The 55253-nt window shown below is 76.3% G+C and carries 51 protein-coding genes, 1 tRNA gene and 1 pseudogene (1 of these 53 running past the window's edge); 19 read left to right on the plus strand and 34 right to left on the minus strand.

What is annotated here, in order from left to right; all coding sequences use genetic code 11:
- Nucleotides 1-766 precede the first annotated feature (766 nt).
- The 5 genes from U5M74_RS12140 to U5M74_RS12160 form a co-directional block, all read right to left on the minus strand.
- A tRNA-Ser gene (locus U5M74_RS12140) sits at nucleotides 767-854 on the minus strand.
- A 155-nt stretch (nucleotides 855-1009) separates the two neighbouring features.
- A complete protein-coding gene (locus U5M74_RS12145) occupies nucleotides 1010-1555 on the minus strand; it encodes a GTP-binding protein (RefSeq protein WP_410909286.1) in 546 nt (181 codons plus the stop codon).
- Nucleotides 1556-2084: 529 nt separating this feature from the next.
- A complete protein-coding gene (locus U5M74_RS12150; protein WP_410909206.1) occupies nucleotides 2085-2498 on the minus strand; it encodes a DUF742 domain-containing protein in 414 nt (137 codons plus the stop codon).
- Nucleotides 2499-2509: 11 nt separating this feature from the next.
- The gene (locus U5M74_RS12155; protein WP_410909207.1) at nucleotides 2510-2959 is read right to left on the minus strand and encodes a roadblock/LC7 domain-containing protein; all 450 of its coding nucleotides are present in this window, start codon (nucleotides 2957-2959) and stop codon (nucleotides 2510-2512) included.
- A 79-nt stretch (nucleotides 2960-3038) separates the two neighbouring features.
- Nucleotides 3039-6569 carry a nitrate- and nitrite sensing domain-containing protein gene (locus U5M74_RS12160; protein WP_410909208.1) on the minus strand — a complete coding sequence of 1177 codons (3531 nt, stop codon included), beginning with the start codon at nucleotides 6567-6569 and terminating at the stop codon, nucleotides 3039-3041.
- Nucleotides 6570-6709: 140 nt separating this feature from the next.
- Between U5M74_RS12160 and U5M74_RS12165 the strand changes: the two genes are divergently transcribed.
- From U5M74_RS12165 to pgm, 3 genes are all read left to right on the plus strand, one after another.
- Entirely contained in the window at nucleotides 6710-7687 is a 978-nt protein-coding gene (locus U5M74_RS12165; protein WP_410909209.1) for an NAD(P)H-quinone oxidoreductase, read from the plus strand.
- A gap of 55 nt (nucleotides 7688-7742) precedes the next feature.
- A complete protein-coding gene (locus U5M74_RS12170) occupies nucleotides 7743-8339 on the plus strand; it encodes a bacterial proteasome activator family protein (RefSeq protein ID WP_410909210.1) in 597 nt (198 codons plus the stop codon).
- 148 nt (nucleotides 8340-8487) lie between these two features.
- On the plus strand, nucleotides 8488-10167 hold the full coding sequence (gene pgm / locus U5M74_RS12175) for a phosphoglucomutase (alpha-D-glucose-1,6-bisphosphate-dependent) (RefSeq protein WP_410909211.1): 1680 nt from the start codon (nucleotides 8488-8490) through the stop codon (nucleotides 10165-10167).
- Nucleotides 10168-10207: 40 nt separating this feature from the next.
- Here pgm and U5M74_RS12180 read toward each other — a convergent pair whose 3' ends face one another.
- Both U5M74_RS12180 and U5M74_RS12185 read right to left on the minus strand, forming a co-directional pair.
- Nucleotides 10208-10579 carry a GNAT family N-acetyltransferase gene (locus U5M74_RS12180; RefSeq protein ID WP_410909212.1) on the minus strand — a complete coding sequence of 124 codons (372 nt, stop codon included), beginning with the start codon at nucleotides 10577-10579 and terminating at the stop codon, nucleotides 10208-10210.
- 116 nt (nucleotides 10580-10695) lie between these two features.
- Nucleotides 10696-11001, minus strand: coding sequence for a GNAT family N-acetyltransferase (locus tag U5M74_RS12185; protein WP_410909213.1), 306 nt, complete (start codon nucleotides 10999-11001; stop codon nucleotides 10696-10698).
- A 167-nt stretch (nucleotides 11002-11168) separates the two neighbouring features.
- Between U5M74_RS12185 and U5M74_RS12190 the strand changes: the two genes are divergently transcribed.
- Nucleotides 11169-12416 (plus strand): MFS transporter, encoded by a 1248-nt coding sequence (locus U5M74_RS12190; RefSeq protein ID WP_410909214.1) that lies wholly within the window; start codon nucleotides 11169-11171, stop codon nucleotides 12414-12416.
- 87 nt (nucleotides 12417-12503) lie between these two features.
- Nucleotides 12504-12641, plus strand: coding sequence for a hypothetical protein (locus U5M74_RS12195; protein ID WP_410909215.1), 138 nt, complete (start codon nucleotides 12504-12506; stop codon nucleotides 12639-12641).
- A 28-nt stretch (nucleotides 12642-12669) separates the two neighbouring features.
- Here the strand turns inward: U5M74_RS12195 and U5M74_RS12200 are convergent, their stop codons facing one another.
- Together U5M74_RS12200 and U5M74_RS12205 are read right to left on the minus strand one after the other, a co-directional pair.
- A complete protein-coding gene (locus U5M74_RS12200; protein WP_410909216.1) occupies nucleotides 12670-13968 on the minus strand; it encodes an MFS transporter in 1299 nt (432 codons plus the stop codon).
- 73 nt (nucleotides 13969-14041) lie between these two features.
- The gene (locus tag U5M74_RS12205) at nucleotides 14042-14740 is read right to left on the minus strand and encodes a FadR/GntR family transcriptional regulator (RefSeq protein WP_410909217.1); all 699 of its coding nucleotides are present in this window, start codon (nucleotides 14738-14740) and stop codon (nucleotides 14042-14044) included.
- A 113-nt stretch (nucleotides 14741-14853) separates the two neighbouring features.
- On the opposite strand from U5M74_RS12205, the gene U5M74_RS12210 reads away from it, so the two are divergent.
- Complete coding sequence (locus U5M74_RS12210; RefSeq protein ID WP_410909287.1) at nucleotides 14854-15384, plus strand: gluconokinase; 531 nt, start codon at nucleotides 14854-14856, stop codon at nucleotides 15382-15384.
- Entirely contained in the window at nucleotides 15384-16823 is a 1440-nt protein-coding gene (locus U5M74_RS12215; RefSeq protein WP_410909218.1) for a gluconate:H+ symporter, read from the plus strand. Before U5M74_RS12210 ends, U5M74_RS12215 begins: the two co-directional genes overlap by 1 nt.
- Before the next feature lie 78 nt (nucleotides 16824-16901).
- Here the strand turns inward: U5M74_RS12215 and U5M74_RS12220 are convergent, their stop codons facing one another.
- The 3 genes from U5M74_RS12220 to U5M74_RS12230 form a co-directional block, all read right to left on the minus strand.
- Nucleotides 16902-18782: a hypothetical protein gene (locus U5M74_RS12220; RefSeq protein WP_410909219.1), complete on the minus strand. Its 1881-nt coding sequence runs from the start codon at nucleotides 18780-18782 to the stop codon at nucleotides 16902-16904.
- A gap of 95 nt (nucleotides 18783-18877) precedes the next feature.
- Entirely contained in the window at nucleotides 18878-20518 is a 1641-nt protein-coding gene (locus U5M74_RS12225) for a hypothetical protein (protein WP_410909220.1), read from the minus strand.
- Nucleotides 20519-20697: 179 nt separating this feature from the next.
- Nucleotides 20698-21879 carry a VIT1/CCC1 transporter family protein gene (locus U5M74_RS12230; protein ID WP_410909221.1) on the minus strand — a complete coding sequence of 394 codons (1182 nt, stop codon included), beginning with the start codon at nucleotides 21877-21879 and terminating at the stop codon, nucleotides 20698-20700.
- A gap of 209 nt (nucleotides 21880-22088) precedes the next feature.
- Here U5M74_RS12230 and U5M74_RS12235 point away from each other — a divergent pair, with 209 nt between their 5' ends.
- On the plus strand, nucleotides 22089-22688 hold the full coding sequence (locus U5M74_RS12235; RefSeq protein ID WP_410909222.1) for a ribonuclease H: 600 nt from the start codon (nucleotides 22089-22091) through the stop codon (nucleotides 22686-22688).
- 10 nt (nucleotides 22689-22698) lie between these two features.
- Here the strand turns inward: U5M74_RS12235 and U5M74_RS12240 are convergent, their stop codons facing one another.
- Nucleotides 22699-23547, minus strand: a complete 849-nt coding sequence (locus U5M74_RS12240) for a cytochrome c oxidase assembly protein (RefSeq protein ID WP_410909223.1) — start codon at nucleotides 23545-23547, stop codon at nucleotides 22699-22701.
- A 2-nt stretch (nucleotides 23548-23549) separates the two neighbouring features.
- Nucleotides 23550-24047, minus strand: coding sequence for a DUF2243 domain-containing protein (locus U5M74_RS12245; protein ID WP_410909224.1), 498 nt, complete (start codon nucleotides 24045-24047; stop codon nucleotides 23550-23552).
- Nucleotides 24048-24144: 97 nt separating this feature from the next.
- Here U5M74_RS12245 and U5M74_RS12250 point away from each other — a divergent pair, with 97 nt between their 5' ends.
- Nucleotides 24145-25050, plus strand: coding sequence for a DNA-3-methyladenine glycosylase family protein (locus tag U5M74_RS12250; protein WP_410909225.1), 906 nt, complete (start codon nucleotides 24145-24147; stop codon nucleotides 25048-25050).
- A gap of 97 nt (nucleotides 25051-25147) precedes the next feature.
- On the opposite strand, the gene U5M74_RS12255 is transcribed toward U5M74_RS12250, so the two are convergent.
- Nucleotides 25148-25291: a hypothetical protein gene (locus tag U5M74_RS12255; protein WP_410909226.1), complete on the minus strand. Its 144-nt coding sequence runs from the start codon at nucleotides 25289-25291 to the stop codon at nucleotides 25148-25150.
- 288 nt (nucleotides 25292-25579) lie between these two features.
- Here U5M74_RS12255 and U5M74_RS12260 point away from each other — a divergent pair, with 288 nt between their 5' ends.
- Nucleotides 25580-26218: a histidine phosphatase family protein gene (locus U5M74_RS12260; RefSeq protein WP_410909227.1), complete on the plus strand. Its 639-nt coding sequence runs from the start codon at nucleotides 25580-25582 to the stop codon at nucleotides 26216-26218.
- Between the two features lie 107 nt (nucleotides 26219-26325).
- Nucleotides 26326-28548, plus strand: coding sequence for a SpoIIE family protein phosphatase (locus U5M74_RS12265; RefSeq protein WP_410909228.1), 2223 nt, complete (start codon nucleotides 26326-26328; stop codon nucleotides 28546-28548).
- A gap of 47 nt (nucleotides 28549-28595) precedes the next feature.
- Here the strand turns inward: U5M74_RS12265 and solA are convergent, their stop codons facing one another.
- Nucleotides 28596-29747: an N-methyl-L-tryptophan oxidase gene (gene solA, locus U5M74_RS12270; protein ID WP_410909229.1), complete on the minus strand. Its 1152-nt coding sequence runs from the start codon at nucleotides 29745-29747 to the stop codon at nucleotides 28596-28598.
- A gap of 235 nt (nucleotides 29748-29982) precedes the next feature.
- Here solA and U5M74_RS12275 point away from each other — a divergent pair, with 235 nt between their 5' ends.
- Nucleotides 29983-31401, plus strand: a complete 1419-nt coding sequence (locus U5M74_RS12275; RefSeq protein WP_410909230.1) for an NAD(P)/FAD-dependent oxidoreductase — start codon at nucleotides 29983-29985, stop codon at nucleotides 31399-31401.
- A gap of 116 nt (nucleotides 31402-31517) precedes the next feature.
- On the opposite strand, the gene U5M74_RS12280 is transcribed toward U5M74_RS12275, so the two are convergent.
- From U5M74_RS12280 to U5M74_RS12300, 5 genes and pseudogenes are all read right to left on the minus strand, one after another.
- A complete protein-coding gene (locus U5M74_RS12280) occupies nucleotides 31518-32966 on the minus strand; it encodes an amino acid permease (protein WP_410909231.1) in 1449 nt (482 codons plus the stop codon).
- 104 nt (nucleotides 32967-33070) lie between these two features.
- Complete coding sequence (locus U5M74_RS12285; RefSeq protein ID WP_410909232.1) at nucleotides 33071-34738, minus strand: ABC transporter permease; 1668 nt, start codon at nucleotides 34736-34738, stop codon at nucleotides 33071-33073.
- A complete protein-coding gene (locus tag U5M74_RS12290; protein WP_410909288.1) occupies nucleotides 34735-35118 on the minus strand; it encodes a DUF4162 domain-containing protein in 384 nt (127 codons plus the stop codon). Before U5M74_RS12290 ends, U5M74_RS12285 begins: the two co-directional genes overlap by 4 nt.
- A gap of 24 nt (nucleotides 35119-35142) precedes the next feature.
- A pseudogene (locus U5M74_RS12295) lies at nucleotides 35143-35706 on the minus strand (ABC transporter ATP-binding protein); the annotation flags it as partial.
- Nucleotides 35707-35804: 98 nt separating this feature from the next.
- Nucleotides 35805-36446 carry a TetR family transcriptional regulator gene (locus U5M74_RS12300; protein WP_410909233.1) on the minus strand — a complete coding sequence of 214 codons (642 nt, stop codon included), beginning with the start codon at nucleotides 36444-36446 and terminating at the stop codon, nucleotides 35805-35807.
- Nucleotides 36447-36610: 164 nt separating this feature from the next.
- On the opposite strand from U5M74_RS12300, the gene U5M74_RS12305 reads away from it, so the two are divergent.
- Nucleotides 36611-37015 (plus strand): arsenate reductase ArsC, encoded by a 405-nt coding sequence (locus tag U5M74_RS12305; RefSeq protein WP_410909234.1) that lies wholly within the window; start codon nucleotides 36611-36613, stop codon nucleotides 37013-37015.
- Nucleotides 37016-37066: 51 nt separating this feature from the next.
- Here U5M74_RS12305 and U5M74_RS12310 read toward each other — a convergent pair whose 3' ends face one another.
- Nucleotides 37067-37585, minus strand: coding sequence for a hypothetical protein (locus U5M74_RS12310; RefSeq protein ID WP_410909235.1), 519 nt, complete (start codon nucleotides 37583-37585; stop codon nucleotides 37067-37069).
- Nucleotides 37586-37732: 147 nt separating this feature from the next.
- Between U5M74_RS12310 and U5M74_RS12315 the strand changes: the two genes are divergently transcribed.
- The gene (locus U5M74_RS12315) at nucleotides 37733-39013 is read left to right on the plus strand and encodes an APC family permease (RefSeq protein WP_410909236.1); all 1281 of its coding nucleotides are present in this window, start codon (nucleotides 37733-37735) and stop codon (nucleotides 39011-39013) included.
- A gap of 52 nt (nucleotides 39014-39065) precedes the next feature.
- Here the strand turns inward: U5M74_RS12315 and U5M74_RS12320 are convergent, their stop codons facing one another.
- A complete protein-coding gene (locus U5M74_RS12320; RefSeq protein WP_410909237.1) occupies nucleotides 39066-40484 on the minus strand; it encodes an FAD-dependent oxidoreductase in 1419 nt (472 codons plus the stop codon).
- A gap of 83 nt (nucleotides 40485-40567) precedes the next feature.
- Here U5M74_RS12320 and U5M74_RS12325 point away from each other — a divergent pair, with 83 nt between their 5' ends.
- Nucleotides 40568-40948: an ArsR/SmtB family transcription factor gene (locus U5M74_RS12325; RefSeq protein WP_410909238.1), complete on the plus strand. Its 381-nt coding sequence runs from the start codon at nucleotides 40568-40570 to the stop codon at nucleotides 40946-40948.
- 69 nt (nucleotides 40949-41017) lie between these two features.
- Here U5M74_RS12325 and U5M74_RS12330 read toward each other — a convergent pair whose 3' ends face one another.
- A complete protein-coding gene (locus tag U5M74_RS12330) occupies nucleotides 41018-41536 on the minus strand; it encodes a DUF1990 family protein (RefSeq protein ID WP_410909239.1) in 519 nt (172 codons plus the stop codon).
- 104 nt (nucleotides 41537-41640) lie between these two features.
- On the opposite strand from U5M74_RS12330, the gene U5M74_RS12335 reads away from it, so the two are divergent.
- The 3 genes from U5M74_RS12335 (at nucleotide 41641) to U5M74_RS12345 (ending at nucleotide 43486) form a co-directional block, all read left to right on the plus strand.
- Nucleotides 41641-41877, plus strand: a complete 237-nt coding sequence (locus U5M74_RS12335; RefSeq protein WP_410909240.1) for a PLD nuclease N-terminal domain-containing protein — start codon at nucleotides 41641-41643, stop codon at nucleotides 41875-41877.
- A 152-nt stretch (nucleotides 41878-42029) separates the two neighbouring features.
- Complete coding sequence (locus U5M74_RS12340) at nucleotides 42030-43151, plus strand: iron-containing redox enzyme family protein (protein ID WP_410909241.1); 1122 nt, start codon at nucleotides 42030-42032, stop codon at nucleotides 43149-43151.
- An 8-nt stretch (nucleotides 43152-43159) separates the two neighbouring features.
- Entirely contained in the window at nucleotides 43160-43486 is a 327-nt protein-coding gene (locus U5M74_RS12345; protein WP_410909242.1) for a CDGSH iron-sulfur domain-containing protein, read from the plus strand.
- Nucleotides 43487-43526: 40 nt separating this feature from the next.
- Here the strand turns inward: U5M74_RS12345 and U5M74_RS12350 are convergent, their stop codons facing one another.
- The 5 genes from U5M74_RS12350 to U5M74_RS12370 all read right to left on the minus strand — a co-directional run bounded on the left by U5M74_RS12350 (nucleotide 43527) and on the right by U5M74_RS12370 (nucleotide 48485).
- Entirely contained in the window at nucleotides 43527-44900 is a 1374-nt protein-coding gene (locus U5M74_RS12350; protein WP_410909243.1) for a lyase family protein, read from the minus strand.
- A 205-nt stretch (nucleotides 44901-45105) separates the two neighbouring features.
- Nucleotides 45106-46215, minus strand: coding sequence for a YihY/virulence factor BrkB family protein (locus U5M74_RS12355; protein ID WP_410909244.1), 1110 nt, complete (start codon nucleotides 46213-46215; stop codon nucleotides 45106-45108).
- Nucleotides 46216-46316: 101 nt separating this feature from the next.
- The gene (locus tag U5M74_RS12360) at nucleotides 46317-46982 is read right to left on the minus strand and encodes a DUF3618 domain-containing protein (RefSeq protein WP_410909245.1); all 666 of its coding nucleotides are present in this window, start codon (nucleotides 46980-46982) and stop codon (nucleotides 46317-46319) included.
- Nucleotides 46979-47422: a phage holin family protein gene (locus tag U5M74_RS12365; protein ID WP_410909289.1), complete on the minus strand. Its 444-nt coding sequence runs from the start codon at nucleotides 47420-47422 to the stop codon at nucleotides 46979-46981. The genes U5M74_RS12360 and U5M74_RS12365 overlap by 4 nt, the downstream gene beginning before the upstream one ends.
- Nucleotides 47423-47501: 79 nt before the next feature.
- Nucleotides 47502-48485 (minus strand): hypothetical protein, encoded by a 984-nt coding sequence (locus U5M74_RS12370; RefSeq protein ID WP_410909246.1) that lies wholly within the window; start codon nucleotides 48483-48485, stop codon nucleotides 47502-47504.
- 290 nt (nucleotides 48486-48775) lie between these two features.
- Here U5M74_RS12370 and U5M74_RS12375 point away from each other — a divergent pair, with 290 nt between their 5' ends.
- Nucleotides 48776-49555: a VOC family protein gene (locus U5M74_RS12375; RefSeq protein WP_410909247.1), complete on the plus strand. Its 780-nt coding sequence runs from the start codon at nucleotides 48776-48778 to the stop codon at nucleotides 49553-49555.
- A 168-nt stretch (nucleotides 49556-49723) separates the two neighbouring features.
- Here U5M74_RS12375 and U5M74_RS12380 read toward each other — a convergent pair whose 3' ends face one another.
- The 5 genes in view from U5M74_RS12380 to U5M74_RS12400 are tightly spaced (each overlapping or abutting the next) and all read right to left on the minus strand, a layout consistent with a single transcriptional unit that may run on beyond the window.
- Nucleotides 49724-50299: a CoA-binding protein gene (locus tag U5M74_RS12380; protein ID WP_410909248.1), complete on the minus strand. Its 576-nt coding sequence runs from the start codon at nucleotides 50297-50299 to the stop codon at nucleotides 49724-49726.
- On the minus strand, nucleotides 50296-51621 hold the full coding sequence (locus U5M74_RS12385; protein ID WP_410909249.1) for an O-acetylhomoserine aminocarboxypropyltransferase/cysteine synthase family protein: 1326 nt from the start codon (nucleotides 51619-51621) through the stop codon (nucleotides 50296-50298). The genes U5M74_RS12380 and U5M74_RS12385 overlap by 4 nt, the downstream gene beginning before the upstream one ends.
- Nucleotides 51618-53666, minus strand: a complete 2049-nt coding sequence (gene acs / locus U5M74_RS12390) for an acetate--CoA ligase (protein ID WP_410909250.1) — start codon at nucleotides 53664-53666, stop codon at nucleotides 51618-51620. Before acs ends, U5M74_RS12385 begins: the two co-directional genes overlap by 4 nt.
- Nucleotides 53663-54502: an ABC transporter permease gene (locus tag U5M74_RS12395; RefSeq protein ID WP_410909251.1), complete on the minus strand. Its 840-nt coding sequence runs from the start codon at nucleotides 54500-54502 to the stop codon at nucleotides 53663-53665. Before U5M74_RS12395 ends, acs begins: the two co-directional genes overlap by 4 nt.
- On the minus strand, nucleotides 54502-55253 hold the 3' portion of the coding sequence (locus U5M74_RS12400; protein WP_410909252.1) for an aliphatic sulfonate ABC transporter substrate-binding protein. It continues 280 nt past the right edge of the window; 752 of the gene's 1032 nt are visible here — the last part of the coding sequence; the start codon falls outside the window, past its right edge; its stop codon occupies nucleotides 54502-54504. The genes U5M74_RS12395 and U5M74_RS12400 overlap by 1 nt, the downstream gene beginning before the upstream one ends.

A 55253-nucleotide genomic window follows, 5' to 3' on the forward strand; every position in this document is an offset into this window, starting at 1 on the left:
AGGCCGATCCCCCGAGGGATAAAACTTGGCATTGACTGTCAAGCACACTGTTGAGTTCTCAAACAACCGACGCACACCATCCGGACCCGGAACCTCTGTCCCGACCCCGTCCGAGGCAACCCTTCAAACTTACCCGATCCGCCCGATCCGGTCAAACCCGCCCGATCCGGAGATCAGAGGACTCGATCAGCTGCGACGCACCTGGCCCGACTCGAGGCACAGATGTACCCCGCGAGAAGGATGTCGGGAACCGCCCCGGGACCGGCCACCGCGCCCGGTCGTCGCCTCTCGGCCCCGTTCCGTTCTGGTGTCCGTTCCTCCCTGTCGGGCGAACGACGAGAACATTACCCAGAGGTTTCCGGGAGAGTCAAAACGCTGGTGAGCGGCCTGCGTCACACGTGGTCAGGCCGGCCCTCGGAGGGCCTCGTCGACCTCCACGCCGCAGCCCGGGGAGTGCTCGGTCGGTCGGCCGTCCCTGCACCGAAGGCGGTCCGCCGCTTCTCCGTCGGTGGGTGCCCACTCGCGGCGAGGCCGACCTGCCGGCGCCTGCCGATGCCGGTCCATCGGTCCAACCAGCCGGCAGCGACGGCCGGGCGGGGATCACCAGGCGGGGACGACCGCACAGGGACGACCGCACAGGGACGACCGGACGAGGACCGCACAGGGACGACCGGACGAGGACGCCCGGGGCGGGGCGGTCACGGCATCTCGCACGAACGACGACGGCGCGTGCGGACGACGACCTGGTCGCCGTCCGCACGCGCCGTGGCGGAGGGCGGGGGATTCGAACCCCCGGTGCATTGCTGCACAACGGTTTTCAAGACCGTCACATTCGGCCGCTCTGTCAGCCCTCCTCGCGCCCGCGCGGGCGATGCCGACGCCCGGCGGCGCGGTCGCCCAGTCTAGCGAGGCGGCACCCGGCGCCCGCGGCACCGCTCCCGGTGGGACGACGACGGCCCCGTCGCCCGGGTGGGCGACGGGGCCGTGCGCGACGCGGGTGCCAGGACGGTCAGGCGGCGCTGCCGCGCAGCTGGCGCATGGCCAGCTGCACGAGCGCGATGAGCGTCTGCTTCGTCGCCGCCCGCGAGCGGGCGTCGGTGTAGAGCATCGGCACGTGCGCCGGGATCTGCAGCGCCTCGCGGACGTCCTCGAGGCGGTGCTTGGCCACGCCGTCGAAGCAGTTGACGCCGACGACGAACGGGATGTTGCGCGACTCGAAGTAGTCGATGGCCGGGAAGCACTGCTCGAGACGGTCGGTGTCCACGAGCACGACGGCGCCGATCGCGCCGCGCACCAGGTCGTCCCACATGAACAGGAAGCGGTCCTGCCCCGGCGTGCCGAACAGGTACATCCACAGGTTGCCGGGCAGCGCCACGCGTCCGAAGTCCATGGCGACCGTCGTGGTGGTCTTGCGGTCGCTGACGCCGCCGGCGTCGTCCACGCCCACCGAGTGCTCGGTCATCGCGGCCTCGGTGTTGAGCGGCTCGACGTCGGAGATCGAGCCGATGAACGTCGTCTTGCCGACGGCGAAGCCGCCCGCGACGACGATCTTCACGACCGTGGGGGCGGTCCGCTGCGCGTCGGCGGCCGGTGCCGCGGCCGGGGCGGCCTGCGCGGGAGCGGGGGCGGACTGCTTGGGAGCGGGCTGGGCCGCTACCGGCGCGGCGGGCTGGGCCGGGACGGGAGTCGGCTGGACGGGAGCCGACGTCGGTGCCGCCGGCTGCGCCTGGGCGGTCGTCGGCCGCTGATCCACGGACGGAGCGGGCTGCGCAGGAGCCGGCACCTGCGGCACGGGCGCGGTGCTCGCCCCGGGTTCGGCGGACGCCGTCGGACCCGCGACGGCCGGGGCCGCGGCGGGAGCCGGCGCGGCGCTGCCGGCGGACGCGGGCGTGGCGGCCTCGGGCACCGCAGCCGGGGTCGGTGCGGGGGCCGGGACGGCACCGAGGGTGCTCGCGCGGGCGGGCGTGTCCGTGGGCGCGGCGGGCGTCTCGGCGGGGTGCGCGTCCGCGCCGGCGACGCCGACGCCCGACGTCACGGGCGCCCAGCTCGGCGCGAGGCCGCCGGGCGAGCCGCCGGTCGCGCGGTCAGAGGGCGGAAATGCCATTGAGAACACTCTCCAAGACGCTCAGGGACAGGCCCGACTGGGTGCTGCCGTGGCCCGTGTGGACGTTGACCGGGGCCGAGGTGTGCACGGTGACGAGGCCGTCGGCCTGCATGTCCGCGACGAGGATGCGGACCACGCCCAGGGGCAGGCGCAGGAGGGCGGACAGCTCGGCGATCGAGACGTACGTGTGCGCGGCGTGGCGCAGGATCGCCCGCTTCTCGGGGGTGAGCCCGTAGCCGTGCACCGCGCCCGGCATGACCTCGACCAGCGCCTCGAGGGGCAGGTCGGACAGGGCGGACCGGACGCGGCCGCCCGTCACGGCGTAGGGCCGCACCGTGGCGGCCTCGTACCCGTCGCCGTGCGCGCCCTGCGCGCCGTTCGGACCGTACGACATCGCGCGCGTCCTCAGTGCGCGGTGCCGGCGCGGCCGGCGCCCTCGACGGGCAGGTTGCCGCGCATCTCGGCGATGAGCTGGGGGGTGAGGGTCTGCTCGGTGCGGGACACCAGCAGGGCCATCTCGTACCCGATGAGGCCGATGTCGCACGACGCCTCGGCGACGACGGCGAGCACCGAGCCGTTCGAGACGTTCATCAGGAACAGGAAGCCGTTGTCCATCTCCACGATGGCCTGCCGGACGTTCCCGCCGTCGAGCTGGCGGGACGCGCCGCGGGTGAGGCTCGACATCCCGGAGACGATCGCCGCCAGCTGGTCGCCGCTGGTGCGGTCGAGCCGGTCGGACATCGCCATGAGCAGACCGTCCGCCGACACCACCAGGGTGTGGCGCGTGCCGGGGACCGTCCTCACGAAGTTGTCGAGAAGCCACCCGAAGTTGGTCGCTTCGGTGCTGAGGGTCACTGTTCCTCCTCGTCGGTGCGCCAAGGGGGCCGGAGGCCCGTCCCGGTGGGCGCGGTGTCAGTGGGCGCCGGGCGCGGTGTCAGTGGGCGCCGGGCGCGGTCTCGGTGGGCGCCGGGCGCCGGCTGTGGTCGGGCGCGACGGGGGTGCCGGCGGGCTCGCCCTCGCCTCCGGGCCGCGCCTGCCGGGTGGCGGACTGGAAGGCCGAGAGCCGGGACCGCAGCTGCTCCGGGTCGCGCTGGATGCGGGCGGTGAAGCGCTCGTTCTGGTCCTCCGCCTGCGTGGTGCGGTCACGCCGCGCGAGGCCGGAGCCGTCGGTCACGGCGACCGCGCGCGGCTGGTAGGTGGCGGCGTCCTCGGCGGCCGGCGACGCCTGCGGGAGGATGCCGCGACGCAGGAGCGTCGACATCTCCTCGTAGAGGACGGCCGACGCGATCCACTCGGAGCGGGCCTCGACGGTGTCCGGGGTCTCCCCCGCCGCGTCCGGCTCCGCCTGCTCGCCCGCGACGCGCGCGCCGCTCGGCGTGCGCAGGGGCAGCGCGGTGCCGCCGGGGGCGTGGCTCGTGCTGCCGCGCCACTCGTCGAGCGCCGGGGTGGACGGGGCCGGCTCCGCGACGACGGCCGGCTCGGGTGCACCGGCGGGCTCCGAAGCCACAGGCTCGACCGCCGGGGCGGCGGGCTCGGGCGCGGCCGCGGGAGCGAACGACGAGACAGGCTGCGGCGCGACCGTGGCGGCCGGCGCCGCGGCGGTCCCGCCCGCCGGGGTCGTCGGCTCGGCCGCCTGGGTCGGACCCGTCGTCGCCTCCTCCGGACGGCGCGCGGAGCGCCCGCGGCGACGCCCGGCCTCGCGCAGGGTGCGGCGCGTGGGCAGGTCGGCCATCAGCTCGTCGAACGGCGGCAGCGGGGTGCCGACCGGCCGTGCGACGGGCTGGGGGGCCGGCTGCGCCTCGGGAGCCGGCTCGGCCGCCGGCTGCGCCTCGGGAGCCGGCTCGGCCGCCGGCTGCGCCTCGGGAGCCGGCTCGGCCGCGAGCTGCGCGGCCGCGGGCTCCCGGGCCGCGGGCTGCTCGGCCGGGCGCTCGACGGCCGGACGGTCGGCGCCGCCGTCCACCACGGGCTCGATCGGCTGCGTGAGCGGCTCGGGCAGGGCGGCCGGGTCCTCGACGGGCGCCTCGAGGTGCAGCGTCCCGGTCGAGGCGACGTCGGGCTCCAGCGACGTGAAGCTGCGGAAGCTCGAGAACAGCCCCGTGCGCGCCTGGACGTCGACGGGCGACGTCGTCGGGGCGACGGGCTGCGGCGCCGACTCCGGCGAGGAGCCGCGGCGGCGGCTCGGCAGCGCGGTCCCGGACGTCTGCACGTCCACCGGCGGCGTCCAGACCTCGCCGCCGTCGGCGACGTCGGCAGGGAGCGCGGGGGCGGGCAGCGGCGGGAGCACCACCGCGCCGGAGTCCGCGGGCGGCTGGGCGCCCGACGCGCGCCGGCGCGGCATGCCCGCCGCCGTGGTGCCGTCGGTGAGCGCGGCCAGGTCGACCGGGACCGCGGCCGGCGGCTCCGGGGCGACCACGGGCTGGTACGCGGGCGCCGGCGCGGCGGCCGGCGCAGCCACGCCGCCCAGCGGCACGGTCGCCGGCTGCGGGCCGGTCACCACGGCCGTCGGGCCGCCCCCCTGGCCGAGGAGCGCCGCGGCGGCCTGCGTCGAGGCCTCGAGCGGGTCGGTCGGAGCCGGCAGCGGCGCCGCCTCGTCGGGCAGGAACAGGGCGGCCGGGAAGACGACGGTCACCACGGTGCCGGACCCGTCGGGGCCGGTGGCGAAGCCGACCTGGGCGCCGAGCCGCTCGGCGAGGCGGCCGACGACGAAGAGGCCGAGGCGCTGGGCGCCGACGGCGTCGGACGCCGAGCGGCTGGCCACCTTGCGGTTCGCCGCGTCGATCTCCTCCGGCGTCATGCCCAGGCCGTGGTCGCGGACGGTGACGACGACGCCGCGCTCGTCGCGGGACGTCGAGACCTCGACCGGCGTGTGCGGCTCGGAGAACATCGTGGCGTTCTCGAGCAGCTCGGCCAGGAGGTGGGCGGCGCCCAGCGCGTTGTGGCCCAGCATCAGCGGGTCGAGACGCAGGTCGAGCCGCACGCGGTCGTAGAGCTCGATCTCGGACGACGCCGTACGGATGACGTCGGAGACCGGCATGGGCTGGCGCACGCGGCGGCCGGAGTCGATGCCGGCGAGCACGAGCAGCGACTCGGCGTTGCGGCGCATGCGGGTGGCCAGGTGGTCGAGCCGGAAGAGGTTCGACAGCGTGGTCGGGTCCTCCTCCGAGCGCTCCAGCTCGTCGAGGAACGCCAGCTGGCGGTTCAGCAGCACCTGGTCGCGGCGGGCCACGTTGACGAACATCTCGGCGATGGCGCCGCGCAGGGCGGCCTGCTCGCGGGCCACCTGCGCCGTGGTGGCGTTGACGTCGTTGAACGCGGTCGCCAGGCGGCCGATCTCGTCCCGGGACTCGACGGGGATCTCGACGAGGTCGAGGGACGGCACCTGCCCGGGCACCCGCATCTGCTCGACCATCTGCGGCAGCCGGTCGCGCACCTGGCCGGCGGCGGAGGTCAGGTGACGCAGCGGGCGCACGATCTGGCGGGCGATGACCAGCGCGATGGCGATGGACAGCAGCAGCAGGCCGAACACCGCGAGGGCGGTGACGACGGCCGTGCGCGTCGCGTCGCCGGCGAGGTCCCCCGCCGCCGTGCTCGTGTCCGCGCGCACGTCGTCGCGGGCGGACTGCGCCGCGGTGACCCAGTCCTGCGAGAGCTGGGACCAGCTCGCGGCCTCGGCGGGGTCGAGGGCGGCGACCTCGCCCGACAGCAGCGCGGAGCGCACGTCGCCGAACGCCCCGGTGATCTCGGGCAGGGTGCCGCCGCCGGGCGCCGCCTCCAGCTGCTGCTGGGCCTCCGCGAGGCTGGTGTCGGTCGTGTGCAGCAGCGAGGCCATGCGCAGCGAGAGCGCGGAGCTGCTCCGGCCCGTGGCGGCCATGCTCAGCACGGCGCCGACGACGGGGCGCTCCTCGACGACGGCGAGCATCGCCTCGTCCATGGCGACGTAGGCCTCGATGCGCTGGGAGAGCCCCCGGTCGTCGGTGGCCTGCGCGAGCTCGCGCGGGACGTCGAGCGCCCGGTCGATGATCTCGGTGTAGCGCTCGGTGGCCTCGGCCTCGTCGGCCGCGCCGGAGACGATCTCCTCGCGCAGGCGCGTCACGGCGTCGCGGTCGCGCAGCGTCGTGGTGATCGCGTCCTGCACGGCCTGCGGCAGGGCGTCGGTGCTGGCCGACAGCAGCGCCTGGTCGCGCTCCTCGAGGGCGGCGTCCGTCTCCGCGTGGGCGGCCTCGTACTGCTCGCCCGCGCCCGGGATCCCCAGCGACATCGCGACGCTCAGCGCCCGCTCGGCGGCGACGGCCGAGCCGGCGCGGTCCTGGACGGCGAGCAGGTCGACGACCTCGGACGTCTGCCCGGCGCGCTGCGCGGTCATCAGCGAGTCGTACGAGATCCAGGCCGCGGCGACGGCGAGGACGAGGACCGGCACGGCGAGGGTCGCCAGGATCTTTCCGCGAACACCCAGCCAGCGGAGCATGCGCACTCTCCTTCGTTCGTCGGCCACGGCCCGTCGCCGGTTCTGGGCCGACGGGCCGGAGCGGTCTCTCCGCCGTCACGACGTCCGTGCAGCCGAGCCTCCGCTCGCCGCACCGGGGCGCGCGAGTAGGCTCCATCGGCGTGCGAGCGGTCACGATATCGGCACAGCACGGCGGAGGGAAACTCGTCCTTTCCCGGACAGAAACGCCTAAACCGGGCATAGGTGAGGTGCTCATCGAGGTGGCGTCGAGTGGCGTCAACCGCGCTGACCTGCTACAGCGCGCCGGGCACTACCCGCCACCGTCAGGTGCGCCACCTTTCCCGGGCCTGGAGGTCTCCGGCACGGTCGTCGCCGTGGGCGACGGCGTGACCGACCGCGCCGTCGGCGACCGCGTGGTGGCCCTGCTGGAGGGCGGCGGCTACGCCGAGGCCGTCGTCGCCCGCGCCGCCCAGACGCTCCCCGTGCCCGACGGCGTGAACCTGGTCGACGCGGCCGCGCTGCCCGAGGCGGCGTGCACCGCGTGGACGAACCTCGTGGACACCGGCCGGCTGCGGCCCGGCGAGTGGCTGCTGGTGCACGGCGGGTCCGGCGGCGTCGGCACCGTCGCGGTCCAGCTGGGGGCGGCGCTCGGCGCGCACGTCGTCGCCACCGCCGGCGGCCGGCAGCGCGCCGACCGGTGCCGCGAGCTCGGCGCCGAGGCCGTCGTCGACCACCGCCACGAGGACTTCGTCGCCGCGGTGCGGGCGGCGTCCGCCGGGCACGGCGCCGACGTCGTGCTCGACGTCGTCGGCGCGGCGAACCTCCCCGACAACGTGCGGGTCCTGGCCTCGGGCGGGCGGCTCGTGGTGATCGGGCTGCAGAAGGGCCGGCGCGGCGAGCTCGACCTCAACGCGGTCATGACCAAGCGCGCCACCGTCACCGGCACCACGCTGCGCTCGCGCAGCCCGCAGGAGAAGGCGGCGATCGTCGCCGCCGTCGGCGAGCACGTGTGGCCGATGGTGGCCGACGGGCGCGTGCGGCCCGTCGTGCACGCGCGCGTGCCGCTCGCCGACGCCGAGGACGCGATGGCCCTGCTCGAGCGCGGTGAGGCGTTCGGCAAGGTGCTGCTGGTCCCCTGACGGCCGCGAGCGCCTCGGCGCGCGCGGCACCGGTCCCATGGCGGAGGGTGGAGGCATGAGCGACGACAACCGCACGGAGCAGGACGGGACGGCGCAGGACGGCGCCGCGCAGGAGGCCGCGGCGCAGGACGGCGCCGAGCCGCGGGTGGTCACGCCCGACGGCGAGGACGTGGCCGTCGAGGCGCAGCTGGACACCGGCGAGGAGGTGTCGCGCATCGAGGAGCCCGCGAAGGTCATGCGCATCGGCGGCATGATCAAGCGGCTGCTCGACGAGGTGCGCGACTCCCCGCTCGACGAGGCCGCCCGCAACCGGCTGGCCGAGATCCACGAGCGGTCCATCCACGAGCTCGAGGACGGGCTCTCGCCCGACCTCATCGAGGAGCTGCACCGCATCACGCTGCCGTTCTCCGACGAGGCGACGCCGTCGGACGCCGAGCTGCGGGTGGCGCAGGCGCAGCTCGTGGGCTGGCTCGAGGGCCTGTTCCACGGGATCCAGACCGCCCTGGTGGCCCAGCAGATGGCCGCCCAGGCGCAGCTGTCCCAGATGCGCCGCGGCCTGCCGCCGGGCGTCGCCGCCGGCGGGTTCCCCGGCGCGCAGCAGCCCGGCGCGCCGCGGCCGGACGAGCGCCCGGGGCCCGGCCAGTACCTCTGACGCTCCTCGCCGGCCGGCACCACCGGCCGGCACCGCACCGCGGGCCCGCCGACGCCGCTGCCCGCTCCGTCCTCGCCGTCAGACGGCCCGCAGCACTCCCGGCGGCGTCTCCGCGCGCCCTCCGCCGGGCGCTGGCACCATCGGTCCCATGCACGCACGCGCCGGGCAGCCCGCCCTCCCCGAGGACCTCATCGACGTCGACCAGGTGGTCGGCGCCTACTACGACCTGACGCCCGACCCGGACGACCCCGCACAGCAGGTCGTCTTCGGCACGTCCGGCCACCGCGGCTCGTCGCTCGACCACGCGTTCAACGAGGCGCACATCGTGGCGATCACCGCCGCCATCGTCGAGTACCGCCGCACGCAGGGCACCGACGGCCCGCTGTTCATCGGCCGGGACACGCACGCGCTGTCCGAGCCGGCGTGGCAGACGGCGCTCGAGGTGCTGGCCGCGGCCGGCGTGGACGTCATGGTCGACGCCCGCGGCTCGTGGACGCCCACCCCCGCGGTGAGCCAGTCGATCCTGCTGCACAACGGCGCCGGCACGGAGTCGGGCGTGCGCACCTCCGGCCCGGGCCTGGCCGACGGCATCGTGGTCACCCCGTCGCACAATCCCCCGCGCGACGGCGGCTTCAAGTACAACCCCCCGCACGGCGGCCCCGCGGACACCGACGCCACGCGCTGGATCGCCGACCGCGCCAATGAGCTGCTGCGCTCCGGCTGGCAGCAGGTGGCCCGCGTGCCGCTCGAGCAGGCCCTGGCCGCCGGCACGACGCACAAGCACGACTACCTGACCACCTACGTCGACGACCTGCCGAACGTGCTGGACCTCGACGCGATCCGCTCGGCCGGCGTGCGCATTGGCGCGGACCCGCTCGGCGGCGCCTCGGTCGAGTACTGGGCCGCGATCGCCGAGCGGCACCGGCTCGACCTCACCGTGGTCAACCCCGAGGTCGACCCGCGCTGGGCGTTCATGACGCTCGACTGGGACGGCAAGATCCGCATGGACTGCTCGTCGCCGTCGGCGATGGCGTCGCTCGTGACCCGCATGACCGGCGAGGGCGGCACCGCGCCGTTCGACGTCGCGACCGGCAACGACGCCGACTCCGACCGGCACGGCATCGTCACGCCCGACGCGGGGCTGATGAACCCCAACCACTACCTCGCCGTGGCGATCGAGTACCTGTACGGCGGGGCCCGCCCGGGCTGGCCGGCCGACGCCGCCGTCGGCAAGACGCTGGTGAGCTCGGCCCTCGTCGACCGCGTGGCCGCCGGGCTCGGGCGGCGCCTGATCGAGGTGCCGGTCGGGTTCAAGTGGTTCGTGCCCGGCCTGCTGGACGGCTCGGTCGGGTTCGGCGGCGAGGAGTCGGCCGGGGCGTCGTTCCTGCGCCGCGACGGCAGCGTGTGGTCCACCGACAAGGACGGCCTGCTGCTGGCGCTGCTGGCCTCGGAGATCATCGCGACGACCGGGAAGTCGCCGTCGGAGCACCACCGCGGGCTCGTGGAGCGCTACGGCGAGTCCTGGTACGCCCGCGTCGACGCGCCGGCCAGCCGCGAGGAGAAGGCCCGGCTCGGAGCCCTGTCCCCCGAGCAGGTCACCTCGACCACGCTGGCCGGGCAGGACATCACGGCCCGGCTCACCGAGGCGCCGGGCAACGGCGCCAGGATCGGCGGGCTCAAGGTGACGACCGAGGACGCCTGGTTCGCCGCGCGCCCGTCCGGCACCGAGGACGTCTACAAGATCTACGCCGAGTCGTTCGTCTCGGCCGACCACCTGGCGCAGGTCCAGGCGGCGGCCAAGGACGTGGTCTCGGACGCCCTCGCCTGACGGGGAGCGGACGCGCGCAGGCCGGTCCGGGACGACGCCGTCAGGCGCCCGGGCCGGCCTTGCGCGTCCCCAGGTCCGTGTACGTGCGCAGCAGGTCGTCGTGCTCGGGGTGGCGGGCCATGTACGCGCGCACGAACGGGCACAGCGGCACGACCTTCGACCCGGCATCGCGGACGGCCGCGAGCGCGCCGGCCACCAGGCTCGACCCGATCCCCTGCCCCTCGAGCGCCGGGTCCACCTCCGTGTGCGTGAAGACCAGCGCGTCGCCGAGCAGGTGGTAGTACGCCGCGCCGGCCACCGTGCCGTCCGCGAGCGTGGCGACGAAGGCCTGCTGCTCGGCGTCCTGGGTGACGGTGACGTCCGGCCGCGCGTCCTGCTGCACGTCCTGCTCGGTGCTCCGCTGCTCGCTCATGGTGCCCATCGTGGGCCCCGGGTCCGCGTCGGGCCAGCGCCGGGCCCGTGTCAGGCCCGTGTCAGGCCCGTGCCAGGCCCGTGTCAGGCCCGTGTCAGGCCCGTGTCAGGCCCGTGTCAGGCCACGAGGCGCGCGTAGCCGGGGTTGCGGTCGACGAACTCCGCCACGTACCAGCAGGCCGGCACGACGCGGTCGCCGGCCGCCGCGGCGTCGTCCAGCGCCCGCCGGGTCATCGCCGCGGCGACGCCCCGCCCCCGGAACGGCGGCAGCGTGACGGTGCGCGGCATGACGACGACGCCGTCCGTGCGCCGGTACTCCAGCACGCCCATGAGCCCGCCGTCGGGCGAGCGCGCCTCGTAGCGCGAGCGCTCGGGCACGTGGACGACGGTGCAGACCTCGGTGCCGGCGGGCTCGTCGCTCATGCCTCGCACGCTAGCGACGACGTCCGACGAGCGCGCGCCGTGCGCCGGCGGCCCCCTGCCGCGAGCGCCCACGACGCGGCGGGACGCGGCCATGACCCGCCATGACGCGCCATGACGCGGCCGGAAAAGCCGCGCCGCGACGCCTCCGGGCCTGAGACAATCGGGCCGTGCCCAACCCCTATGCCGACGTCCTTCGCGTGCCCGGCGCCGCCGCCTTCTCCGCGGCCGGCGCGCTGGCCCGCCTCCCCCAGTCCATGGTGGGGATCGGCACCGTGCTCATGGTGGAGGGGCTGTACGGCTCCTACGCGGCCGCCGGCCGCGTCTCGGGCGTGCTCGTCATCGCCCAGGCGCTGCTGTCGCCGCAGGTGGCGCGCTGGGTGGACCGCTCGGGGCAGCGCCGGGTGCTGCTGCCCATGCTCGCCCTCACCACGCTGAGCCTGACGGCGCTCGTGGTGGCCGCGTGGCTGCGCGCGCCCGAGGCGCTGCTGTGGCTGTTCGCGCTGCTGGGCGGCGGCTCGCAGGGCTCGTACGGCTCCTACGTGCGCGCCCGCTGGTCGCACGTGGTGCGCGAGCCGAAGCGGCTGCACACCGCCTACTCGCTGGAGTCGGCCGTCGACGAGCTCGGCTTCATCATCGGGCCGGTCCTGGCGACCACGCTGGCCACCGCCGTCCTGCCGCCCGCCGGCGTGGCCGTGGCCGTCGTCGTCGGCGGCGCGGGCGCGCTGATGTTCCTGGCCCAGCGCCGCACCGAGCCGCCGCTGGCGGCGGCCGCGAGCGGCGACCGGATCGGCACGGTGCGGGCGCCGGGACGGCGGTCCGCCGTGCTCATGCCGGGGATGCCGGTCCTCGCCGTGACGTTCGTGGCGATGGGCACGATCTTCGGCGCCTCCGACGTCGCCACGGTGGCGTTCGCGCAGGAGCAAGGCAACCAGGGCCTCTCCGGCCTGATCCTCGCCGCCTTCGCGCTGGGCTCGCTGGTGGCGGGCCTGGTCTACGGCGCGCTGCACCTGCGCTCGTCGCTGTCCGTCCGGTTCGTCATCGGGCTCGTGGGACTCGCGGCCGGGGTCTCGCTGTTCCTCGTCACGCACAGCCTGCTGTCGCTCGCGGCGGTGATGTCGGTGACCGGCCTGGCGATCGCCCCGACGATCATCAACGGCAACGCGATGGCGCAGGCCCTCGTGCCGCCGGAGCGGCTCACGGAGGCGCTGGCGTGGGTGAGCGCGGCGCTCGGCGTGGGGGCCTCGCTCGGCTCCTGGCTCGCCGGCACCCGCATCGAGGAGGCCGGCGCCGCCGCCGGCTTCCACGTGGCCATGGGCGCCGCGTGGGCCAGCGCCCTCATCGCGCTCGTGACGCTGCCCCTGCTGCGGCGCCTGCGGCCGCACCAGCAGGTGCAGGACGTCACCGAGCCCGCCTGAGCACGGCCGGCGGCCGGTGACGGCGGCCGGCCGGCGGCCGAGCCGCCGACCCTTTCCGTGCCGGCCCCTGACCGGTACGTTCGCGGCATGGGCGCGAAGAGATCCGCCGCGGCGCGGCGGCGCGAGCTGTGGTGGTTCCTCGGCACCGTCGCGGCGATCCTCGTGCTGGCGCCCGCCGCGGTGATGGCGGTGCCGTTCCTGTCCGCGCTGGCCGCGGGCCTCTGACCGACGGCGGTGGGGCCCGACGGGTGCTTCAGGCCTGCGGCGAGCGCGCGTCGTAGCGCCAGAAGCGCGGGTTGAGCCGCACCACGACCCACATCGCCGCCACGCTCGCCACGCCGCCGACGACGGCGGCCCACCCCTCGGTGAACCAGCTCGACCCGGCACCCATCACCAGCTCGCCGAGCCGAGGCCCGCCGGCGACGACGACGATGAACACGCCCTGCAGCCGGCCGCGCATGTGGTCCGGCGCGGCGGTCTGCAGGATCGACTGGCGGAACACCGACGACAGCGCGTCGGTCCCGCCGGCCAGCCCCAGCGCGACGCACGCGAGCACCACCGCCCCGAGCAGCACACCCTGCGGCTGCGTGCGGCCGACGAGCACGAGCACCAGGCCGAACCCGGCCACGGAGACGCCCCACCCGGTGATCGCCCACGCGATGGCGCGGCCGTGCCGGTGGATCCGCCCGAGCGGACCGGAGAACAGCGTGGCGAGGATGCCGCCCGCGGCGAACGCGGCGGCGAGCACGCCCGTCGTCGTCTCCCCGCCGCCCAGGTACAGCACCGCGGCGGCCGGCCACAGCACGCGCGGGAACGCCAGCACCATGGCGCACAGGTCCACGAGGAACGACGTGCGCAGGTTGGGGCGCGTGGCCAGGAACTGCAGCCCCTCGAGGACCGAGCGCAGCCCGACGCGCCGGCGCCCGGCGGCGGCCGGGGCCGTCTCCCCCGGCTCGGGCGGGAGCGCCGGCAGCCGCCACACGGCCCACAGCGCCGCGGTGAACATCAGCGCGTCGAGCGTGTAGGCGACGGCGTAGTCCGCCGTCGCGACGAGCGCCGCGCCGAGCAGCGGCCCGCCGGTGAGCGCCACGTTGAAGGCCAGCGTCTGCAGCGCGTTGGCGGCGGGCATCAGCGACGCCGGCAGCAGCCGCGGGATGATGGCCGAGCGCGCCGGGTTGTTGATGGCGAACGCCGCCGACTGCAGCGCCACCAGCCCGTACAGCAGGCCCACGGAGCCGACGTCGAGCCACGCCTGCAGGGCGATCGCGGCGGTGACCAGCCACAGCACCGCCGAGGCCAGCAACGAGACGCGGCGCCGGTCGTAGTGGTCGACGAGCGCGCCGCCGTACAGGCCGAGCGCCACGAGCGGCACCAGGGCGAAGAGGCCGAGGGTGCCGACGGCCAGCGTCGAGCCGGTGAGCTCGTAGACCTGCAGACCGACGGCGACCACGGTGAGCTGCGCCCCGAGGTTCGAGACCCCCAGCCCCCACCACAGCCGGCGGTACTCCGGCGAGACGCGCAGCGGCGTCAGGTCGGCGAGGAGGCGGGGCATGGTGCGCCGATCGTACGCCGCGGCGACGGCCGCGGACGGTGCCGCGGCGTGCCCGCACGGCCCGGGCCGCGGGTCAGGGCAGCCGGTGCAGCGCCTCCTGCACCTCGCCGACGATCGCCTCCATCGCGCGGCGGGCGGCGTCGGGGTCCCCGCCGGCGACGGCGCGGGCCACGGCCTCGTGCTGCTCGAGCGCGCCCGGCACCGGCGAGGCCGGCATGAGGCCCAGGGCGGTGCGCCCGGACAGCACCGCGGCGACGACGTCGGTGAGCGCGCCGAACAGCTCGTTGCCGCTGTGCCGCAGCAGCAGCTCGTGCATCTCGACGTCCAGGCCGAGGAACTCCGCGTGGTCGCCCTCGCCGGCCTCGCCCAGCGCGCGCATGCGCGCGGCGATCTCCCCGAGCCGGGCGCGGACCGCCGCGGGCGCGTGCCGCGCGGCGCCCGCGGCGGCGAGCGGCTCGACGGCGTGGCGCATCTCGGTGAGGGAGCGCAGCTGGTCGACCCGGCCGGCACCCTGCAGGCGCCAGGCGATGACCCGCGGGTCGAGGACCTGCCACGACTCGATGCCGAGCACCACGAGCCCGACCCGCCGCCCGGAGCGCACCAGGCCCAGGCCCTCGAGCATGCGCATCGCCTCGCGCGCGACCGTCCGGGACACCCCGAACTCGGCGCTGATCGACTCCAGGGTCAGCACCCGGCCGGGCTCGAGCGCACCGCCGGTGATGCGCAGCCCGAGGGTGTCGACCACGGCGCTGTGGAGGACGACGGTCGGCATGGCGGAAGCCTAAGCGGCCGCACGGCCTCCGGGTTTGCTAAAGGTGTTACCAATCGGTCAGGATGCTCCGCGTGGACACCGAGGTCACGCACCAGAACCCCAGCATCGTCGTCATGGGAGTCGCAGGCTCCGGCAAGACGACCGTCGCCGCGCTCCTCGCCGGCAGGCTCGGCGCCTCCTTCGCGGAGGGCGACGAGTTCCACCCACCCGCGAACGTCGCCAAGATGACCGCCGGCGTCCCCCTGGACGACGCGGACCGCTGGCCGTGGCTGGGCACCATCCGCGACTGGCTCAGCGCCCAGCACGACGCCGGCCGCGTCGGCGTCGTGCCCGCCTCCTCGCTCAAGCGCGCCTACCGCGACGTGCTGCGCGAGGCGCGCGGCGGGGTGCTGTTCGTGCACCTCACCGGCAGCCGCGAGCTGCTCACCGAGCGCATCCAGGGCCGGGCGGGGCACTTCATGAAGCCGGCGATGCTCGAGAGCCAGCTCGCCACGCTCCAGCCGCTGGGCGGCGACGAGGCCGGCTTCACCGTCGACGTCACGCCGCGGCCCGCGCAGATCGTGGACGAGATCGTCGAGCGCCTCGCCGCCCGCGGCATCCGCCCCGCCGGCGCCGTGGCGTCCCGGACGACGGAGGAGCGCTGATGCTCGCCACGCTCGCCGGGTCCGCTCCCGGCCCCCTGGCCACCCACGTGCCTGCCGTGCTCGCCGCCGCCGACGCTGCGGCGCCCACGGCCTCCACGCCGCGGCTCGTGCTGGCCGCGGTGCTCGGCATCGCCGTCATCGTCGCCCTCATCGTCTGGGCGAAGATGCACCCGTTCCTCGCCCTGGTCATCGGCTCGGGCGTGCTGGCCGTCGCCGCCGGCACCGGCCTGGTCGACGCGTTCGACAGCTTCACCAAGGGCCTGGGCTCGACCGTCGGCGGCGTGGGCGTGCTCATCGCGCTCGGCGCCATCATCGGCAAGCTGCTCATCGACTCCGGCGGTGCCGACCGGATCGTCGACACCGTCATCGCCAGGACGCCGGCCCGCCGCATGCCGTGGGCGATGGCGCTGGTCGCGTTCGTCGTCGGCATCCCGCTGTTCTTCGAGGTCGGCGTGGTGCTGCTCATCCCCGTGGTGATGATCGTCGCCCGGCGCGCGCGCATGAACCCCGTGCTCGTGGGCATCTCGGCGCTCGCCGGCCTGTCCGCGCTGCACGGCCTCGTGCCGCCGCACCCCGGCCCGCTGCTGGCGATCGAGGCGCTCGGCGCCGACGTCGGCCTCACCCTCGGCCTCGGCCTGCTCGTGGCGGTGCCGACCGTGGTGCTCTCCGGCCCCGTGCTGGCGAAGGTCCTCGCGCGTTGGGTGCCGCTCCCGCCGCCGACGACCGTGCTCGGCACGTCGGGCGACGGTGCATCCGCCGTCGAGCCGCGGCGCCGGCCCAGCTTCGCGGTGTCCGTGCTCGTGGTGCTGCTGCCGGTGATCCTCATGCTGGCGCGCGCCGTCGTCGAGGTCGCGGGCCAGGTCGGGACCGGCTGGGGCGGCGTGCTGGAGTTCCTCGGCGAGCCGCTGGTGGCCCTGCTCATCACCACGCTCGTGGGCCTGCTCGCCTTCGGCACGGCCGTGGGCCGCACCCGTCAGCAGCTGGGCGACCTCGTGGGCTCCTCCTTCCTCCCGATCGCCGGGATCCTGCTCATCGTGGGCGCCGGCGGCGGCTTCAAGGAGACGCTCGTCAGCACCGGCGTGGGCGACGTCATCGCCTCGGGCATCTCCGACGCGAACCTCGACCCGCTGCTCGCCGGCTGGCTCGTGGCCGTGCTGATCCGCGTGGCCACCGGGTCGGCGACCGTCGCCACGATCACCGCCGCCGGCATCATGGCGCCCATCGCCGCGGGCCTCGACCCCACCCACGCGGCCCTGCTGGTGCTCGCCATCGGCGCCGGGTCGGTGTTCCTGTCCCACGTCAACGACGCGGGCTTCTGGCTGGTCAAGGAGTACTTCGGCATGACCGTGGGCCAGACCTTCAAGACGTGGTCCCTCATGGAGACCACGCTGTCCGTCGTCGCCCTCGTGGCCGTGCTCCTGCTCGGGCTCGTCGTCTAGCGACGGCGCGCCCCTGCCGACGGCTACGGACCTCTGGGGTCCGTAGCCGTCGGCGTCTCAGGGCTGCGCCGGTCGCCGTCAGCGGGTCGCGGCGAGCGCGAGCCGCCGGCGGGTGCCGGCGAGCGCGAGACCCGCGGCCAGCAGGAGGGCGGCGAGGCCGGCCAGGCCGGCGTCGGCGCCCGTGCGGGCCAGGGTCGGGACACCGTCGGTGCCCGTGCCGTCGGTGCCGGCGGTGTCGACACCGCCGGTCGCACCGGTCATCGCGTCGACGTCAGCGGCGCCGGTGGTGCCGGCGTCCGTGCCGCCGGTGCCGACGCCGCCCGGCAGCGTCACGACACCGCCCGGCGACGTGGGCACGCCGCCGCCGAAGCCGCCGCCCGAGCCGCCGCCCGAGCCGGCGCCCGGCGCGGTGGTGCCGTCACCCGGCGTCGTCGGGCCCGTCGGGCCCGTCGGGCCCGTCGGGTCGGTCGGGTCGGTGCCGTCGCCGCCGTCGCCCGGCGTCGTCGGGCCCGTCGGGTCCGTCGGGTCGGTGCCGTCGCCGCCGTCGCCCGGCGTCGTCGGGTCCGTCGGGTCGGTCGGGTCGGTGCCGTCGCCGCCGTCGCCCGGCGTCGTCGGGTCGGTCGGGACCACGCCCGCGGCGCCGTCCTCGAGGATGTCGTCGAGCAGGCCGTCCTCGCCGACGACGGAGGCCACGACCCCGCCGAGGTCGCCCTCGAGAAGCTCGTCCACGGTGCCGTCGAGGTCGTTGACGACCTCCTCCAGGAGACCGTCGGTCAGGCCCGCGGACGGCGCGTCCGGGCCGAGCACGTCGTCCAGCACGCCGTCCTCGCCGAGCACGGCGTCCACGGTGCCCCCGAGGACCGGCTCGGTGCCGAGCGTGTCGTCCAGCCGGCCGGCGGTGTCGCCCACCGTGCCGGCGACCGCGTCCAGGCCGCCGTCCTCCAGCACGTCGTCCACCAGGCCGTCCTGGTCGAGCGCGCCGTCGGCGACCCCGTCCAGGTCGCCGGCGACGAGCTCGTCGAGCACCTGGTCGACGTCGCCGACCACGGCCTCCACCGCACCGTCGGTCAGCCCCGCCGTGGGCTCGTCGGCGCCCACGAGGTCGTCCACGACGCCCTCCTCGCCGATCACCGCGCCCAGCGTGGCCTCGAGCGCCGGGCCGGTGCCCAGGGCGTCGTCCGCGGCGCCGCCGACGGACGTGACGTCCTCGGCGACCGCGTCCAGGCCGCCGTCCTCGAGCACGTCGTCCACGACGCCGTCCTCGCCCGTGACGTCGCCCACGACGGCGGGCACGTCGCCCGCCAGCACGTCGTCGGCCGCGGTGTCGACGTCGTCGACCACGGCCTCCACGACGCCGTCGGTCACGCCGCCGGAGGGCTCGTCCGCCCCCACGACGTCGTCCACGACGCCGTCCTCGCCGGCCACCGCGTCGAGCGTGTCCTCGACCGCCGAGCCGGTGCCCAGGGCGTCGTCCACGGCGCCGCCGGCGTCCGTCACGTCCTCGGCCGCCGCATCGGCGCCGCCGTCCTCGAGCACGTCGTCGACCACGCCGGCGTCACCGGTCACGTCGTCCACGACGGCGGGCACGTCGAGCGCCGCGCCGTCCTCTACCGTGTCGGCGGCGTCCTGCGCGGCCGTGTCGACGAGGTCGTCGGTGGTGGTGGCGTCGGGGGCGTCGGCACCCACGACGTCGTCGACCAGGCCGCCGTCGCCGGCGACCTCCTCGACCGTCTCCTCGACGGGCTCGGTGTCGACCGCAGGGAGGTCGACGTCGGTCTCGACCTGGACGTCCGGGAGCTCCTCCGAGACGCCCGAGAGGTTGACGGCGACGGAGGTGTCCTCGCCGAGGTTCGCGTCGAGGACGTCGCCCTCGGCGGCGTGGGCCGTCACGGCCCCGGCGACCAGCAGGCCGCCCGCGACGAGCACCGTCTGCACGGCTCGTCTCGCGTTGCTGTTCATGTGTGTCTCCTGCCAAGGAAAGGAATGACGTGGTCGTGCGTCGGCAGGGCGCCGACGGCGGTGCGTGCCGCGCTCGGGCGCGCGGCGCGACCAGGTCAGGCAGGAGAGACGGGGACGTCGAAGAACGTCGACGTGTGACGCGACAGCGTCTCGGCCGCGGCGAGGAGCCACGAGGTGGCGCCGGCCGTGGCGGCGGACGCCAGGTCGGCCGCCGCGCCGTCGAGACCGCGCAGCGGAGAGGTGGAGGTCGAGGAGCTCTGGGCGCCGCCGGCAGCGGGCGCCGGGGCCACCGGCGCGGCCGGGGCGGAGGTGGGCACGTCCGTCGACGTCGGGGCCGCGGCCGCCGCGACGGCGGCCTCCACAGCGGCGACGGCCGTCGGCGTCCCGCCGCCGGCGAGGGCCACGCCGGCCCCGGCGGGGGTCGCGGCGGCGGCCGGGGCGTCCGCCACGACGGTGGTGCCGGCCGGGGCGGCGGCCGCCTCCGGGGCGGCCGCGTCGGCGACGGTCGGGGCGGTGGTCGGGGCACCGGCCGAGGGGTCCGCGGCGTCCTCCGAACCCGGCACCGAGCCCGGCACCGAGCCCGGCACCGAGTCCGGCACCGACGGCAGCGCGGGGGCCGGGACGGAAGGGGTGACCGGACCCGTCCCGGGACTGAGCACCGGGTCGGTCACCGGGCCGGTCACCGGGGCGAGCGGGTCCGTGACCGGCTCGACGACCGGGACCAGCGGGTCGACGACCGGGGCGAGCGGCGCGCCGATCGGCGTCACCACCGGCTCCAGGACGGGCTCGAGCGGGCGGACGACCGGCGCGACGACCTCGACCACGGGGTCGGTCACCGGGGCGACCGCGTCGAGCACCGGCGTCAGCGCACCGACGACCGGGGTCAGCGTCTCGCCGACCACGCCGGTCACCGGCGCGACCACGGGGGCGACGGCATCGAGCACCGGCGTCGTCACCCCGAGCACGGGCCGCAGGCTCCCCGTGACCGGGGCGAGGACGTCCGCCGCGCCACCCGTGACGGGCGCGAGCGCCTCGGTCGCGGGCCCGGCCACGCCGGCCACGGGGTCGAGGAGCCCGCCCGCGAGCTCGCCGACCGGGTCGACGACGGGAGCGACGACGCCGTCGACCACCGGGGCGAGCACCTGCTCGACGACGGGGTCGGTGACCGGCCGGGTGACGGCGCCCACGGTCTCGGCGACCGGGGCGACGACGCCGGCCAGCGGACCGTCTGCAGCGGGCCGCTCGGCCGGCTGATCGGCCGGCTGCTCCGCGGCGGGCGAGGTCGCCGGCTTCGACGCGTGCTCGGCCGGCCTCGGCGCCGCGGGTTTCGGGGCGGGCTTCGGGGCGGGCTGGGCCGCCGCAGGCTCGGGCGCCGGCTTCGGCTCAGGCTTCGGCTGGGCCGCCGCAGGCTCGGGCGCCGGCTTCGGCTCGGGCTTCGGCTGGGGCGCCGCGGGCTTCGGGGCGGGCTTCGGCGCGGCGACCGCCTTGACGGTGTCGGTGACGGGCTTCGTCGCCGTCCGCACGGTGTCGGTGACGGGCTTCGCGACGTGCTCGACGGTCGCCGTGACCGGGGAGAGCACGTCGCCGAGCCCGGGCCGCTCGTCGGCGGACGCCCCGGCGGCGAGCACGACGCCGAGCGCGGTGGCCCCGCACGCCCCGGCCGTCGCGGCCGCGGCGCGCACGAGCCACCGACGCAGGCCCCCTGGCCTGGCGGCGCGCTCGACGCGTCGTGTCATGCTTCCCCCCTGCTCCCGCGGGAGCGACGCCGGGCGGCAGCCCGACGCGTCACCGTCGGTCCGGCCACGAGGGCCGGTGCAGCCAGGGTGCACAGCCCCGCAGAGCCTCGCAACCGATAGCCGCGGGGTGCCTCGGGACCCCTGTGCGGGGGGCGGGCGCGGGGCCGCCAGGGGCCGGGCTAGGCCACGGTGGTGCCGAACGCCAGCCCGAGCACGTAGGTGACCGCGGCCGCGCCGAAGCCGATGGCGAGCTGGCGCAGCGCCCTGGTCAGCGGCGACGTGCCGGACAGCAGGCCCGTGATGGCCCCGGTGACGAGCAGGGCCACGCCCACCAGGACGGCCGCGACGACCACCGCCGTCAGGCCCTCGAGGCCCAGCAGGTACGGCAGCACCGGGATCACGGCGCCGGAGGCGAAGAAGCAGAAGCTCGACAGCGCGGCGCCCCACGCGGTGCCGTGCGTCTCGAGGTCGTCGGCCTCGACGCCGGCGTCCGCCTCCGCGTCATGGCTCGCGTGCAGGTCCCGCGCGGTGGGGGCGACGGGGACGGCGCCGGTGCCGGTCAGCGTGCCGGTGGCGGCGAGCCGGGCCAGGACGGCGTCGGCGTGCCCCTGCGCCTCGGCGGCGGCCATGCCGCGCGCCCGGTAGACCAGCGCGAGCTCGTTGGCGTCGACGTCGAGGTGCGGCAGCGCCCGGGCGGCGTCGGCGGCCGGCGAGGATGCCTCGAGCAGCTCGCGCTGGGAGCGGATGGAGACGAACTCCCCCGCACCCATCGACAGCGCCCCGGCGAGCAGGCCGGCGAGGCCCGTGAGCAGCACGGTGTGCTGCGCCGCGCCCGAGGCGCCGATGCCCAGCACCAGGGCGAGGTTGGACACGAGGCCGTCGTTGGCGCCGAAGACGGCGGCGCGGAACGTGCCCGACAGCCGGTTGCGGCCGCGGGTGGCCAGCCCGCGCACCACCTCCTCGTGGATCTTCTCGTCCGCGGCCATCGCCGCGGTGGCGTCCGCCTCGTCGACGTAGCCCGAGCGTGCCTCGGCACGCTGCGCGAGCGCGAGCACGAACACGCCGCCGAACCGGCGGGCGAGCCAGCCCAGCGCGCGCGTGCGCAGGTCGCCCCGCAGCGGGCGGCCGACGTCGTCGCCCAGCAGGTCGAGCCAGTGCTGCTCGTGGCGGCGCTCGGCCTCGGCGAGCGCGAGGAGGATCTCGCGCTCCTCCCCCGAGCGGCGTCCCGCCAGGTCGCGGTAGACGGCGGCCTCCGCGCGCTCGTCGGCGAGGTAGCGGCGCCACCGGCGCACGTCGCCCGGCGTGCGGCGGCGTGACGGGTGCTGGCCGGCGGCGCGCTCGGCGGGGGTGGGGGTGGCCATGCCCGCATGATCCCGCCGCGCGGGGTCCCCTCGGTTTCGCCCGTCCCAATCCGCGGACCGCTGCGGACGGCGTGCCGACGCCGTCCGCGCGCCGGCCGCCGCCGTGACGTCCCGCGACGCCGCCCCGCCGCGCGCGTGCCCGCCCCGCCGCGGCGCGTCGGCGCCCGGATGGTCGCTTGTGTCGGCGGCGCAGGGCAGAATGCCTGCCCGTGATCATCGTGAGCACCGACGGATCGTGCCTGCGCAACCCGGGTGGGGCGATCGGCTGGGCCTGGGTCGCTCACGACGGCGGCCGTTTCGACTCCGGCGGCGCCGCGTCCGGCACCAACCAGGTCGCCGAGCTGACCGCCGTGCTGCGCGCCGTCGAGGCGCACCCCGGCGCCGAGCCGCTGCTCATCGAGGCCGACTCGCAGTACGCGATCCGGTGCGCGTCCGAGTGGATCGAGGGCTGGCGGCGCAAGGGCTGGCGCACCGCGTCCGGCTCGCCGGTGAAGAACCTCGAGCTCGTGCGCGCCATCGACCGCGCGATCACGGACCGCGAGGGTCCCGTGCGGTTCCGCTGGGTGCGCGGCCACGTCGGCAACCCGTTCAACGAGCGGGCCGACGAGCTCGCCGGCCTGGCCGCCCGCGACTGGGCCGCGGGCCGCGGCGAGATCGGCTCGGTGCTCATCGCCGACCTGCCCGCCGACGGCGACACCGCCGCCGGGCGGCCGCGCGCCGACGAGCCCGTCGCGGCCGGCGCCGAGCGCCGGCGCGCCGGCGCCCGCGAGGCCGCGCCTCAGTGGGAGCTCGGCACCCTCTTCGACTAGGCCGCTTCGACTAGGCGGCTTCGCGCCAGGGGACGGCCCCCGTGCGCGCGGCGTCTCGCGGCCGGGTCGCGGCGTACCAGCCGGCCAGCAGCAGCACCATGAGGGTGACGTCCACCGCGTCGCCCGCGTAGTACATGAGCTGCGCCCCCTGCCGGGCGTCGTCCCCGGCCACGCCGGCCGGCGGGTGCGCGTAGAGCCGCTTCGCCAGGACGGAGTGGGCGGCCACGAACGCCACCAGCACCGCGGCCCGCACCCGCACGGAGGCCCGGTGCGGGTCGGGGTCGACGCCCACGAGCGCCGCGGTGAACAGGTAGCCCGCGGCCAGCACGTGCGCGTGCACCGCCGCGTGCACCGGCACCGACGCGTGCATCGCGGCGTACAGCCCGGTGGCGTAGAGCAGCCACAGCCCGCCGCCGTGCAGCATCGCCGCCGTCACCGGGTGCGCGAGGACCCGCACGGGCCGCGCGCGCAGCGCCCGGGCCAGCCGCCGGGCGCCCCCGACCGGCAGGGCGCGCAGGGCGACCGTCACCGGCGCGCCGAGCACGAGCAGCAGCGGCGCCAGCATGCCGAGCAGCACGTGCCCGGCCATGTGCGCCGTGAAGCCGGTCCGCGCGGCGGCGGCGAGCGGCCCGACCAGCGCGCCGCCGGCGCAGACGAGACCCGCGTACCAGGCCACGGCGCGGCCGGCCGGCCAGGGCCCGCGGCCCCGGGCGCGCGCCAGGCCCATCCCGTAGGCGACGCCGGCGGCCACCAGCAGCAGCACCACGGCGGCGTCGAGCACCGCCCAGCCGGACGGCGCGAACCCGCCCGCCCCGCCGTGCCCGCCCGGGTGGACGTGGCCGGAGCCGTGCCCCGCCACGGTCAGCCCGCGGCCCGGGCCGGGCGCGTGCGACGCAGCACGACGAGCCCGGCCACCAGCAGCAGGGCGGCCGACCCGATCCACACGACGTCGTACAGCAGCAGGTCCACGCCGTAGCGGACCTGGTGGATGCCGAGCAGCTTGTGGTTGACCACCCCGTCGAACAGCTGGAACAGCCCCACGCCCGCGACCACCGCACCCACCCACCGCGACCAGCGCACCACGGCCCGGCGGCGCACGTCGGCCAGCAGGAACAGCCCCGCGACGGTGACGAACCAGCCGACGGCGTGGAACACGCCGTCGGCCAGCAGCGCGACCTGGGTCGTGGACAGGTCGTAGAAGTGGTGCCACTGCAGGCCGAGGTGGAACACGAACAGGTCGATCATCGACGCCGCGACACCGCACCCGAACAGGACGCCGGAGACCACCGTGCGCCGGTCGGGGTCGACGGCGGCGCTCCCGTCCGCCGGGGTCCCGCGGCCCGTCCCCGTGCCGGCCATGCGACCTCCCGTGCTCCGACGTCGACGCGGCCATCGTCGGGCCCGCCGCGCCCGGCCGCATGCCCGGCGGCGTGCCGATCCGTGATCGACTGGACCCGTGCTCACCGTCCGCCACGTCTCGCCGCGCCGGCTCGACGTCGCCCTGACGCTCGCGCCGTTGCGGCACGGGCCGGCGGACCCCACCTTCCACCGGGCCGCGGACGGCTCGGTCTGGCGCACCTCGCTGCTGCGCACCGGGCCGGTGACGCAGCGGTTCGTGCCGGCCGGGCCGCACGAGGTGCTGGTGCAGCTGTGGGGCGACGGCGCCCGTGAGGCCGCCGACGGCGTGCCGGCGCTGCTGGGCGAGGACGACGACGCCGCCGGGTTCGCCCCGCCGCCGCAGCTCGTCGACGCCCACCGGCGGGCCGTCGGCATGCGGATGGCGCGCAGCGGGCGGGTGCTCGAGGCGCTCGTGCCCGCCGTGCTGGAGCAGCGGGTGCAGACGGTGACGGCGCACCGGGCCTGGCGGTGGCTGGTGACCCGTCACGGCTCCGCGGCCCCCGGCCCGGCGCCCGACGGCATGCGCGTGGTCCCCGACGCCCGCGCGTGGGCCCGCGTCCCGGTGTGGGACTGGCACCGGGCGGGCGTCGACCCGGGCCGCGCCCGGACGGCGGCGCGGTGCGCGCAGGTGGCGCCCCGTCTGGAGGAGGCCTGCGGGATGACCGCCGCCGAGGCGCGGGAGCGGCTCGAGAAGGTGCCCGGCGTCGGGGTGTGGACCTCGGCCGAGGTGGCCCAGCGGGCGTTCGGCGACGCCGACGCCGTCTCCGAGGGCGACTTCCACCTGCCCGCGGCGGTGGGCTGGGCGCTGGCCGGCGAGCGCACGGACGACGCCGGGATGCTGCGGCTGCTGGCGCCGTACGCGCCGCACCGCCACCGGGTGGTCCGGCTGCTCACGCTGGAGGGCAGGGCCGTCGCCCCTCGCCGCGGGCCCAAGCTGCCGATCCCCGACTACCGCCGGTTCTGACCCCCGGCCGGCCGGCCCGGTCGGCCCCGTGCCCTCCGAAGACGCGCGAGGCCACCTCCCGCTGCGGGGAGGCGGCCTCGCGAGCCAGGTCGCGCGGTCAGCGCTCGACGACGTCGTCCTCGCCGAGCACGACGGTCTCGTCGCGCATCGGCGCGGCCGCCTCGGCGGCGGTGCGCCCCACCAGCGTGGTGCGGCGCGGGTTCGCGATCGAGCGGTAGCTGATGTTGTGAGCCTCGGCCATCGGTCCTCCTCGTAGCTGCGCACGGGCTGCGGTGCACGCGGTCCGGCCCGCGCCGTTGCGGGCGAGGCGTCCATTCTGGAGCGATACCGAGTGTCGTCACCACCGGAGCGTCGCCAGCGGGCGTGTGAGACGGCTCACCCCTGCGGCGGAATGATGCGGCTCCGGGGTCTCGCGCACCGCGAGACTACGTCTCACGTCCCGTGCGTCGCGCTCTCACGCCGGCGACCGCGGCCCTCCCGCGGGCCGGCTCGGGCGGCGCACGGCGACGCGCTGCGCGACCATCGCCCCATGGCCATCACCCCTGCCGCGGACCCGCAGCTGGTGCTCCTGCGCCACGGCCAGACCGAGTGGTCCGCCTCCGGGCGGCACACCGGGCTGACGGACATCCCCCTCACCGCCGCGGGCGTGGAGCAGGCCGGGCAGGCCGCGCGGGCGCTCGCCGCGTACGAGTTCGCCGCCGTCTACACCTCGCCGCGCGATCGGGCGCGGCGCACCGCCGAGCTCGTCGGCCACCCCGACGCCGTCGTCGACGCCGACCTCGCCGAGTGGGACTACGGCCCCGTGGAGGGCAGGACCTCCAAGGACCTCTCCGGGATGCTGGGGCACGACTACGAGATCTTCGCCGACGGCGTGCGGGTGCTGCCGCCCGACCCGGAGCGCTCCGGAGGCAGCCCGGGCGAGCTGCTGGGAGAGGTCCGGGCGCGGGCCGACGCCGTCGTCGCCCGGGTCGAGCCGACGCTGGCGGCCGGCGGCAACGTGCTCGTCGTCGCGCACGGCCACCTGCTGCGCGTGCTCGCCACGGCGTGGGTCGGCACCGACCCGCGGCTGGCCGCCCGGCTGGAGCTCGGCACCGCGGCGATCTGCCTCCTCGGGCACGGCCACGGGCTGCGCACGATCGAGGGCTGGAACCTGCCGCCGACGTCCTGAGCCCGGCGCCGACCCCGAGCCGGCCCCCGGGCGGCCGCCTGCCAGGCCCGTGGTAGCGTCGCCGGGACTTGGCAGGACGCCCGGTCCCATCAATTCTGGGAGCATCCGTGGACATCCCGCAGGTCGTGACCGACGACGACGTCGACCTCGACGCCTGCGCCGCCGAGCCCATCCACGTCCCGGGCGCGATCCAGGCCCGCGGCGTGCTGCTCGTGCTCGACGACGGCACCGTGGTCCAGGCCTCCAGCAGCGTCGCCGCCCTGCTCGGGGTCGACGTCGAGGCCGTGCTCGGCCGCCCCGTCGAGGACGTGCTGGGCGCCGAGGCGGCCGAGCACCTGCACCTGGACGAGGCCGCCGCGACCGGGCCGCTCGCCGACAACCTGCGCCGGGTGACGGTCCAGGGCCGGCCGTGGGTCGCCACGGCGCACCGGACCGCCGCCGGGACCGTCATCGTGGAGCTGGAGCCGCTGGCCTCCGACGCCCCCGACGCGGGCGAGGCGTTCCGCACCACGTACGCGCTGCTGCGGCAGGCGTCGTCGGCCGCGTCCCTGCAGGCCCTGTACGACCAGACGGCCCAGGGGGTGCGGCAGCTCACCGGCTTCGACCGCGTGATGGTCTACCGCTTCGACACCGAGTACAACGGCGAGGTCGTCGCAGAGGCCCGCCGCGCGGACCTGGAACCGCTGCTCGGCCTGCACTACCCGGCGTCGGACATCCCGCCCCAGGCCCGCGCGCTGTACGAGAAGAGCTGGCTGCGCCTCATCTCCGACGTGCGGGCCCGGCCCGCGCAGCTCGTGCCGGTGCTCCACCCGCGCACCGGCGAGCCCGCCGACCTCACGTTCGCCGGCCTGCGGTCGGTGTCGCCGGTGCACCTGCAGTACCTGGGCAACATGGGCGTCGGCGCCTCGATGTCCATCTCGCTGCTCGACGAGGGGCGCCTGTGGGGCATGGTGGCCTGCCACCACCACGCCGGCGCGCACACCCCGTCGCTGGAGGTGCGCGCCGCGGCCGAGACGCTCGCGTCGGGCCTGTCCCTGCAGATGGTGGTGCGCGCCGCGGCCGACCGGGCGCAGCGCGCCCAGGCGATCTCCGCCGAGCTCGCCGCGCTGACCTCGCCCGTCGCCGACGAGCCGGTGGCCGAGGCGATCGCGCAGCCCGGGCTGCTGCGGCTGCTCGACGTCGACGGCGCCGCGCTGCGCGCCAGCGGCGTCCTGACCACGGTGGGCGCGGTGCCCGACGCCGTCGAGGCGGTGCTCGAGACGGCCCTGGCCGCGGGCACCGACGTCTTCGCGTCGGATGCGCTGGCCGCGCGCCACCCCGCGCTCGCCGACGGCCTCGGCGAGGTCGCCGGCGCGCTGGTCGTGCCGCTGCCCGACGGCGACGCGCTCGCCCTCTTCCGCCGGGAGGTGACGCGCGAGGTCACCTGGGGCGGCGACCCGCGGTCGAAGACCGTCACCCGCGCGGACGACGGCTCGGTGCGCATCGGGCCGCGCCGGTCGTTCGCGCAGTGGCGCGAGGTCGTCCACGGCACGTGCCGGCCCTGGACCGACGACGACGTCCAGTCGGCCGTCGCCGTGCGCCGCCTCGCGGTCGAGGCGCTGTACCGGCGCTCGCGGCCGGAGATCGGCGCGGCGCTGGCCCTGCAGCGCTCCTCCCTGCCGGACACGCTGCCGCACCCCTCGGGGTGGCAGATCCAGGCGCGGTACCGCCCCGCCGACGGCGGGCGCGTCGGCGGCGACTGGTACGACGCGTTCCCGCTGCCGGACGGCCGGATCGCCCTGGCCATCGGCGACGTCGCCGGGCACGGCCTGGGCGCGGCGTCGGCCATGAACCAGCTGCGCAACGGCCTGCGCTCGCTCATGGTCGCGCACGGCGCGGCCGCGCCGGCCGTCGAGGCCCTCGACCGGCTGGCCAAGCAGCTGCTGCCGGACGACATGGCCACGCTGCTGGCCGGCGTCCTCGACCCGGCGACCGGGACGTTCGACTACGTCAGCGCCGGCCACCTGCCGCCGCTGCTGGTGGGCGGCGACGACGCCCGCTGGGTGGAGGTGGCCCGCAACCCGCCGCTGGGGTACCTGCGCGGCCCGCTGCCGCAGAACGAGGTGAAGATCGGCGACGGCCAGTCGCTGCTGCTGTACACCGACGGCCTGGTCGAGCGCCGCGGCACGCGGATCTCGCGGCGGCTCGAGGAGCTGCGGGCCACCGCCGAGGTGGTGCTGGACCTCGAGGTGCTCGAGCACCGGCTGTCCGGCCTGGAGTCCGAGGACGACTCGACGACGCTGCTGGTGACCGCGGACCAGCTGGAGCAGGAGCAGCGGCGGGCGTCCTGACGTCCGTCCCCTCGGGCCGCCGCGACGCCGCCACGGCGCCGCCGCGGTCAGCGGCCGAAGCGGTCCGGGTCCATGAAGTCGACCGCCGTGTACGGCGTCTCCCCCACCGTGATCTGCGCGAGCAGCTCGCCGACGCCCGCGGCGTGCTTGAAGCCGTGGCCGCTGTCGCCGCCGGCGACCACGAGGCGGGGGTCGCCGCCCGGCCGCCCCACGAGGAACTGCTCGTCGGGCGAGTTGGTGATCATGCAGGGGATGACCTTGACCGGCACGGGGTCGATCTGCGGGAACGCCGCCGCGACGGCCTCGGCGAGCATGTCGACGTCGCGGCGCGGGTGGATGTACCTGTCCAGCTCGTCCGGGTCGGTGTCGGAGAACAGGCTGGCGCCCTCCCACAGCCCGATCTTGACGTGGAACCCGTCGCCGCTGCCGTGGCCCCACAGGCCGCTGCCGTCCGGCAGCTCGTAGACGAAGGACGGGAAGTCCGCGATGTCGAACGACGCGGTCGCGTCGGCCCTGGGGGCGAACCAGTACAGGGGCGTGCGCCGCGGCGTCAGCGGCAGGTCGGGCAGCAGCTTGGCGTTCCACGCCCCGGCGGCGACCACGGCCTGCGCCGCCTCGAACGTCACGGTCGGCGTCACGACCCGGACGCCGCCGTCGACGAGCTCGACCGCCGTCACGCGCGTGCCGGGGTAGATCCGCGCGCCGGCCTCGGCCGCGGCGCGGCCGTGGGCGCGCACGTTCTTCTCGGGGAAGCAGATGCCGCCCTCCGGGTCGAGCGCCGCGACCGCCGCGGGGTCCGACGCCGCGTACTGCGGGTAGGCGGCCACGAGCTCGTCGTGGTCGAGGTGCGTGACCGGCACGCCCGCGCCCTCGGCCGCGGCGACGGTGCCGGCGACGGCGCTCGAGCCGGCCGCGCCGACGTTGAGGCAGCCGCCCTGCACGACGTACGTGTCGCCGTACCGCTCCCCCAGCGCCGTCCACAGCTCGAGAGACTTGCGCGCGACCGGCGCCAGGCCCGGGTGCTCCTTGCAGGCCACCCGGAACAGCCGCGTGAGCCCGTGCGAGGACCCCAGGTCGTGCCCCACGTCGAACCGGTCGATGCCGACGACGTCGACGCCCCGCTCCGCGAGCCGCCACAGGGCGGCGCTGCCGAAGGCGCCGAGCCCCACGACGACGACGTCGGCGGTGATGGTCTCCATGCTGGTCCTCTCCTCGTGCCCCGCTCCCGCGACCGGGCCGATCATGCCCGCCCGGCGCGCCCGCCGCGGCCGGTGTCCGTCCCGCCGTGCGAGGCCGGTCGTGCGGGGTGATGGTCGTCGCACCCGACGGCTGCCGGAGAGCGCCGGCGGCTGGGCTACCGTAGGCAGGTCGCCGGCGACGCCGCCGCTGTGACGGCGGTGCGCCGCCGGGCAGCGAGCGAGAGGAGACCCCTGCGTGACCGTCACGCACGCACCCGGTGCCGAGCTACCCCACGTCGTCGTCGTGGGCGGTGGGTTCGCGGGCCTGGCCGTCGTCAAGGGGCTGGCCGGCGCGCCCGTCCGCATCACCCTGGTGGAGCGCCGCGTCTACAACACGTTCCAGCCGCTGCTGTACCAGGTGGCCACCGGCGGGCTCAACGCCGGTGACGTCACGTACTGGCTGCGCGGGCTGCACCTCAAGCAGCCCAACGTGCGCGTGGTCCACGAGCACTTGGTCGGCATCGACCACGACGCGAGGCGCATCCGGCTGCTGAACGACGAGTGGGTCGACTTCGACTACCTGGTCGTCTGCAACGGCGTGACCGCGAACTTCTTCGGCACCCCGGGCGCCAAGGAGCACGCGCTGCCGATGTACTCGCGCTCGCAGGCGCTGCGGATCCGCGACCAGCTGTTCATCCGCCTGGAGAACTCGGCGTTCAGCGAGACCAAGGACGACGGCCTGCGCGTCGTGGTCGTGGGCGGCGGCGCCACCGGCGTCGAGGTGGCCGGCGCGCTCGCCGAGCTGCGCACCGCCGGGCTCGCCCCCGCGTTCCCGGAGATCCACGGCGACGCGTTCGAGGTGAAGATCGTCCAGCGCGGCACGGAGCTGCTCAAGGCGTTCCACCCGCGGCTGCGCGAGTACGCCGCCCAGGAGCTCGAGCGGCGCGGCGTGTCCCTGCACCTGGGTGCCGGCGTGGCCGAGGTGCGCCCCGACGGCGTGCTGCTCACCGACGGCACCGAGATCCCGGCCGACCTCGTGGTGTGGTCGGCCGGCGTCGGCCCGCACGCCGAGGTGGACGACTGGGACCTGCCGCGCGCCAAGAACGGGCGCATCGTCGTCGGGCAGGACCTGCAGGTGGAGGGCCGGCCGGGCGTCTTCGCCATCGGCGACATCGCCGCCACCCCGGACGACCTGCCGCAGCTCGCCCAGCCCGCCATCCAGGGCGGCAAGCAGGTGGCCAAGAACATCCGCGCGCTGCTCGAGGGCCGGCCCACGGAGCCGCTGCGCTACTTCGACAAGGGCACGATGGCGGTGATCGGCCGCCGCGCGGCCATCGCCGAGATCGCGATCCCGGGCACCAGCGCCCGCATCAAGCTCACGGCGGGCCTCGCGTGGCTGGTGTGGCTGTTCGTCCACATCATGTCGCTGGTGGGTCCCCGCAACAAGGTCACGACGCTGGCCGGGCTGGTGACCCGCTACGGGTTCCCGTTCCACCGCCGGCCGATCCCGATCGTCGGCGAGGTGCCCACCGTGCGGCCGCCCAAGCGCGAGCCGGAGCCGCACGAGGCCGAGACGACGGACGTGAGCCAGGCCGAGCCCGCCCGCCAGGACACGGGCGCGGCGCCGTCGGACCACGCCGCGCAGGAGGCCGACACCGGCGCCCGCCGGCGCTGACCGCTCCCCTGCCGAGATAGAGAGCCCCCGCGCCGAGATAGAGAGGTCAGTCTCTATCTCGGCGCGGGGGCTCTCTACTTCGGCCGGAGGGGCCTCTATCTCGGCGGGAGGGGTCTCTATCTCGGCGTCGGGGCGGCCGGGGCGGCGGGAGCGCCGCGGCGCCGGCGCACCGCCGTCGTGACCGCGTAGCAGGCGAGGATGACGGCCACCAGCCCGGTCGTCGCGGCGATCTGCGTCCGGGCGGCGGCGTCGGACAGCATGAGCACCAGCAGCCCGGCGAGCGCGGCCAGCACCAGCCACGTGAGCCACGGGTAGCCCCACATGCGCAGCGGCAGGCGCCCGCCGGGCGCCTGCGCCTCGAGGCGCGGCCGCAGCCGCAGCTGCGCCACCGCGACGAGCACCCACACCACGAGCAGCGCCGACCCGACGGCGTTGAGCAGCACGCCGAGCAGCGCCTCGGGCAGCAGCCAGTTGAGCAGCACGGCGACCACGCCGAACGCGACGGACACCCACACGGCCACCACCGGCACGTTGCGGCGCGAGACGCGCGCGGCCACCGGCGGCGCGTCGGCCCGCTCGGCCAGCGAGAACAGCATCCGCGAGGTGCCGTAGACGTTGGCGTTGAAGGCGCTCAGCAGCGCGAGCACCACCACGACCTCCATGGCGCGCGCGGCCCAGTCGAAGCCGGCGAGCTGCAGCACGGAGACGAACGGCGACTGCAGCGCCGCCGCGTCGTCCCACGGCACCAGCAGCACGATGATCGCCACGGAGCCGACGTAGAACAGCAGGATGCGCCACAGGATCGTGCGGGTGGCGCGGGCCACGGCGGTGGACGGGTCGCGCGCCTCCGCCGCGGCGATGGTGACGATCTCGATGCCGCCGAACGCGAAGACCACCACGAGCAGCCCGGCGGCGATGCCGGACCAGCCGGCCGGCGCGAACCCGCCGTGGGCGGCCCAGTCGGCCAGCGCGCCGCCGTCCACGGGGATGACACCCACGACGACGAGCACACCGACGACGAGGAAGGCGACGATGGCGGCGACCTTGATCGCGGCGAACCAGAACTCGGTCTCGCCGAAGTTCTTCACGCCGGTGAGGTTGAGCGCGCCGAGCACGGCGACGACGACGGCCGCGACCGCCCACTGCGGCACGTCGGGCCACCAGCCGCTGACGATGCCCGCGACCCCGGTGACCTCGACGCCGAGCACCATGATCAGCATGAACCAGTAGAGCCAGCCGAGCAGGAAGCCGGCCCAGCGGCCGAGCGCCGCCTCGGCGTACACGGAGAACGAGCCGGAGGCGGGCAGCGCCGAGGCCATCTCGGCCAGCATGCGCATGACCAGGACGACGAGCGCGCCGGCGATGGCGTAGCTGACGAGCACGGCAGGGCCGGCCGTCGCGACGCCCACCCCCGAGCCGAGGAACAGGCCGGCGCCGATGGCCGAGCCGAGCCCCATCATCGTGAGGTGGCGGGTGCGCAGGCCGTGGGCGAGCGGCTCGCCCGTGGTCGTGCCGGGGGCGGGCGGGGTGCCGGGCGCCGCGGGCGTGGTGCTGGGACGGGTCACGGCGTTCCACCGTAGTCGTGCCGGGCGCCGCCCGCCCCGCGCGGCCGGGGGCGGGCGGCCCGGCTGGGCGGCCCCGCGGACCGCCCAGCCGGACGGTGCCGGGTTCAGACGGCGGGCACGTCCCGTCGGCGGAACCCCACGAGGGCCGCCGCGGCGAGCACCACCGCGACCACGCCGAGCCCCACGAGGCGGGCGACGTCGACGTCCTCGGTGAGCGGGTCAGGCACCCACCAGTACGGCGAGACGCCGCGCGCCCAGTCGGGCAGGCCGAGCAGGTCGGCGAACATGCCCACCACGAACAGCCATGCGAGCAGCGCCCACAGCAGCGGCGTCGCGCGCGGCACCCACGCGTAGACCGCGGCGCCCAGGGCGAGCAGCACCGCGAGCGCCGGCAGGTACACCGCGCCCAGCTCCACCAGCTCGCCGAAGGCGGGGTCGGTGACGCCGGTGGCGGCGGCGCCCGCCCAGAGCGCGAGCACGCCGCTGAGCAGCACGACGACGCCGCCCACGGTGGCGACGGCGAGGTGCGCGCCGAGCCAGCGGGCGCGGGAGACCGCCGTGGCCAGGACGTACTCGGCGCGGCCGGCCTGCTCCTCCGCCCGGGCCCGCAGGGACGCGGCGACGGCGTAGGCGGCGGCGCCGAGCGCCGCGTACAGGCCGATGACCCACAGGAACGCGCGCACCAGGTCGCCCTCACCGAGGATCGCCGCGTAGAGGGGGTTGTCCGCCAGGGTCTCCATCATGTCCGGCAGGGAGCTGAGCACCCCGCCGGTGGCGAACCACATCGCGCCGAGCCCGAGCGTCGTCCACAGCAGGCCGCCGCGCTGCTGCCGCCACGCGACGGCGAGCGGGCCGCGCAGGGACGCGGCGGCGTCGGCCCGGCCGCGGCGGGCGGCCACGAGGCCGCCGCCGTGGTCACGGCGGCCGGCCAGCACCGCCGCGACGACGAGCAGCCCGACGGTCGCCGCGACGCACAGCCCCAGCGGCCACCAGCGCAGGTCCACGAAGACGCGCGTCTGCTGGACCCAGCCGATGGGCGACAGCCACGACAGGGCGCTGCCGTGCCGGCCCTCCGCGCTCCCCTGCACGTCGCCCAGGGCGCGCGCCGCGAACGCCGCGCCGAGCACCGCGAGCGACAGCCCGGTGGCCGTGCGCCCGTGCTCCGCCACCTGCGCCGCCACGAGCGCGACCGCCGCGAAGACGAGCGCCCCCAGCGCCACGGCGCCGGTCATGGCGAACGACTCGCCGGCGGGCAGCCCGCCCCCGGCGGCCACGACGGCCCCGGTGACCACCGCGACCACCGCCTGGACCGCGGTCACCAGCAGCAGCGCGGCGACGGCCGGCGCGTGCCGCCCCACCGCCCCGGCGCGCAGCAGCTCCGAGCGGCCGCTCTCCTCCTCGGCGCGGGTGTGGCGCACCACCTCGAGGATGCTCAGCACCGCCAGGGCCAGGACCATCCACAGCACGAGCTCGTTCGCCACGGCCGCGCCGACGGTGTAGGCGTCCAGCCCGTACCCCGGGCCGGCCATGGTGACCATCGCGGGCGTCCGCATGAGCACCGCCCGCGCCTGCATCCCCCGCGGGTCGTCGGCGAGCACCGCGTACTCGCCGAGCGCCGCCAGGTACAGCACCGCGACGCCGGCCACCCACACGAGCAGGCGCCAGCGGTCGCGGCGCAGCGCGAGGCGCAGCATCCCGGCCGTACCGGTCAGCGCCGACGTCCAGGCGGGCCGGGCGCGCACCAGCGGCCCGGGCGCCACGACGGCGGTCATCGCGCACCCGCCGTCGTGCGCCGGCGCGCGGCCTCGCCGGCGCCCGGGGCGCCGGCGGCGTCCGCGTCGCCGTAGTGGCGGAGGAACAGCTCCTCGAGCGACGGCGGCGCCGCTGTGAACGACCGGACGTCGAGGCGGCCCAGGGCGGCGAGCAGGCCGCCCACGTGCGCGGCGTCGACGTCGAGCTGCACCCGGGTGCCGTCCTCCGCGGGCGTGGCGGCGACGTCGTGCACCCCGGGCAGCGCGGCGACGGCCGCGACGGCCGCGCCGTCGCCGCCGACGACGGCGGTGACCGCCGAGCGGGTCAGGTGCCGCAGCGCGGCGAGCGTGCCGGACTCGACCGCACGCCCGGCGCGGATGATCGTCACGGTGTCGCACACCTTCTCGACCTCGGACAGGATGTGGCTGCTCAGCAGGACCGAGCGGCCCCGCTCCTTGGCGGCACGCAGCTCCTGCATGAACACCGCCTCCATGAGCGGGTCCAGGCCGCTGGTCGGCTCGTCGAGCACGAGCAGCTCGACGTCCGAGGCGAACGCCGCGACGAGCGCGACCTTCTGCCGGTTGCCCTTGGAGTACGTGCGGGCCTTCTTGGAGGGGTCGAGCTCGAACCGCTCGAGCAGCTCGGCCCTGCGGCGCGGGTCCGCGCCCCCGCGCAGGCGGGTGACGAGGTCGATCGCCTCACCACCGGTGAGGTTGGGCCACAGGCTCACGTCGCCGGGCACGTACGCCAGGCGGCGGTGCAGCGCGACGGCGTCGCGCCACGGGTCGCCGCCGAGCAGGCGCGCGGTGCCGCCGTCGGCCCGCAGCAGACCGAGCAGCACGCGCAGGGTGGTGGACTTGCCGGCCCCGTTGGGGCCGAGGAACCCGGCGACCTCGCCCGGCCGCACGACGAGGTCGAGCCCGTCCAGGGCGCGGACCGTGCCGAAGGACTTGCGCAGGTCGTGGATGTCGATCACGGGAGCGGTCATGGGTGACCCTCGCCTTCTTCTTCCCTGACGTCGGGGCCGGTACCGGCGCGCCTGCGTGCGCCGGTACCGATGGGGACGGGGCCCGGGCGCCGGCCGGGTCAGGCCGGCGGGTCCGGGACGTGCACGAAGTCGTCGAGCATGCGGCGACTGGTGAGGAAGCCCTCCGTGTAGAGCTCGATGGAGGGCAGGGCCATCTGGTCCAGGTACCGGCGCACGGCGGCGCCGACGTCGGCGGCGTCCTGCGGCGGGTCGAGCGTGACCGACAGCAGCAGCGCCCCCAGCGCGGACAGCACGAGGTAGCGCGCGCGCGCCTTCTCGTCCCGGCTGGGCCGCGCGATGCCCTGCTCCACCGCCTCGGCGGTGTACTGCTCGGCGTCGGCGATCATCTGCTCCACGAACGCCCGCCCGACGGCGCCCCCTGCCTGCAGCGACCGCAGCACGTAGGCCACCAGCGGGGCGAACTCCGTCTCGGCCGAGGCGAGCACCTCGATCAGCCGCCCCGAGGTGGCGGCCGCGAGGTTGCGCCGCTTGGCGTCGCGGATCCAGGCCAGCACGTGCTGGTCGCACGCGGCGTGCAGCTGCTCCTTGGAGCCGAAGTGGTGGACGACCAGCGCCGGGCTCACCCCGGCGTCGGCGGCCACCGTCCGCAGCGACGCCCCGAACCCCGAGCGGGCGAACCGCAGCACCGCGGCGTCGCGGATGCGGGCCCGGGTCGTGAGGTCGTCGACGGCTGAACGCATGTTCAACACGCTAAACGGCCGTTCAACGGATGGCAAGACCCGGGAGCCGCCGACCGGACGAGGCACGTCCCCGCCCGCCGCTCGTCGTCGGCGCCGCGGCGTGGGACGATCGGCGTCGTCGCCCTCGCGGCCCGCCCCGGGCCCCCGCCGGAGAGGAAGCCCCCATGCCGTCCGCCCTGTTCGTCTGCGTCCACAACGCCGGCCGCTCCCAGATGGCCGCCGGGTTCCTGCGGGAGCTGTCCGGCGGGGCGGTGGAGGTGCGGTCCGCGGGGTCCGTGCCCGCCGACCGGCTCAACCCGGTCGCCGTCGAGGCGATGCTCGAGCGCGGCATCGACATCCGCGACGCGCAGCCCACGGTGCTCACGCCCGAGGCGGTGCAGGCGTCCGACGTCGTCGTGACGATGGGCTGCGGCGACGCCTGCCCGATCTTCCCGGGCAGGCGCTACGAGGACTGGGAGCTCGAGGACCCGGCCGGCAAGGACCTGGACACGGTGCGGCCGATCCGCGACGACATCGAGCGGCGCGTGCGCACGCTCCTGGACGAGCTCGGCGTGCAGCCGGTCGCCTGACGCCTCGCCCGAGGCGGCGCGGCGTCGGGCGGCTCGCTGCGGCGGGCGGCCTCAGGCCGCCCGGCTCGCCTCGCCGCGCAGGCCGTCCACGTGCCCCTGCAGCCGCGCCAGTGCCGCCGCGGCGTCCGCGTCGACGACGGCGACCTCACCGGCGACGAAGCGCAGCTGGGCCGCGGCGGCGTCGAGCGCCACCTGGGCGTCGAACAGCGCGGCGGCGGCGCGCCCGTCCGCGGCCTCGACCTCGTCGGTCGCACGGGACAGGGCGGTGCGAGCCTCGGCGGTGGCGGCGCGCACGGAGGCGACGGCGTCGCGGACGTCGTCGCGCAGGTCCGCCGGCAGCGGGCACGGCAGGCGCTCGGCCGCGTCGAGGTCCTGCTCGATGGCCTGGGCCCGCGCCTGCGCGGCCACGACGTGCGGCTGGACGGCGGCGACGATCTGGGCGGCCTCGGCGGCGGTGGCCGTGGCGCCGAGGGGCAGCATGCCCGCCAGGGCGAGGAGGCCGGCCGCGGCGACGCGCGCGGGCGCGAAGGCCCGCAGAGGCGTCGTCGTCTCGCTCGTCCTCGGTGACATGCCCCCATTCTGGCGCCCCAACCTGGACGAACACAGGGAACAGCGGGTGAACGTGTGGAGATGTCGGACACATGCTCCGGTGGCCGGGCGGTGACGCCCGGCGCGGCGCACCGGCCCCGGGGCCGGCCCGCGGCCAGGATCCCTCCCGTGGACCAGCTCGCCCGCCGCCTCGGCACCGCCGACGCCGTCGTCATCGGACTCGGCGCGATGATCGGCGCCGGCGTGTTCGCCGCCTTCGCCCCCGCGGCCCGGGCGGTGCTGCCCACGGGCGCCGCCGGCGCGCTGCTGGTCGCCCTGGCCCTGGCGGCCGCGGTCGCGTACGCCAACGCCACCAGCTCCGCCCAGCTCGCCGCGCAGCACCCGGCCTCCGGCGGCACCTACCTGTACGGCCGCGAGCGCCTCGGGCCGTGGTGGGGGTTCGTGGCCGGGTGGGGGTTCGTGGTCGGCAAGACGGCGAGCTGCGCCGCGATGGCGCTGACCTTCGCCGCGTACGCCGTCCCCGCCGGCGCCCCGGAGCCGTGGCGGCGCCTCGCGGCCGCCCTCGCCGTCGTCGCCCTGGCGGCGGCCGGATACCGCGGCGTCACCCGCACCGCCCGGCTGGCCCGGTGGATCGTCGCGTTCGTGCTGACGGCGCTCGCGGTGACCCTCGTGGTGGCGTGGACGGGGCGCGGGGTCGTGGCGGGCACCGGACCCGCGCCGCTGACCACCGCCGGGCCCGCGACACCGAGCGGCTGGCTCGGCGTGCTGCAGGCCGCCGGCCTGCTGTTCTTCGCCTTCGCCGGCTACGCCCGCGTCGCCACGCTCGGGGAGGAGGTGCGCAGCCCGCGCCGCACCGTCCCGCGCGCGATCGGCATCGCCCTGGTGATCACCGTGGTCCTGTACGCCCTGACGGCGGCCACCCTGCTGGCGGTGCTCGGCCTGGACGGGCTCGCGGCGTCGACGGCGCCGCTGTCCGACGCCGTGGCGCACGCGCCGTGGGCCGGCGCGCTCGTGCGGGCGGCCGCCGCGGTGGCGTCCCTCGGCGCGCTGCTGGCGCTCCTGGCCGGCGTGAGCCGCACCGCCCTGGCGATGGCGCGCGAGCGCGACCTGCCCCGCCCGCTCGCCGCCGTCCACCCCCGCCACCGGGTGCCGCACCACGCCGAGGCGGCGGTGGCGACGGCGGTCGTGGTGCTCGTGCTCGCCGTCGACCTGCGCGGCGCGATCGGGTTCAGCTCGTTCGGCGTGCTCGTGTACTACCTGGTGGCCAACGTGGCGGCGTACACCCAGACCGGCGCCGACCGCCGGTTCCCGCGCGCGCTGCAGGTGTTCGGCGCGGCGGCGTGCGCGGCGCTGTGCCTCACGCTGCCGACGACGGCGGTGCTGGTGGGCGTGGCCGTGCTCGCCGTCGGCGTCGCCGGCCGCGCCGTGCGGCTGCGGCTGGCCGGCTGACGGTCCGGCCGGCACCGCCGCCGGTGCCACCGGCGGCGGCCTCCGTGGGCGCTCAGTCGCCGGAGCGGCCGTGGGCGACGCCCGTCGCGAAGCCGACGCCGGCACCGACCCCGAGGGCGACCGGCTGCGGGCCCGCCGGCACCGCGCAGCAGCTCGCGCCCGCGTCCCCGTCCGCCGCGGCGGCCAGGTCGGTGGAGCACACGCCGGTCTCGGGCAGGTCGAGCTCGACGGCGTCGGCCGCGGCACGGTCGCCCGCCAGGGCGGCGGCGACCGAGCGCACCTGCTCGTACCCGGTGGCCAGCAGGAAGGTCGGCGCGCGGCCGTAGGACTTCACTCCCGCGAGGTAGAAGCCGGCGTCCGGGTGGGCCAGCTCGCGCTCGCCGTGCGGGGGCACGGTGCCGCAGGAGTGCAGGTTCGGGTCGATGAGCGGGGCCAGCGCCCGGGGCGCCTCGACCACGGGGTCGAGGTCCAGGCGCAGCTCGCGCAGCATCGCCAGGTCGGGCCGGAACCCGGTGGCGTCGACGACCACGTCGGCCGGCAGGTCGAGCGGTCCGTCCACGCCGTCGCGCCGCGCGGAGCCCAGCACGCGCACGGCCGCGCCGCCGTCGAGCACCTCGAGGCGCTCCACCGACGCGCGGGTGAGCAGCGCGACGCGCCCCGCCGCGACGGCGTCCCGCAGCCGCGTGCCGAGCAGGCCGCGGGCGGGCAGCTCGTCCGCGGCGCCGCCGCCGTACAGGCGTCGCGGCGAGCCGCCGCGGATCGCCCAGGTGACCCGGGTCCCGGGCTCCGTCTCGGCGAGCTCGGCCAGCGCGAGAAGCGTGTTGGCCGCGGAGTGGCCCATGCCCACGACCACGGTGCGGCGCCCCGCGAACCGCGCGCGGTCCGCGCCGAGCACGTCCGGCAGCGGGCCCGACAGCAGCCCCGCCGCGGCGACGGCGTCCTCGCCGACGGCGGGCAGCCCGCTCGTGCCGACCGGGTTGCGCTGCCCCCAGGTCCCGGAGGCGTCGACCACCGCCCGCGCCAGCACGTCGGTGACCTCCCCGGCCGCGTCGACGGTGCGCACCCGGTAGGCCAGCCGGTCGCGGCCGAGCGAGCGGGTGCGGTCCGCGCCGTCCCGGGCCACCGCGACGACACGGATGCCGTAGCGGACGCGCGGCGCCAGGGCCGGGGTGGCGGCCAGCGGCGCGAGGTAGTCGCGCACCAGCTCCGCGCCGGTCGGCAGGGCGTCCGGGTCGGGCTCGGCCCACCCGGCGGCCCCGAGAAGACGGCGCGCGGCGGCGTCGACGTCGTACCGCCACGGCGAGAACAGCCGCACGTGGCCCCACCGCCCCACCGCGGCGCCCGGGCCGTCGCCCGCCTCCAGCACCAGCGGCTCCAGCCCGCGCTCGAGCAGGTGCGCGGCAGCGGCGAGCCCGACCGGGCCCGCCCCGACCACCACGACCGGCAGCGCCTGCGACGTCGTCGCGCTCATCGACCCACTCCATCCATCGACATACTTCGATCGGTGATGGCCGCAACGTATCCATGAACATCGATGGATGGCAAGATGGACGCATGACCTCGACCACGCAGCCCCGGCCGCTGCCGATCGCCGCGGGCTCCGCGGAGGGCGCGGCGTGCTGCGCGCCGCTCGTCCGCGAGGCCGTCGACCCCGCCGTCGCGCAGGAGGTGGCGCGCGTCTTCAAGGCGCTCGGCGACCCCACGCGGGTGCGGCTGCTGTCGATCGTCGCGGCGCACGACGGCGGCCAGGCGTGCGTCTGCGACCTCACCGAGCCGGTCGGGCTGAGCCAGCCCACCGTCAGCCACCACCTCAAGATCCTCGTGGACGCCGGCCTGCTCGCCCGCGAGCAGCGCGGCCGCTGGGCGTACTACTCCGTCGTCCCGGGCGCGCTCGACCGGCTCGCCCAGGGGCTCACGGAGACGCCCGCCCGCTGACGGCGTCGCCACCGTCGGCCCGGCGTGGGCCGCTCAGCCCGCTTCGGCCGCCCAGCCGGCGCCGGCCGCTCAGCCCGCGTCGGCGAGCAGGCGCCGGGCCGCGCGGGCCAGCCACGCGGCGTAGGAGCGCTGGAAGACCTCGAGCGCCGGCGCGAACGGGCGCAGCCACGCAGCGGCCGGCCGGCTGAACAGCTCGACCACCCACCACAGCCGCCCGGCGTCGTCGCGCTCGACCGCGAACAGCTCCTCGCCCACGAGCACGTGCCCCGGCAGCGTCCCGTAGCCGAACCCGACACGGCGCGGCCCGCGCTCCACCCAGACCACGTCGCACGGCTCGTGGAGCCGCAGCGGCCCGACGCCGAGGCGCGTGTCGACCCGCACGCCGGGCGCCGCCACGGGGGCCGAGGTGTCGAGCCGGATCCGCGCGGCGGCGTGCACCTGCCACGTCAGCAGCAGCTGCCCCACGCGCTCGAGGTCGGCCGACTGGCGCGGGCCGCGGGACAGCGGCAGCCGCACCCGGACGTGCCGGTAGCCGGCCGGGAAGGGGCCGTGCCGCGTCGCGCCCACCCCGGGGTAGGTGAAGGTCACGTCCGCACGGTGCCACACCGGCGCTCCATGCGCCGGGAGCGCGGGCGGCCGCGTGCGTGCCCCGGGGTGCCGCCGCCGCCGGCAGGCCCGCTACGCTGCGGCCCATGGGGGACCCGACGGCCGAGACGCTCTTCCTGCCGGCCGCCTACGACTGGCTGTGGACGGCGACCGTCCTGCTCGCGGTGGTGGCGGTCGTCGACGTGCTGCGCCGCAGGACCATGGCGCCGGCCACGACGCTGGCGTGGACGATCGTGGTGCTGCTCCTGCCGCTGGCCGGGCCGGTCCTGTGGCTCGCGTGGGGCCGCCGCGCGGCCGCGACCTCCGCGGCGTCCGACTCCTGACCCCGGGCGCGACGCACCGGGCCGGACGCCGGATCGCGCACCCTCCCACCTCCCGCACTTCCCCGCGCGAGCGGCGGCGCCGTGCCGCAGGCTGAGCGGCGCAGCACGACCGCGCCGCCACCGGTGGCGCCTCCGCCCGACCGGGAGGCCGCATGACCACGCCGACGACCACGCCGCACCCCGACACGACGCCGACGACGGCGTCGCACCGCATGCCCGCGCCGCAGCCGCGCGGCCCCGTGAGCACCACGCTGCTCGCCGCCCTGCGCTCCGGCACGCCCGACGAGCTCGACCCGGGCGCCGACGGCACCGAGCCCCTCGCCCCCGTCGCCGCCGCCCTCGAGGCGGCCGGCATCGACGGCCCGGACGCCACCGCCGTCGTCCTGACCGAGGATGTCCAGCTCGCCCTGCTCGTGATGTACGAGCTGCACTACCGCGGCGTCGACGGCGTCGACGACGCCTGGGAGTGGCACCCCGGCCTGCTCGCGCTGCGCGCCCGCATCGAGCGGCCGTTCGAGGCCGCGCTGCGCGCCCGCGTGCCGCAGCCGGAGTGCGACGCCACCGACGCCGCGGGCGTCGCGGCCCGGCTGTTCCGGCTCGCCGCCGACGACGACAGCCCGAGCCTGTCGCGGTACGTCGCCCGCAAGGCCGACGCGGCCCAGGCGCGCGAGCTCATCGCCCTGCGCTCGATCTACCAGCTCAAGGAGGCCGACCCGCACACCTGGGCCATCCCGCGCCTGTCCGGGGTGCCCAAGGCGGCGCTGGTGGAGATCCAGTCCGACGAGTACGGCGGCGGCCACCCCGGCCACATGCACCACGAGCTGTACGCCCGCACCATGCGCGGCATGGGGCTCGACGACACCTACGGCGCCTACCTCGACGCCGCCCCCGGCGTGGCCCTGGTCGCCGTGAACGCCATGTCGCTGGTGGGCCTGCACCGCCGCCTGCGCGGCGCCATCGTCGGCCACCTCGCGGCGTACGAGATGACCTCGTCCATCCCGTGCCGCCAGTACAGCAACGGTCTGCGCCGCCTCGGGCACGGCGAGGACGTCACCGGTTACTTCGACGAGCACGTCGAGGCCGACGCCGTGCACGAGCAGATCGCCGGGCGCGACCTCGCCGGTCGCCTGGCCGAGCAGGAGCCGACGCTGCGCGACGACGTGCTGTGGGGCGCGGCGCTGTGCCTCGCCGTCGAGGGCGACGTCGGCGCCTACGCGATGGAGCGGTGGCAGCACGGCGAGTCCGCCCTGCGCGCGCCGCTGCCGCCGGCCTGAGGCGCGCCATGGCGACGACCACGATCTGCCCCGTCGCGGCCCGCTGGGTCAGCGACTGGACCGGCCCGCTCGGCCACCGGCTCGCCGAGGACGACGGCGTCGACGGCGTCGACGGCGACGGCGCGCGGGCCCGGGCCGGCCGGGCGGAGGTCTCGGTGACCCCCTGCCCCGACGGGCCGCTGCTGGTGCGCGGCCCGGTCACCGTCGTCGGGCCCGACGGCGAGGAGGTGCCGCGCCACCGGGCGACCGTGGCGATGTGCCGCTGCGGCGGCACGGCGATCCCGCCGTGGTGCGACGGCACGCACAAGGTCAACGGGTTCCGCTCGGACGACTGACCACGAGGCTCTGCGGCATCGCGGCGGGCGACGGTACCGGTCAGGCGTCCTTGAGCAGCCGGTCCGCGACGTCGTCGGCCACCTGCGCGGTGGCCCGCGCGATCTCCACGCTGCGCCCGAGGTACGCCGACGGGTCCAGCAGCGCCCGCACCTCGTCGACGGTGAACACGTCCATCACCGCCGGCTCGGCGCCGAGCAGGTCGAGGAACGGCAGGTCCGTGGTCGCGGCCTTCTGCGCCACCGCGTAGACCACCTCGTGCGCCTCCTGGCGCCCGATCTTCTCGCCGAGCGCGAGCATGAGGGACTCCGAGCCGATCATCCCGGCCGACAGGCGCAGGTTCTGCCGCATCCGCGGGCCGTCGAGCTCGAGGCCGTCGAGCACCAGGTCGAGGCGGGCGAGCATGTCGCCGGCCAGCACGGTGGCCGACGCCGAGATGTCCTCCAGCAGCGCCGTCATCGCGCCGTTGGCCTCCTGGTCGTGCAGCATCGACTCCAGCGCCGGGGCCGCGAGGGCGCGCAGCTCGGCGGACATCGTCAGGATGTCGAGCGCGAGCTGCGGGTTGCGCTTGTGCGGCATGGTCGAGCTGCCCACGGTGCCCTCGGGGATCGGCTCGAACGCCTCGCCGAACTCCGGCTGCATGAGGGCGTAGACGTCCTTGCCGATCTTGCCGATCGTCCCGGCGACCTGCCCCAGCACCAGCACGTACTCCACGATGCCGTCGTTGATTGCCCGCGACGGCACCCGCATCGGCCGCAGGCCCAGCCGCCGCGCGACGCCCGCCTCGATGTCCCGGCCCGCCCCGCCGAACGAGGCGAACGTGCCGACGGCGCCGCCCATGAGCACGCAGAACAGCCGCTCCTCCAGCCGCTCCAGACGGTCGGCGTGCGCGACGAGCTCGTCCAGCCAGGTCGCCACCTTGAACCCGAAGGTGATGGGGACGGCGTGCTGGGAGTGGGTGCGCCCGGCCATGGGGAGCTCCGCCGAGAGCCGGGCCTGGCGCGCCCCGGCCCGCAGCGCGCGGCCGAGCAGCTGCTTGATCCGGGCGTGCGCGTCGCGCAGCACCAGCACGTCGGCCGTCTGGGTGATGTTCTGCGTGGTGGCGCCCCAGTGCACCCAGCCGCCGTGCTGGTTGCCCACGACGCGGGCGAACTCCTCGATGAGCGGCACCAGCGGGTGGCTCGCCTCGGAGGTCGCCGCGAGGACGCGCTTGATGTCCAGCTTCTCGATGCGGGCCGTCAGCGCGATGGCCCTGGCCGCCTCGGGCGGCACCAGCCCGGCGTCGGCCTCCGCGAGCGCGAGCGCCGCCTCGACGTCGAGCCGCGCCTGCCAGCGGTTCTCCCGCGTGAACAGGGCCGCGATGCCCGGGTCGGGCACGCGGCCGGAGGTGAAGCGACCGAACGGCGCGACGATCATGCGGGCCTCCTCGGGCGGTGCGGCGACGCCTCGATTGTGACGTACGCGCCCGCCCGACGACGCGCGCCGGGCGGGCGAAGCCGGCGCGGCGCGGACGTGGGCGCGCGTCCGGGCGTGCCCGCGCGGCGCACGGCCGGGGACGGACGTCGGGCGCCCCGTCCGGCGGACGGGGCGCCCGACGGCGTCTGCTGAGGTGCGGGGAGGGTCAGTCGGCGCCGTGACGACCCTCGCCGTCCCGGCCGTCGCCGTCCGGGTCGGCGCCGTCGCGCACCGCGGCCTCGCGCAGCTCGCGGCCGCGCTCGATGTCCTCCTGCCGCTTGGCCTCGCGCTTCTCGCTGGCCTTGGTGTCGCGCGGGGGCAGCTGCACGGTCTCCTCGGCGGGGATGCCGCCCTGCAGCTCGCGGCCGCGCTCGATCTCGGCGTCCAGCTCGGCGCCGAACAGCAGCGCCAGGTTGGTGATCCACAGCCACAGCAGGAACACGATGATGCCGGCGAGCGTGCCGTAGGTGGCGCCGTAGTTGCCGAACTGGGAGACGTAGAAACCGAAGGCGGCCGAGGCGAGGATCCAGACCACGATCGCGACGATGGCGCCGAGGCTGATCCAGCGGAACTTCGGCTGCCGGACGTTCGGGGTGGAGTGGTACAGGATGGCCACGAGCAGCACGACGAGCAGCAGGATCACCGGCCACTTGGCGATGTTCCACACCGTCAGGGCGGTCGACCCGAGCCCGATGGCCTCGCCGACCGCCTGGGCCAGCGGGCCGGACAGGACCATCGCCGCGACGACGACCGCCGCGATGATGATGCCGACGAGGGTCACGAGCAGCAGGACCGGGCGCAGCTTCCAGACCGGGCGGCCCTCGTCGATCTCGTAGACCCGGTTCATGGCCCGGCCGAAGGCGCCGACGTAGCCGGACGCCGACCACAGGGCCAGCGCGACACCGAGGACCAGGGCGAGCCCGGCGCGGCCGCCGCCGCCCGCGGCGTTCTCCACCAGCGGCGTGATGATTTTCAGCACGTCCTCGGGCAGCACGCCGCCGAGGGTGGTGAGCACCTGGTCGACCATCTGCTCGCCGTTGCCCAGCAGCCCCAGGAGCGACACCAGCGCCAGCAGGGCCGGGCCCGTGGCCAGCACCGCGTAGTAGGTCAGGGCCGCCGCGAGGTCGAGGCACTGGTCCCGGGAGAACTCACGGATCGTGGTGCGCAGGACGTAGAGCCACGACGGCTTGTCGAGGTCCGACGGGGAGTCGGGCTTGCGGGCGTCGTCGGGGGGCGGGGCGGCGGCCCGTGCTGCCGCGTTGCCGGTGTCGGTCATCGTGGTTCCTCCTGGTCCCGGGAAGGTCCGTCGGGCCGCCGCGGGGCGGCCGGCAGCGCCAGGGCGCCCGCCGCGGTGGCGGGCGCCCCGACGAGGTGGGGTCAGGCGCCCCGGGCCTGGTCCTTGACGTCGCCGGCCGCCTGCTGGCCGTGCTCCTTGACGTCGCCGGCCGCCTGCTTGCCCTGCTGCTTGACGTCGTCGACGGCCTCCATGGCCGACTCGCGCAGGCCCTGGACGTTCTCCTGCACGGGCTCGCGCAGGTTCTCGGCCACGCCGCCGGCGGCCTCCTTGACCTCGTCGACGAGCGGCGCGGCGGCCTCCTTGGCACGCTGCGCCACCTCGGCCTCCTTCTGGCTCGCCGGCACGAGCGACGCCGCGATGAGGCCGAGGCCGAAGGCCACGAGCCCCGCCGCCAGCGGGTTGCCCTGCGCCTGCTCGCGCACCGTCTGCGGCGCGCCCTGCACCGCGTCGCTCACCGTGCCGGCAGCGCCCCGCGCGGAGTCGGCCACCGAGGACGCCGTGCCGCGCACGCTGTCGGCCGCCGACGAGGCGGTGCCGCGCACGCTCTCGGCCGCGGAGTGGGTGGTCGACTGGGCGGTGCCCATCACTCGCTCACGCACGCGGGACATGCCGCCCTTGACCTTCTCGGTCTGCCGGCGGGCCACCGAGGCCGGGCGCACGCGGTCGCCCAGCGTGTCGACGTCGCGGCTGAGCTCGTAGCGCGTCCGCTCGATGTCGGCGCGGATCTGGTCCGGGTCGCTGCTCATCGGTTCTTCTCCTCGTGTCCTTGGAGTGCGTTCGGGATCTTCTTGAGGGAGTCGGTGGTCTCCTCGAGGCCCGGGGTCTGCTTGAGCTCCTTGCGTCCCCGCGAGGCGAGCACCGCGGCGACGATCCCCCAGATGACGGCGACGATCACGGCCGACCAGCCGCGGTTCACCAACGCGCCCAGGCCCCACCACAGGGCGATCGACAGGAACAGGATCGTCATGTGCCCGGCGTAGCCGGCCCCGCCGAGGAACCCGGCGCCCTTGCCCGCCTTCTTGGCCGAGGCCGTGGTCTCCGCCTTGGCGAGCTCGATCTCCTGCCGGATCAGGGTGGACAGGTCGCGGCTGACCTCGGCGAACAGCTCACCGATGCTCAGCCCCTCCGGGTCACCGTGCTTGCCCGCGGCGGGAGCGTCCGCGCCGGGCAGGCCCGTGGCGGGCATGCCCGTGCTCGGCACGGCGCCGCTCCCCCCGAGGCCCGCGTCGGGCACGCTCGCGTGCGCGGGGCCGGTGCGGGGAGTCTCAGGTCCCAGGGACATAGCCACCGCCTGCAGTGCTCGGGTTGCCGACGGTGCCCGTGCCGGTCCCACCGGTCGTGCCGGTGCCGCCCGACGTGCCGTAGCCGGCACCGCCGAAGGTGCCCGAGCCGCCGGGAGCGCCCGCCGTGGTGCTCGTCGTCGTGCCGTAGGTGGCGCCGGTCGGGACGCCGGCGGTCTCCGTCAGGCCCGCCGTAGGGTTGCCCGCGGCCGTGCCGACCGAGTGCTGCGGCGCGTACTCGCCGTACTGCTGGCCCGACTGCTGGCCCGACTGCTGGCCCGACGAGGAGCCGGCGTCCTTGGCCCCGCGCAGCAGGCGGCCGACCACGAGGCCCGCACCCGCCGCGACGGCGAGGAAGACACCCGGCCGGCGACGCGCGTAGTCCTGGACGTCGCGCAGCACGTCGCCCGGCTCGCGCTGCTCGAACCAGTCGGCGACGCGCCCCACGACGTCCTCACCGCGCTTGGCCAGGTCCGTGGCGTAGCCCGGGTCGTCGACGGCGCTGCCCATCTGGCCCAGCTCGGTGCCGATCTGGCGCAGGGTGCCGGCGAGCCGCTGCTGCTGGGTCGACGCCTGGTCGGTGACCTCGCTGCGGGCCTGGTCCACCAGGCTGCGGGCGCGCTGCGTCGCCTCGTGCGCGACGTCGCCCGCCTTCTCCTTGGCCTGCTGGGCCACCTCGCCCGCCTTCTCCTTGGCGTCCTGGGCGACCTCCTTGCCGGCGTCGCCGGCCTGGGACGCGGCGCCGGAGACGCGCTCCTTCACGCCGCTGTCGCCGCCGCTGCTCTCCTGGCCGGTGCCGGCGGGCGTGCCGCTGCCCGGCAGGCCGCCGGGGGCACCGGCCGTGGTGCCGTAGGTGGCGGACGACGGTGCGGTCTCGGGCGTCGTCGGCGTGCTCGGCGGGTAGCTCGGCGGCTGCCCACCCGGACCGGACGGCGTGCCGCCCGTACGCGGGAAATCGGTCTCGCTCATGTGATCCCTCCGGGTCAGCCCGCGGTCTCCGCGGGCGCTGGTCCCGGGCGGGCAGCACGACTCTCAGGGCGCTGCCCTCCCGGTCGGCCGCTTCGTGACCTGCCATCGACCATGGCCCGATCTCGGTGCGCTCACAATTCGTGCGGGAAGAAAGTGCTCAGGTCAGGGCCCTGCGGACCGTGCGGCGGCGGATGTCGGCGGGTCGCGCGAGGCTTGGTCCCGGCGCCCGACGCCGGTCGTCGAGCGCCCTGACGGAGCGGTACGAGCCACACCGAGCGGGAGGAGTCACGATGAGGGAGAGCACCAGTACCGGGACCGGCGGCGCGGGCGCCGACGCCGACGCGCCGGGCGCGCCCACCGTCGGGATCGCGCGCCTGGGGACCGTCGTCCTGGACACGCCCGACCCGGCGCGGGACGCCGCGTTCTGGGCGGCCCTGACCGGCGGGGAGATCACCGACACCGAGGACGACTGGTACGAGGTGCGCACCCAGGACGGGTGGCAGCTCGCCTTCCAGCTGGCGCCCGACCTGGTGCCGCCGCAGTGGCCGGGCCAGGAGCACCCGCAGCAGCTCCACCTGGACCTGCGCGTGCCGGACGTCGCCGCGGCCACCGAGGAGGCTCTCGCCGCCGGTGCCCGGCTGCTGCGCGAGAACGAGACCTGGAACACCCTGGCCGACCCCGCGGGGCACACGTTCGACCTGGTCGCGTCGGCCGAGGTGGCCACGACGGCGGTGTGGGGCGTGTCGTTCGACGTCGCCGACTCGAGCGAGTCCGCCCGGTTCTGGGCGCAGGTGCTGGGCGACCCGGTCGAGTACGACGGCGCCGAGGGCGCCATGCTCGGGGGCGGCAAGGCCGTGATGTTCCAGCGGGTCGAGGGCTACCAGGCCCCGGACTGGCCGGACCCGGCACGCCCGCAGCAAGGCCACCTGGACCTCGTGGTGCCGGGCGGCGACCTCGACGCCGCGGAGGAGGCCGTCATCGCCCTGGGTGCCCGGCGGCTGCCGGGCGAGGGCGAGGGGTTCCGGGTCTTCGCCGACCCGGCCGGCCACCCCTTCTGCCTCTGCCGCTGACGCCGCCGGCGTCCGGCAGCAGGGACACGAGCAGCACGGACACGAGCAGCACGGACACGAGCAGCACGGACACGAGCAGCACGGACGCCGAGACCCGGATCCTCGGGCGAGTCCCGCGGGGGAATCGCCCAGGAATCCGGGTCTCGGCGTCGGTGGGTCCGGCGGGCGTCAGCCCGCGCCGCGGCGGCTGCTGATCACGCCGGTGTCGAACCCGGCCAGGAGCAGCCCGCCGTGGAAGCGGGCGTGCTCGATCTTCACGCAGCGGTCCATGACCACGTCGAGGCCGGCGGCCTCGGCGATCGCGGCGGCCTCCTCGTGCCACGACCCGAGCTGGAGCCACAGGGTCTTGGCGCCCGCGTCGACCGCCTCCTGCGCGACGCCCGGCAGGTCGTCGTGCTTGCGGAACACGTCGACCAGGTCGGGCACCACGGGCAGGTCCGCCAGGGACCTGTAGACGGGTCGCCCGAGGATCGACTCGGCCCGCGGGTTGACGAAGTAGACGTCGTACGGCGAGCTCGACAGCAGGTAGGTGGCCACGAAGTAGCTGGCCCGCGCCGGGTTGTCGCTCGCGCCGACGATGGCGATGCTCTTCGTCGCGCGCAGGATCGCCAGGCGCTCGGGCGCGCTGGGCCCCTGCCACGTGCGGGCCGGGGTGCCGCCGGCCACGGCCGGCGTCGGCGTCGGTGCCGCCGGCGCGCCGGGCAGGGCGCAGGCCGCGCCGCCGAGGGTGTCCGTCGTCGTCATCGCGTCTCCCCCGTCGCCTTGGTGAGGGCCTGGTCCAGGTCCCAGATGATGTCCTCGACGTCCTCGAGCCCCACCGAGATGCGGACGAGGTCGGCCGGCACGCCCGCCGCCTGCAGCTGCTCGGGCGTGAGCTGCTGGTGGGTGGTGGACGCCGGGTGGATGACCAGCGTGCGCGCGTCGCCGATGTTGGCCAGGTGCGAGGCGAGCTGCAGCGACTCGATGAACGCCCGGCCGGCGTCGCGGGCGGCATCCGCCGGGTTCTCGGCGCCGGCCGCCGGCTTCACGCCGAACGCGAACACCGAGCCCGGGCCGAGCGGCAGGTACTTCCGCGCCCGCTCGTGGTGGCGGTGGCTCGGCAGCCCGGACCAGGTCACGTAGGCCACGCGCGGGTCGGCGTCGAGCCACTCGGCCACCGCGCGGGCGTTGGCCAGGTGCGCGTCCAGGCGCTGCGGCAGCGTCTCGACGCCCTGCAGCAGCTGGAAGGCCGACTGCGGCGAGAGCGCCGGGCCGATGTCGCGCAGCTGCTCCGAGCGCAGCTTGGTGAGGAACCCGTACTCGCCGAAGTTGGCCCACCACCGGATGCCGCCGTAGCTGGGCACGGGCTCGGTCATCTGCGGGAACTTGCCGTTGCCCCAGTCGAACCGCCCGGACTCGACGACGATGCCGCCGAGCGTGGTGCCGTGCCCGCCGAGGAACTTGGTCACCGAGTGGATGACGATGTCCGCGCCGTGCTCGATCGGCCGCACCAGGTAGGGCGTGGCCAGCGTGGCGTCGACGACCAGCGGGATCCCGGCGTCGTGCGCGACGGCGGCGAGCGCCTCGAGGTCGGCGATGTCGCCCGACGGGTTCCCGATCATCTCGGTGTACAGCACCTTGGTCTCGGGCCGGATCGCCGCGGCGTAGTCCGCCGCGTCCGTGCCCGCCACGAAGGTGGTCTCCACGCCGAAGCGGCGCAGCGTGACGTCGAGCTGGGTCACGGTGCCGCCGTAGAGCTGGGCCGAGGCGACCACGTGGTCACCGGCGCCGACCAGCGCGGCGAAGGTGATGAACTCCGCCGACATGCCGGACGCCGTCGCCACCGCGCCGATGCCGCCCTCGAGCGAGGCGATGCGCTCCTCGAGCGCCGCCACGGTGGGGTTGCCGATGCGGCTGTAGATGTTGCCGTACTTCTGCAGCGCGAACAGGTTCGCGGCGTCGGCGGCGCCGTCGAAGACGAACGACGTCGTCTGGTAGATCGGCACGGCGCGGGCGCCGGTGGTGGCGTCGGGGATGCCGCCGGCGTGCAGCGCACGCGTGCGGAACCCGAAGCGGTGGTCGGTCATCGGTTCTCCTTCGGGGTGCGGGCGGCCGCGACGGCCTGGCGGACCTGGTCCACCGCCCACGGGTTCTGCAACGACGTCGTGTCGCCCAGCTCGTGACCATCCCACAGCTGGGCGAGCAGGCGGCGCAGGATCTTGCCGCTGCGGGTCTTCGGCAGCTCGGGCACGACGACGACGTGCCGCGGCTTGGCCACGGGCCCGATCTCGCGCGCCACCTGGGCGCGCAGCTCGTCGGCCGACGGCGCGGGCCCGCGCGCCGCCACGACGAACGCCGCCACGGCCTGGCCGGTCACCGGGTCCTGCACGCCGGTCACGCCGGCCTCGCCGACGCCCGGGTGCGCCACGAGCGCGGACTCGATCTCGATGGTGGACAGCCGGTGCCCCGAGACGTTGACGACGTCGTCGAGGCGCCCCAGCACCCACACGTAGCCGTCGTCGTCGACCGTGGCGCCGTCGCCGGCCACGTAGTACGCGCCGTGCTCGCCCTTGCCGGCGTACTTCGCCCAGTACGAGTCGCGGTAGCGCTCCGGGTTCCCCCACACGGTGCGGGCCATGCCCGGCCAGGGCCGGCGCACCACCAGCGTGCCGGAGCGGCCGGGGCCCACGGGCGCGCCGTCGTCGTCCACCACGGCCACGTCGACGCCGGGCAGGGCCACCGTGGCCGAGCCCGGCTTGAGCGGCGTGACGCCGGGCAGCGGCACGATCATCGCGGCGCCCGTCTCCGACTGCCACCACGTGTCCACGACCGGGGTCTCGTCGCGGCCGAAGTTGCGGCGGAACCACACCCACGCCTCGGGGTTGATCGCCTCGCCGACGGTGCCGAGCAGGCGCACCGTGGACAGGTCGTGGCCCTCCGGCAGCGTGTCGCCGAACCAGGTCATGAACGTGCGGATCAGCGTGGGCGCCGTGTAGTACACCGTGACGCCGTAGCGCTCGATGATCTCCAGGTGCCGCTCGCGGTGCGGGGTGTCCGGCGTGCCCTCGTAGATGACCTGCGTCAGGCCGTTGGACAGCGGCCCGTAGATCTCGTAGGTGTGCGCCGTGACCCACGCGAGGTCGGCGGTGCACCAGTGCACGTCGTCCGGCTTGGCGTCGAAGTGCGCCCAGTGCGCCCAGCTCGCGTGCGCGAGGTAGCCGCCGCTGGTGTGCACCAGGCCCTTGGGCTTGCCGGTGGTGCCGGAGGTGTAGATGACGAACAGCGGGTGCTCGGCGTCGAAGTACTCCGGCTCGTGCGTCTCGGGCTGGGCGTCGACGACGTCGTGCCACCACACGTCGCGGCCCTCGGTCCACGGCACGTCCGGGGTGTCGTCGCCGGTGCGGCGCAGCACGAGCACGTGCTCGAGGTGCGCCAGGCCCGCGGCGGCGGCGTCGGCGGCGGACTTGACCTCGACGGCCCTGCCGCGGCGGTACTGCCCGTCGGTGGTGACCAGCAGCTTGGCGCGGGTGTCCTCGAGCCGGAACCGCACGGCCTCGGCGGAGAAGCCGCCGAACACGAGGCTGTGGACGGCGCCGACGCGGGCGCACGCCAGCGCGATCACCACGGTCTCCACGAGCACGGGCAGGTAGACGACGACGCGGTCGCCGGGGCCGACGCCGAGCGCCGTGAGCGCGTGGGCCGCCTGGGCGACGCGCCGCTGCAGGTCGGCGTAGGTGACGCTCACGCGGTCGCCCGGCTCGCCCTCGAAGTGCAGGGCGACCTTGGCGCCGCGGCCGGCGGCCACGTGCCGGTCGACGCAGTTGACCGCCACGTTGAGCTTCCCGCCCATGAACCAGCGGGCCTCCGGCACGCTGAGCTCGCCGGTCGCCGGGTCGGCCACGGGCGGCGCCCACTCGTGCGCCGTGTGCCAGTCCTGCGCCCAGTCGAGGCGGCGGGCCGCCTCCTCCCAGAACGCGACCGGGTCGGCGGCGGCGCGGGCGTAGACCTCCGGCCCCACGTTGGCCTGGGCGGCGAAGGCGTCCGACGGCGGGTAGACGCGGGTCTCGACGAGGCGGGCCTCGGTCCCGGCCGCCGTGGCCGTTCCGGTCGCGGTCGTGTCCGTCGTCGTCATGCCCACCTCTTCAGCAGTCGCTTCTCCACCACGCCCACGAGGCCGTTGGTGATCGTGCCCAGCAGCGCCAGCAGCACGATGGCCAGCAGGATCCGGTCCACGCGCCCGTTCTGCTGCGAGTCGGTCAGCAGGAAGCCCAGGCCCATCGAGGACGCGATGAGCTCGGCGGCCACGAGGAACAGCCACGCCTGCGCGAGCGCCAGCCGCAGGCCGGACACCAGCGAGGGCAGCACGGCCGGCAGCTGCACCGTCCTGAACAGGGACCAGCCGCGCAGGCCGAACGACCGCCCGGCCTCCACGAGGTGCGGGTCCACGTGCCGCAGCGCGGCGGCCACCGTGGTGTAGACGGGGAAGAACGCGCCGATGGCGATCAGCGTGAGCTTGGACTCCTCGCCGATCTTGAGCCACAGCAGCAGCAGCGGCACCCACGCCAGCGACGGCACGGCGCGCACGGCGGCGAGCATGGGGCTCAGCAGCACGTCGCCCGCTCGGGAGAGGCCGACGACGGCGGCCACCGCCAGGCCGATCAGGGCGCCGATCGCGAACCCGACGAGCACGCGCTGGGTGGAGATGGCCACGTGGTGGCCCAGCTCCCCGCGCTGCAGCAGGTCCACCGCGGCGTCCCACACGGCCACGGGCCCGGGCAGCTGGTAGGCCGGCACGAGCCCCGCCGCGGTGACCCACTGCCACGCGGCCAGCAGGAGCACCGGGACCACGAGCCCGCCCACGACCACCACCGGCCGGCGCGACCAGAACGCCGGGCGCCCGCCCGCCGTCGTCAGGCCGCTCGAGCGCGGGGCGATCGCCCGGTCGCCGGGGATGTCCCGGGCCGACATCACTCCGTCGCCTTCTCGACGAACTGGGTGTCGAACAGCGAGTCGAGCGCGTCGTCGACCTGCTGCTGGTTCGGGACGTCACCGTTGGCGACGAGGATCGGGCCGACCTTCTCGAGCACCGCGCGCTGCGCGTCGCCCGGCACCGGGTCGACGCCGAGGTTGCTGCGCTCCTCGATCACCGTCGAGGCGACCTCCGGGTCGATGCCGGCCACCTCGGCGAGCAGCGCCGAGACCTCCTCCGGGTTCTCCTGCGCCCACGCGCGGGCCTCCTCGTAGGCGTCCACGACGACCTGCGCGACGTCCGGGTGCTCGGTGACGAACTCCTCGGTGGCGTTGAGGAAGCCGTAGGTGTTGAGGTCGACGTTCCGGTACAGCAGCTCGTCGCCGGACTCGGCCTCGGCGGCGGCCATGATCGGGTCGAGGCCCGACCACGCGTCCACCGAGCCGTTGTCCAGGGCCGTGCGGCCGTCGGCGTGCTGGAGGTTCTGCACCTCGACGTCCGCCGGGTCGACGCCGTTGGCCTCGAGCGCCTGCAGCAGGAAGAAGTAGGGGTCGGTGCCCTTGGTGGCGGCGACCGACCTGCCCGCGAGGTCCGCGACCGACGTGACGTCCGAGTCGGGGCCGACGACGATCGCCGACCACTCCGGCTGGCTGTAGACGTCGATCGTCTTGATCGGCGAGCCGTTGGCGCGGGCCAGCAGCGCGGCCGAGCCGGCGGTCGAGCCGACGTCGACGGCCCCGGCGCGCAGCG

The organism is Puerhibacterium sp. TATVAM-FAB25 (genome assembly GCF_046535855.1).
Classification (GTDB): Bacteria; Actinomycetota; Actinomycetes; order Actinomycetales; family Cellulomonadaceae; genus Puerhibacterium; species Puerhibacterium variabilis_A.

Excerpts from the sequence above, each read along its gene's own strand:
- U5M74_RS12150 (WP_410909206.1), bottom strand. The coding sequence starts at position 2,498 with ATGTCGTACGGTCCGAACGGCGCGCAGGGCGCGCACGGCGACGGGTAC.
- U5M74_RS12160 (WP_410909208.1), bottom strand. The coding sequence starts at position 6,569 with ATGCTCCGCTGGCTGGGTGTTCGCGGAAAGATCCTGGCGACCCTCGCC.
- U5M74_RS12170 (WP_410909210.1), top strand. The coding sequence starts at position 7,743 with ATGAGCGACGACAACCGCACGGAGCAGGACGGGACGGCGCAGGACGGC.
- pgm (WP_410909211.1), top strand. The coding sequence starts at position 8,488 with ATGCACGCACGCGCCGGGCAGCCCGCCCTCCCCGAGGACCTCATCGAC.
- U5M74_RS12180 (WP_410909212.1), bottom strand. The coding sequence starts at position 10,579 with ATGAGCGAGCAGCGGAGCACCGAGCAGGACGTGCAGCAGGACGCGCGG.
- U5M74_RS12185 (WP_410909213.1), bottom strand. The coding sequence starts at position 11,001 with ATGAGCGACGAGCCCGCCGGCACCGAGGTCTGCACCGTCGTCCACGTG.
- U5M74_RS12195 (WP_410909215.1), top strand. The coding sequence starts at position 12,504 with ATGGGCGCGAAGAGATCCGCCGCGGCGCGGCGGCGCGAGCTGTGGTGG.
- U5M74_RS12200 (WP_410909216.1), bottom strand. The coding sequence starts at position 13,968 with ATGCCCCGCCTCCTCGCCGACCTGACGCCGCTGCGCGTCTCGCCGGAG.
- U5M74_RS12205 (WP_410909217.1), bottom strand. The coding sequence starts at position 14,740 with ATGCCGACCGTCGTCCTCCACAGCGCCGTGGTCGACACCCTCGGGCTG.
- U5M74_RS12210 (WP_410909287.1), top strand. The coding sequence starts at position 14,854 with ATGGGAGTCGCAGGCTCCGGCAAGACGACCGTCGCCGCGCTCCTCGCC.
- U5M74_RS12215 (WP_410909218.1), top strand. The coding sequence starts at position 15,384 with ATGCTCGCCACGCTCGCCGGGTCCGCTCCCGGCCCCCTGGCCACCCAC.
- U5M74_RS12220 (WP_410909219.1), bottom strand. The coding sequence starts at position 18,782 with ATGAACAGCAACGCGAGACGAGCCGTGCAGACGGTGCTCGTCGCGGGC.
- U5M74_RS12225 (WP_410909220.1), bottom strand. The coding sequence starts at position 20,518 with ATGACACGACGCGTCGAGCGCGCCGCCAGGCCAGGGGGCCTGCGTCGG.
- U5M74_RS12230 (WP_410909221.1), bottom strand. The coding sequence starts at position 21,879 with ATGGCCACCCCCACCCCCGCCGAGCGCGCCGCCGGCCAGCACCCGTCA.
- U5M74_RS12245 (WP_410909224.1), bottom strand. The coding sequence starts at position 24,047 with ATGGCCGGCACGGGGACGGGCCGCGGGACCCCGGCGGACGGGAGCGCC.
- U5M74_RS12255 (WP_410909226.1), bottom strand. The coding sequence starts at position 25,291 with ATGGCCGAGGCTCACAACATCAGCTACCGCTCGATCGCGAACCCGCGC.
- U5M74_RS12260 (WP_410909227.1), top strand. The coding sequence starts at position 25,580 with ATGGCCATCACCCCTGCCGCGGACCCGCAGCTGGTGCTCCTGCGCCAC.
- solA (WP_410909229.1), bottom strand. The coding sequence starts at position 29,747 with ATGGAGACCATCACCGCCGACGTCGTCGTCGTGGGGCTCGGCGCCTTC.
- U5M74_RS12285 (WP_410909232.1), bottom strand. The coding sequence starts at position 34,738 with ATGACCGCCGTCGTGGCGCCCGGGCCGCTGGTGCGCGCCCGGCCCGCC.
- U5M74_RS12300 (WP_410909233.1), bottom strand. The coding sequence starts at position 36,446 with ATGCGTTCAGCCGTCGACGACCTCACGACCCGGGCCCGCATCCGCGAC.
- U5M74_RS12305 (WP_410909234.1), top strand. The coding sequence starts at position 36,611 with ATGCCGTCCGCCCTGTTCGTCTGCGTCCACAACGCCGGCCGCTCCCAG.
- U5M74_RS12310 (WP_410909235.1), bottom strand. The coding sequence starts at position 37,585 with ATGTCACCGAGGACGAGCGAGACGACGACGCCTCTGCGGGCCTTCGCG.
- U5M74_RS12320 (WP_410909237.1), bottom strand. The coding sequence starts at position 40,484 with ATGAGCGCGACGACGTCGCAGGCGCTGCCGGTCGTGGTGGTCGGGGCG.
- U5M74_RS12325 (WP_410909238.1), top strand. The coding sequence starts at position 40,568 with ATGACCTCGACCACGCAGCCCCGGCCGCTGCCGATCGCCGCGGGCTCC.
- U5M74_RS12335 (WP_410909240.1), top strand. The coding sequence starts at position 41,641 with ATGGGGGACCCGACGGCCGAGACGCTCTTCCTGCCGGCCGCCTACGAC.
- U5M74_RS12340 (WP_410909241.1), top strand. The coding sequence starts at position 42,030 with ATGACCACGCCGACGACCACGCCGCACCCCGACACGACGCCGACGACG.
- U5M74_RS12345 (WP_410909242.1), top strand. The coding sequence starts at position 43,160 with ATGGCGACGACCACGATCTGCCCCGTCGCGGCCCGCTGGGTCAGCGAC.
- U5M74_RS12350 (WP_410909243.1), bottom strand. The coding sequence starts at position 44,900 with ATGATCGTCGCGCCGTTCGGTCGCTTCACCTCCGGCCGCGTGCCCGAC.
- U5M74_RS12355 (WP_410909244.1), bottom strand. The coding sequence starts at position 46,215 with ATGACCGACACCGGCAACGCGGCAGCACGGGCCGCCGCCCCGCCCCCC.
- U5M74_RS12360 (WP_410909245.1), bottom strand. The coding sequence starts at position 46,982 with ATGAGCAGCGACCCGGACCAGATCCGCGCCGACATCGAGCGGACGCGC.
- U5M74_RS12365 (WP_410909289.1), bottom strand. The coding sequence starts at position 47,422 with ATGCCCGCCACGGGCCTGCCCGGCGCGGACGCTCCCGCCGCGGGCAAG.
- U5M74_RS12370 (WP_410909246.1), bottom strand. The coding sequence starts at position 48,485 with ATGAGCGAGACCGATTTCCCGCGTACGGGCGGCACGCCGTCCGGTCCG.
- U5M74_RS12375 (WP_410909247.1), top strand. The coding sequence starts at position 48,776 with ATGAGGGAGAGCACCAGTACCGGGACCGGCGGCGCGGGCGCCGACGCC.
- U5M74_RS12380 (WP_410909248.1), bottom strand. The coding sequence starts at position 50,299 with ATGACGACGACGGACACCCTCGGCGGCGCGGCCTGCGCCCTGCCCGGC.
- U5M74_RS12385 (WP_410909249.1), bottom strand. The coding sequence starts at position 51,621 with ATGACCGACCACCGCTTCGGGTTCCGCACGCGTGCGCTGCACGCCGGC.
- acs (WP_410909250.1), bottom strand. The coding sequence starts at position 53,666 with ATGACGACGACGGACACGACCGCGACCGGAACGGCCACGGCGGCCGGG.
- U5M74_RS12395 (WP_410909251.1), bottom strand. The coding sequence starts at position 54,502 with ATGTCGGCCCGGGACATCCCCGGCGACCGGGCGATCGCCCCGCGCTCG.